Annotated in this window: 56 protein-coding genes and 2 pseudogenes (1 of these 58 running past the window's edge); 42 read left to right on the plus strand and 16 right to left on the minus strand. The window is 37.7% G+C overall.

Translation table 11 applies throughout. The features are described 5' to 3' along the window. The first annotated feature begins 422 nt into the window (after positions 1 to 422). The 3 genes from ACIQVU_RS00005 (at position 423) to recQ (ending at position 5314) form a co-directional block, all read left to right on the plus strand. Entirely contained in the window at positions 423 to 2306 is a 1884-nt protein-coding gene (locus ACIQVU_RS00005; RefSeq protein WP_402893031.1) for an FAD-dependent oxidoreductase, read from the plus strand. A gap of 86 nt (positions 2307 to 2392) precedes the next feature. Continuing rightward, positions 2393 to 3526: a TcaA NTF2-like domain-containing protein gene (locus ACIQVU_RS00010; RefSeq protein WP_340805825.1), complete on the plus strand. Its 1134-nt coding sequence runs from the start codon at positions 2393 to 2395 to the stop codon at positions 3524 to 3526. Positions 3527 to 3532: 6 nt separating this feature from the next. After that, entirely contained in the window at positions 3533 to 5314 is a 1782-nt protein-coding gene (gene recQ, locus ACIQVU_RS00015; RefSeq protein WP_402893035.1) for a DNA helicase RecQ, read from the plus strand. A gap of 486 nt (positions 5315 to 5800) precedes the next feature. Here the strand turns inward: recQ and msrA are convergent, their stop codons facing one another. Next, positions 5801 to 6322, minus strand: coding sequence for a peptide-methionine (S)-S-oxide reductase MsrA (gene msrA / locus ACIQVU_RS00020; RefSeq protein WP_340805828.1), 522 nt, complete (start codon positions 6320 to 6322; stop codon positions 5801 to 5803). 318 nt (positions 6323 to 6640) lie between these two features. Between msrA and ACIQVU_RS00025 the strand changes: the two genes are divergently transcribed. The 3 genes from ACIQVU_RS00025 to ACIQVU_RS00035 all read left to right on the plus strand — a co-directional run bounded on the left by ACIQVU_RS00025 (position 6641) and on the right by ACIQVU_RS00035 (position 9425). After that, entirely contained in the window at positions 6641 to 7591 is a 951-nt protein-coding gene (locus ACIQVU_RS00025; RefSeq protein ID WP_402893039.1) for an LCP family protein, read from the plus strand. 65 nt (positions 7592 to 7656) lie between these two features. Beyond that, on the plus strand, positions 7657 to 8856 hold the full coding sequence (locus ACIQVU_RS00030; protein WP_340805831.1) for an AI-2E family transporter: 1200 nt from the start codon (positions 7657 to 7659) through the stop codon (positions 8854 to 8856). 203 nt (positions 8857 to 9059) lie between these two features. Further along, positions 9060 to 9425, plus strand: coding sequence for a cupin domain-containing protein (locus ACIQVU_RS00035; RefSeq protein ID WP_340805833.1), 366 nt, complete (start codon positions 9060 to 9062; stop codon positions 9423 to 9425). 51 nt (positions 9426 to 9476) lie between these two features. On the opposite strand, the gene ACIQVU_RS00040 is transcribed toward ACIQVU_RS00035, so the two are convergent. Further along, entirely contained in the window at positions 9477 to 10652 is a 1176-nt protein-coding gene (locus tag ACIQVU_RS00040; RefSeq protein WP_402893044.1) for an aminotransferase class I/II-fold pyridoxal phosphate-dependent enzyme, read from the minus strand. Positions 10653 to 10900: 248 nt separating this feature from the next. On the opposite strand from ACIQVU_RS00040, the gene ACIQVU_RS00045 reads away from it, so the two are divergent. Further along, positions 10901 to 11707, plus strand: a complete 807-nt coding sequence (locus ACIQVU_RS00045; RefSeq protein ID WP_402893047.1) for an AAA family ATPase — start codon at positions 10901 to 10903, stop codon at positions 11705 to 11707. Positions 11708 to 11756: 49 nt separating this feature from the next. Here ACIQVU_RS00045 and ACIQVU_RS00050 read toward each other — a convergent pair whose 3' ends face one another. Then, entirely contained in the window at positions 11757 to 12551 is a 795-nt protein-coding gene (locus ACIQVU_RS00050) for an enoyl-CoA hydratase/isomerase family protein (protein ID WP_340805836.1), read from the minus strand. Positions 12552 to 12851: 300 nt separating this feature from the next. Here ACIQVU_RS00050 and ACIQVU_RS00055 point away from each other — a divergent pair, with 300 nt between their 5' ends. Next, on the plus strand, positions 12852 to 13727 hold the full coding sequence (locus tag ACIQVU_RS00055) for a tyrosine-type recombinase/integrase (RefSeq protein WP_402893049.1): 876 nt from the start codon (positions 12852 to 12854) through the stop codon (positions 13725 to 13727). A gap of 44 nt (positions 13728 to 13771) precedes the next feature. Here ACIQVU_RS00055 and ACIQVU_RS00060 read toward each other — a convergent pair whose 3' ends face one another. The 3 genes from ACIQVU_RS00060 to ACIQVU_RS00070 form a co-directional block, all read right to left on the minus strand. Then, entirely contained in the window at positions 13772 to 14626 is an 855-nt protein-coding gene (locus ACIQVU_RS00060; RefSeq protein ID WP_340808572.1) for a transglutaminase family protein, read from the minus strand. A gap of 61 nt (positions 14627 to 14687) precedes the next feature. Next, positions 14688 to 15653 (minus strand): alpha-E domain-containing protein, encoded by a 966-nt coding sequence (locus tag ACIQVU_RS00065; protein ID WP_402893055.1) that lies wholly within the window; start codon positions 15651 to 15653, stop codon positions 14688 to 14690. Further along, positions 15607 to 17097 carry a circularly permuted type 2 ATP-grasp protein gene (locus ACIQVU_RS00070; protein ID WP_340805839.1) on the minus strand — a complete coding sequence of 497 codons (1491 nt, stop codon included), beginning with the start codon at positions 17095 to 17097 and terminating at the stop codon, positions 15607 to 15609. Before ACIQVU_RS00070 ends, ACIQVU_RS00065 begins: the two co-directional genes overlap by 47 nt. A gap of 77 nt (positions 17098 to 17174) precedes the next feature. On the opposite strand from ACIQVU_RS00070, the gene ACIQVU_RS00075 reads away from it, so the two are divergent. Continuing rightward, the gene (locus ACIQVU_RS00075; RefSeq protein WP_340805841.1) at positions 17175 to 17588 is read left to right on the plus strand and encodes a hypothetical protein; all 414 of its coding nucleotides are present in this window, start codon (positions 17175 to 17177) and stop codon (positions 17586 to 17588) included. Positions 17589 to 17900: 312 nt separating this feature from the next. Here ACIQVU_RS00075 and ACIQVU_RS00080 read toward each other — a convergent pair whose 3' ends face one another. Next, positions 17901 to 18122, minus strand: coding sequence for a PF20097 family protein (locus ACIQVU_RS00080; RefSeq protein ID WP_340805842.1), 222 nt, complete (start codon positions 18120 to 18122; stop codon positions 17901 to 17903). A 199-nt stretch (positions 18123 to 18321) separates the two neighbouring features. On the opposite strand from ACIQVU_RS00080, the gene ACIQVU_RS00085 reads away from it, so the two are divergent. The 9 genes from ACIQVU_RS00085 (at position 18322) to ACIQVU_RS00125 (ending at position 27095) form a co-directional block, all read left to right on the plus strand. Beyond that, positions 18322 to 19275, plus strand: a complete 954-nt coding sequence (locus tag ACIQVU_RS00085; protein ID WP_402893060.1) for a tyrosine recombinase XerC — start codon at positions 18322 to 18324, stop codon at positions 19273 to 19275. A 119-nt stretch (positions 19276 to 19394) separates the two neighbouring features. Further along, complete coding sequence (locus ACIQVU_RS00090) at positions 19395 to 19940, plus strand: sigma-70 family RNA polymerase sigma factor (RefSeq protein WP_340805846.1); 546 nt, start codon at positions 19395 to 19397, stop codon at positions 19938 to 19940. Beyond that, the gene (locus ACIQVU_RS00095; RefSeq protein WP_340805848.1) at positions 19909 to 21264 is read left to right on the plus strand and encodes a DUF4179 domain-containing protein; all 1356 of its coding nucleotides are present in this window, start codon (positions 19909 to 19911) and stop codon (positions 21262 to 21264) included. Before ACIQVU_RS00090 ends, ACIQVU_RS00095 begins: the two co-directional genes overlap by 32 nt. Positions 21265 to 21411: 147 nt before the next feature. Beyond that, positions 21412 to 21561 carry a hypothetical protein gene (locus tag ACIQVU_RS00100; RefSeq protein WP_004230023.1) on the plus strand — a complete coding sequence of 50 codons (150 nt, stop codon included), beginning with the start codon at positions 21412 to 21414 and terminating at the stop codon, positions 21559 to 21561. A gap of 120 nt (positions 21562 to 21681) precedes the next feature. Further along, positions 21682 to 21852 (plus strand): transcriptional regulator, encoded by a 171-nt coding sequence (locus tag ACIQVU_RS00105; protein ID WP_340805859.1) that lies wholly within the window; start codon positions 21682 to 21684, stop codon positions 21850 to 21852. 322 nt (positions 21853 to 22174) lie between these two features. Continuing rightward, positions 22175 to 23878 (plus strand): putative bifunctional diguanylate cyclase/phosphodiesterase, encoded by a 1704-nt coding sequence (locus ACIQVU_RS00110; protein WP_402893064.1) that lies wholly within the window; start codon positions 22175 to 22177, stop codon positions 23876 to 23878. Positions 23879 to 24186: 308 nt separating this feature from the next. Next, on the plus strand, positions 24187 to 25623 hold the full coding sequence (gene proS / locus ACIQVU_RS00115; RefSeq protein WP_340805862.1) for a proline--tRNA ligase: 1437 nt from the start codon (positions 24187 to 24189) through the stop codon (positions 25621 to 25623). A gap of 132 nt (positions 25624 to 25755) precedes the next feature. Beyond that, positions 25756 to 26379 (plus strand): hypothetical protein, encoded by a 624-nt coding sequence (locus ACIQVU_RS00120; protein WP_340805864.1) that lies wholly within the window; start codon positions 25756 to 25758, stop codon positions 26377 to 26379. A gap of 14 nt (positions 26380 to 26393) precedes the next feature. Continuing rightward, on the plus strand, positions 26394 to 27095 hold the full coding sequence (locus tag ACIQVU_RS00125; protein WP_340805866.1) for a Dph6-related ATP pyrophosphatase: 702 nt from the start codon (positions 26394 to 26396) through the stop codon (positions 27093 to 27095). Between the two features lie 22 nt (positions 27096 to 27117). Here the strand turns inward: ACIQVU_RS00125 and ACIQVU_RS00130 are convergent, their stop codons facing one another. Beyond that, positions 27118 to 27639: a TetR/AcrR family transcriptional regulator gene (locus tag ACIQVU_RS00130; protein ID WP_402893069.1), complete on the minus strand. Its 522-nt coding sequence runs from the start codon at positions 27637 to 27639 to the stop codon at positions 27118 to 27120. 184 nt (positions 27640 to 27823) lie between these two features. On the opposite strand from ACIQVU_RS00130, the pseudogene ACIQVU_RS00135 reads away from it, so the two are divergent. The 7 genes and pseudogenes from ACIQVU_RS00135 (at position 27824) to ACIQVU_RS00165 (ending at position 34824) form a co-directional block, all read left to right on the plus strand. Then, positions 27824 to 28540: pseudogene (locus ACIQVU_RS00135) on the plus strand (SDR family oxidoreductase). Positions 28541 to 28552: 12 nt separating this feature from the next. Continuing rightward, complete coding sequence (locus ACIQVU_RS00140) at positions 28553 to 29296, plus strand: dihydrofolate reductase family protein (protein WP_340805868.1); 744 nt, start codon at positions 28553 to 28555, stop codon at positions 29294 to 29296. Continuing rightward, complete coding sequence (locus ACIQVU_RS00145) at positions 29286 to 29681, plus strand: cupin domain-containing protein (protein ID WP_340805870.1); 396 nt, start codon at positions 29286 to 29288, stop codon at positions 29679 to 29681. The genes ACIQVU_RS00140 and ACIQVU_RS00145 overlap by 11 nt, the downstream gene beginning before the upstream one ends. A gap of 102 nt (positions 29682 to 29783) precedes the next feature. Further along, positions 29784 to 30110 carry an ArsR/SmtB family transcription factor gene (locus tag ACIQVU_RS00150; protein ID WP_340805872.1) on the plus strand — a complete coding sequence of 109 codons (327 nt, stop codon included), beginning with the start codon at positions 29784 to 29786 and terminating at the stop codon, positions 30108 to 30110. Next, the gene (locus ACIQVU_RS00155; RefSeq protein ID WP_340805874.1) at positions 30107 to 30517 is read left to right on the plus strand and encodes an SRPBCC family protein; all 411 of its coding nucleotides are present in this window, start codon (positions 30107 to 30109) and stop codon (positions 30515 to 30517) included. Before ACIQVU_RS00150 ends, ACIQVU_RS00155 begins: the two co-directional genes overlap by 4 nt. An 85-nt stretch (positions 30518 to 30602) precedes the next feature. Then, positions 30603 to 33773: an ATP-binding cassette domain-containing protein gene (locus tag ACIQVU_RS00160; RefSeq protein ID WP_402893074.1), complete on the plus strand. Its 3171-nt coding sequence runs from the start codon at positions 30603 to 30605 to the stop codon at positions 33771 to 33773. 106 nt (positions 33774 to 33879) lie between these two features. Continuing rightward, entirely contained in the window at positions 33880 to 34824 is a 945-nt protein-coding gene (locus tag ACIQVU_RS00165; RefSeq protein WP_340805877.1) for a nucleoside hydrolase, read from the plus strand. Positions 34825 to 34832: 8 nt separating this feature from the next. Here ACIQVU_RS00165 and ACIQVU_RS00170 read toward each other — a convergent pair whose 3' ends face one another. From ACIQVU_RS00170 to ACIQVU_RS00180, 3 genes are read right to left on the minus strand one after another with little or no spacing between them, the layout of a single operon-like run. After that, positions 34833 to 35957 carry a Ger(x)C family spore germination protein gene (locus tag ACIQVU_RS00170; RefSeq protein WP_340805879.1) on the minus strand — a complete coding sequence of 375 codons (1125 nt, stop codon included), beginning with the start codon at positions 35955 to 35957 and terminating at the stop codon, positions 34833 to 34835. Then, positions 35944 to 37065: a GerAB/ArcD/ProY family transporter gene (locus ACIQVU_RS00175; RefSeq protein WP_340805881.1), complete on the minus strand. Its 1122-nt coding sequence runs from the start codon at positions 37063 to 37065 to the stop codon at positions 35944 to 35946. The genes ACIQVU_RS00170 and ACIQVU_RS00175 overlap by 14 nt, the downstream gene beginning before the upstream one ends. Positions 37066 to 37076: 11 nt before the next feature. Then, positions 37077 to 38609: a spore germination protein gene (locus ACIQVU_RS00180; protein ID WP_402893080.1), complete on the minus strand. Its 1533-nt coding sequence runs from the start codon at positions 38607 to 38609 to the stop codon at positions 37077 to 37079. Positions 38610 to 39186: 577 nt separating this feature from the next. Here ACIQVU_RS00180 and ACIQVU_RS00185 point away from each other — a divergent pair. Then, the gene (locus ACIQVU_RS00185) at positions 39187 to 40620 is read left to right on the plus strand and encodes a DHA2 family efflux MFS transporter permease subunit (RefSeq protein WP_402893661.1); all 1434 of its coding nucleotides are present in this window, start codon (positions 39187 to 39189) and stop codon (positions 40618 to 40620) included. A gap of 47 nt (positions 40621 to 40667) precedes the next feature. Here ACIQVU_RS00185 and ACIQVU_RS00190 read toward each other — a convergent pair. Further along, positions 40668 to 41581 (minus strand): annotated as a pseudogene (locus tag ACIQVU_RS00190) (C40 family peptidase). A gap of 317 nt (positions 41582 to 41898) precedes the next feature. Continuing rightward, the gene (locus tag ACIQVU_RS00195; protein WP_340805887.1) at positions 41899 to 42492 is read right to left on the minus strand and encodes a YczE/YyaS/YitT family protein; all 594 of its coding nucleotides are present in this window, start codon (positions 42490 to 42492) and stop codon (positions 41899 to 41901) included. A 110-nt stretch (positions 42493 to 42602) separates the two neighbouring features. On the opposite strand from ACIQVU_RS00195, the gene ACIQVU_RS00200 reads away from it, so the two are divergent. The 7 genes from ACIQVU_RS00200 (at position 42603) to ACIQVU_RS00230 (ending at position 47334) form a co-directional block, all read left to right on the plus strand. Then, positions 42603 to 43055 carry a MarR family winged helix-turn-helix transcriptional regulator gene (locus ACIQVU_RS00200; RefSeq protein WP_340805889.1) on the plus strand — a complete coding sequence of 151 codons (453 nt, stop codon included), beginning with the start codon at positions 42603 to 42605 and terminating at the stop codon, positions 43053 to 43055. Positions 43056 to 43075: 20 nt separating this feature from the next. Beyond that, positions 43076 to 43594, plus strand: coding sequence for a spermidine/spermine N(1)-acetyltransferase (gene paiA / locus ACIQVU_RS00205; protein WP_340805891.1), 519 nt, complete (start codon positions 43076 to 43078; stop codon positions 43592 to 43594). Positions 43595 to 43935: 341 nt separating this feature from the next. After that, positions 43936 to 44328, plus strand: coding sequence for a hypothetical protein (locus ACIQVU_RS00210; RefSeq protein WP_340805893.1), 393 nt, complete (start codon positions 43936 to 43938; stop codon positions 44326 to 44328). 183 nt (positions 44329 to 44511) lie between these two features. After that, on the plus strand, positions 44512 to 45267 hold the full coding sequence (locus tag ACIQVU_RS00215; protein ID WP_340805895.1) for an NADH dehydrogenase FAD-containing subunit: 756 nt from the start codon (positions 44512 to 44514) through the stop codon (positions 45265 to 45267). 52 nt (positions 45268 to 45319) lie between these two features. Next, on the plus strand, positions 45320 to 45988 hold the full coding sequence (locus ACIQVU_RS00220; protein ID WP_402893086.1) for a hypothetical protein: 669 nt from the start codon (positions 45320 to 45322) through the stop codon (positions 45986 to 45988). Then, complete coding sequence (locus tag ACIQVU_RS00225) at positions 45985 to 46683, plus strand: hypothetical protein (protein WP_340805898.1); 699 nt, start codon at positions 45985 to 45987, stop codon at positions 46681 to 46683. Before ACIQVU_RS00220 ends, ACIQVU_RS00225 begins: the two co-directional genes overlap by 4 nt. Before the next feature lie 12 nt (positions 46684 to 46695). Continuing rightward, complete coding sequence (locus ACIQVU_RS00230) at positions 46696 to 47334, plus strand: ABC transporter ATP-binding protein (RefSeq protein ID WP_340805900.1); 639 nt, start codon at positions 46696 to 46698, stop codon at positions 47332 to 47334. 30 nt (positions 47335 to 47364) lie between these two features. On the opposite strand, the gene ACIQVU_RS00235 is transcribed toward ACIQVU_RS00230, so the two are convergent. Next, positions 47365 to 48024: a hypothetical protein gene (locus tag ACIQVU_RS00235; RefSeq protein ID WP_402893090.1), complete on the minus strand. Its 660-nt coding sequence runs from the start codon at positions 48022 to 48024 to the stop codon at positions 47365 to 47367. A 321-nt stretch (positions 48025 to 48345) separates the two neighbouring features. Between ACIQVU_RS00235 and ACIQVU_RS00240 the strand changes: the two genes are divergently transcribed. From ACIQVU_RS00240 to ACIQVU_RS00270, 7 genes are all read left to right on the plus strand, one after another. Continuing rightward, a complete protein-coding gene (locus ACIQVU_RS00240) occupies positions 48346 to 48939 on the plus strand; it encodes a class I SAM-dependent methyltransferase (protein ID WP_274768988.1) in 594 nt (197 codons plus the stop codon). Positions 48940 to 49136: 197 nt separating this feature from the next. Further along, positions 49137 to 49778 (plus strand): nitrous oxide reductase accessory protein NosL, encoded by a 642-nt coding sequence (locus ACIQVU_RS00245; protein ID WP_402893094.1) that lies wholly within the window; start codon positions 49137 to 49139, stop codon positions 49776 to 49778. Next, positions 49750 to 51015, plus strand: coding sequence for a right-handed parallel beta-helix repeat-containing protein (locus tag ACIQVU_RS00250; protein WP_402893097.1), 1266 nt, complete (start codon positions 49750 to 49752; stop codon positions 51013 to 51015). Before ACIQVU_RS00245 ends, ACIQVU_RS00250 begins: the two co-directional genes overlap by 29 nt. Beyond that, positions 51012 to 51464, plus strand: a complete 453-nt coding sequence (locus ACIQVU_RS00255) for a nitrous oxide reductase accessory protein NosL (RefSeq protein ID WP_340805919.1) — start codon at positions 51012 to 51014, stop codon at positions 51462 to 51464. The genes ACIQVU_RS00250 and ACIQVU_RS00255 overlap by 4 nt, the downstream gene beginning before the upstream one ends. 44 nt (positions 51465 to 51508) lie before the next feature. Continuing rightward, a complete protein-coding gene (locus tag ACIQVU_RS00260) occupies positions 51509 to 52258 on the plus strand; it encodes an ABC transporter permease (RefSeq protein ID WP_340805921.1) in 750 nt (249 codons plus the stop codon). After that, a complete protein-coding gene (locus tag ACIQVU_RS00265) occupies positions 52255 to 52941 on the plus strand; it encodes an ABC transporter ATP-binding protein (RefSeq protein WP_340805923.1) in 687 nt (228 codons plus the stop codon). The genes ACIQVU_RS00260 and ACIQVU_RS00265 overlap by 4 nt, the downstream gene beginning before the upstream one ends. Then, a complete protein-coding gene (locus ACIQVU_RS00270) occupies positions 52938 to 53483 on the plus strand; it encodes a TlpA family protein disulfide reductase (RefSeq protein WP_340805925.1) in 546 nt (181 codons plus the stop codon). Before ACIQVU_RS00265 ends, ACIQVU_RS00270 begins: the two co-directional genes overlap by 4 nt. Before the next feature lie 40 nt (positions 53484 to 53523). Here ACIQVU_RS00270 and ACIQVU_RS00275 read toward each other — a convergent pair whose 3' ends face one another. Continuing rightward, a complete protein-coding gene (locus ACIQVU_RS00275) occupies positions 53524 to 54948 on the minus strand; it encodes a PepSY-associated TM helix domain-containing protein (RefSeq protein ID WP_340805926.1) in 1425 nt (474 codons plus the stop codon). A gap of 216 nt (positions 54949 to 55164) precedes the next feature. Here ACIQVU_RS00275 and ACIQVU_RS00280 point away from each other — a divergent pair, with 216 nt between their 5' ends. Continuing rightward, the gene (locus ACIQVU_RS00280; protein ID WP_402893664.1) at positions 55165 to 55296 is read left to right on the plus strand and encodes a MerR family transcriptional regulator; all 132 of its coding nucleotides are present in this window, start codon (positions 55165 to 55167) and stop codon (positions 55294 to 55296) included. A gap of 990 nt (positions 55297 to 56286) precedes the next feature. Here ACIQVU_RS00280 and ACIQVU_RS00285 read toward each other — a convergent pair. After that, a complete protein-coding gene (locus ACIQVU_RS00285; protein WP_340805935.1) occupies positions 56287 to 56883 on the minus strand; it encodes an SCO family protein in 597 nt (198 codons plus the stop codon). A 533-nt stretch (positions 56884 to 57416) separates the two neighbouring features. Between ACIQVU_RS00285 and ACIQVU_RS00290 the strand changes: the two genes are divergently transcribed. Further along, positions 57417 to 57671: the 5' portion of a DUF485 domain-containing protein gene (locus ACIQVU_RS00290; protein WP_340805936.1), read on the plus strand. It continues 81 nt past the right edge of the window; only the first 255 of its 336 coding nucleotides appear in the window; its start codon is at positions 57417 to 57419; its stop codon lies off the right edge, out of view.

Here is a 57671-nt window from a genome sequence, read left to right on the forward strand (position 1 = left end):
AACTTGAATCATGCAAGTTCCTCCTTTTTTCACAATGGCTCTAGTATAGCATGAAAGATGTTCCAGCGTCTATAAACATTATTAAATCAAGGTTTCTCGTTCTTTTTCTTATTTTTCTCCCACTAAAATCGTTCCTCCCTGTAACTTTCTGCGAAACGAAAACGTCTATTATGTCAGATGATTGGCTGTTCTTGAAAAAGAATAGAAATATTGCATCATTTTCCATTGCCTATTGAGTGAACTATCGACTAGAATGGAAGCTGACTGTTTTTTGCTTCAGCTCAATTACCCCTCACTTTTAGCTCAATAACGAAACAGCCATCAAACCCGTTCAAGGCTTACTCACAATCAACTATATACAGCAGTGGAAATGGCGATAATATGCGCTTATTCATGGAAATATTAACTATCAGAGGTGTTTTATGGGCAAAAAATTATTGCTGGCAGCGATGACTGTCATGATTTTATTACTAGGGATTGGAGGTTATTTTTGGCTAAAGGAGCTGCTTAGCACACGAGCATATAATCAATTAGTGGAAGAATATCAAAAGCCAGAGCCTCTTCAGACGCTAGAGGAAAACTATGATGTAATTGTTATTGGCGGTGAACCAGAGGGAGTTGCGGCTGCGGTTGCCTCCGCACGAAATGGCGCTAAAACATTATTGGTGGAGGAACGACAGGAATTAGGTGGGTTATTTACATACGGTATGCTTAATTTTTTAGATATTCCACGGGATGGTCGCAACAACTCCATTAGTAAAGGGATTTTTCAGGAATGGCATAAGCTTGTGAAAGGCAAAGATGCGTTTGGCATTGTAGGCGCAAAGGCTGCCTTTAAAAAGCTTGTCGATCAAGAGCCAAACCTAACATTATCGGTTCAAACAGAAGTTGTGCAAGCATATCTCGATCAGCAGCAACTGACCGCTGTGGAATTAAAAAATGAATTTGGTACATATAAGGTAGCGGGTAAGTCATTTATTGATGCAACACAGGATGCGGATTTTGCGGCAATGGCGGGTGTTCCTTATTTTGTTGGTGGTGAGGATATTGGGATTAAGGATAAGCGCATGGCTGTGACCTTAATGCTGCATTTAAAAAATGTCGATTGGGATCAGGTAAAAAAAGCGGCTCGCTCGGGTGTATTTGGTGGTGCAAATTTAAACGATACCGTGATGTGGGGCTTTACAAAGCTTCATGATGAATACAAGCCTGCGCAAGAGGGCGTGCGCTTACGTGGCTTGAATTTAGCACGAGTGGATGATGAATACTTTATTAATGCCCTGCAAATTTTCGGTGTGGATGGCTTAAATGAGCATTCTAAGCAGGCAGCGATTAACGCAGGAAAAAAAGAAACAGCGCATATTTTGCAATATTTACAGGAAAACTTCCCAGGGTTTGAACAGGCGGAAGTTGTGAGCTATCCAGAGGAGCTATATGTGAGGGAAACACGACATATTTGGGCTGAGTATCAATTACCAATGGCTGATATTTGGACGAATCGTGACCATTGGGATAGCATTGGCATTGCCTCCTATCCAGTGGATGTACAAGCACAAACGCCGCATGATTACGGCTATGTGATTGCTGCGCCAAAGCAGTATGCCATTCCGTTCCGTTCACTTGTGCCAAAGGATATTGATGGCTTACTTGTGGTAGGACGCTCTGCAGGCTATTCCTCACTTGCTGCGGGAAGTGCGCGCATTGTACCAACAGGTATGGTGACAGGTGAAGCGGCAGGAACAGCAGCGGCACTTGCCCTTGAGCATTCTATCAGCTTTAGAGCAATGAGTCAGGATAACAAGCTAATTGCTTCCTTGCGTAAGCAGCTCGATAAGCAAGGAGCATATGTGGATGCATTTTCTGAGGACTATCCATATCAAGGAAAATGGTATGATAAGGCTATTCAAACATTAATCAATTATGGTCTTGTGGTAGGTGGCTATGATAATGATTTAAACGTAGACAGTAAAGCAACAAAACTAAAATTCGCGAAAACGTTCAAAGAAAGCATGTTACGTGCCTATCCAGAAAAGGCTACAACTATGCGTGATCAGCTTGAAATTGTGATTAATAAAGTGTATAGCACAGGTGATGAGGCGATTACACGTGATGAAGTGGCACAGTATATAGCAGATGTACTGCTTGGCGAATCGGATGCCACAAGCTGGGATGCGTTGATTGATCAAGGTATTGTGACTAAAAAAGTAGCCGATAAAATAACAGACAATCAAACACTAAAATTAAAAGAGCTGTATGCCATTATGGCTGATGTGATTCACTATGTAGAACAAGAGCGCTCCTCCTGATGAGGAGCGTTTTTTTCATGATATGAAGATAGTTAAATTATTCATAATATTATTATGTAAACTTGAAACATAACGATACGTTGTTTATGATAGCAATAGAGAATGCTAAAATAGAAAGATTTGGTGAAGGTATGAATAAAAAGTGGCTGCTGCTAGGAGCGGCAATAGGTTTGCTAGCAGGCTGTGACAAGGATGTGTTTCAACTTTCTAAGTCAGAGGTGCAAACAGCCGTCACAGCAAAGCAAGCACAAAAAATTGTGCCAGAGGTTAAAGTAGTTGGTGAGCATGGTATTGGTGCAGGCATTATTATCAGGCAGGAGGGTGAACAGCTTTATATCGTAACAAATGGCGCGCTTGTTGCCTCAAAGCCAACAGCCCTTGTGCAATTAAGTCATGGAGAATGGGCTGCAGCCAATGTGCATGTTATATCAACAGCCTATAATACCGCCTTGTTACAAGTATCCACAAAGGCTGTAGTGCAAGTACCGAATATATATGAAGGCGAGCTCCAGCAGCTAGCAGTCTATGTCAACGGCTCACCCTATACAATTCAGCAGTATGAGGATAAGGTCGCTGCTTATTATATAGATGTGCAAGAAGCTTTGCCTGTTGGAAGCCCTGTGATGGAGGCTGCACAGGGGGCGATTGTTGGGCTCTATTTTCAACGCCAGCAAAAGGGCGAATCCCAGCCATACATATTACCTTTGCAAGCGATTGAGCCATTTATAGAGGAATGGCTTACAGAGGGGATGGAGCCAAGTGTCCGTCTGGCGCAATCGAAAAATCTTTATCCTTATATAGAGCAAGGCGATCAAGCAGCAGTGCAGCAAGCGATTGAGCAATATGGGGAAAATGTATTTGCGTATAATACGGATGAAATTATGTTATTTTTAGATACATTTCATAACTACTTAAAAGGTGCTGTCACAGTTCAGGATGCCCGTGTTATGCAGCCTGTTGTTGGCAGCGAGGCGCTACAAGACACATTGGCACAGATGGTTAGCTATTATGCTGCTAAACAGGCGAAGATCCATTTTTCCGATACAGTGATTCAAAGCATTCGTGTAGAGGGAGAGCATCTTCTTGTAGAGGCGCAAACGGAATATTTATTGACCAATGCGGCTGGGCAAGAGGCAGTCGCCTATTCGACAGTCCTATATAAGCTATGGAAAAATGAGCAAGGCACGTATCAATTAGTAAATTTAACAATCAAGGAGTGATATTGCATGGAGCGAGCAAGGCAAATGCTACAGCATCACTTTGGCTATGAAATCTTTCGTCAAGGGCAAGCACAAATTATTGAGCAAACCTTACACGGACAATCAAGCCTTTGTGTGATGCCAACGGGTGGAGGAAAGTCCATTTGCTATCAAATTCCAGCCTTAATGCTAGAGGGGCTAACAATTGTGATTTCCCCGTTAATTTCATTAATGCAGGATCAGGTGGAGGCTTTACGCGCAGCCAATATTCCTGCTGCCTATATTAATAGTACATTGACGGCGCAGGAGGTGGATGCAACAATGCAGCTTGCAAGTGCAGGCTATTTAAAGCTGCTCTATATTGCACCAGAGCGATTGGATAGTACCGCCTTTTTACAGGCATTAGCACATGTACCAGTGCCGCTTATCGCAGTAGATGAGGCGCATTGTATTTCACAATGGGGGCATGATTTTCGACCAAGCTATCGCTCGATTCAAAAGCTTTTTACTTTATGGCAGCACAAGCCCACTATTTTAGCGCTAACAGCCACAGCTACGCCAACGGTTTGCGCAGATATTCGACAACTGTTAGACATTGATGAGCAGGCAACGGTAATTACAGGCTTTGCACGCGATAATTTGGCGTTTTCAGTGCTAATTGGTGAGCATAAGGATCGCTATTTGAAGCAATATTTACAGAAAAATAAGCAGGAGGTCGGCATTATTTATGCTGCTACACGCAAAGCGGTCGATGCTATTTATGATATGCTTGAGCGCTCAGGGGAAGCGGTTGCGAAATATCATGCAGGGCTGCCAGAGGCGATGCGGATGGCAGAGCAGGATCGTTTTTTAAAGGATGAGGCACGGATTATGGTGGCTACAAATGCCTTTGGAATGGGCATTGATAAAAGCAATGTGCGCTTTGTCTTGCACTATCAAATGCCGCGCAATATGGAAAGCTATTATCAGGAGGCAGGCAGAGCGGGGCGCGATGGCTTGCCAAGTGCCTGTATTTTGCTGTATGCCTCAGGCGATGTGCAAACACAGCGTTTTTTAATTGAGCAAGCACAGGATGAAACACGTATTCCGCAGGAGCTGGCAAAGCTGCAAACAATGGTCGATTATTGCCATACGGAAGGCTGCCTGCAAAATGCCATTTTAGCCTATTTTGGAGAGGAGCAGAAGGAGCCTTGTGGCCGCTGTAGTAATTGCAATGATGGACGAGCCGTGGCAGATGTGACAGAGGACGCGCAAAAGGTGCTCGCCTGTGTGGTACGCATGGGGCAAAAATTTGGCAAGACGATGGTGGCACAGGTGTTAATCGGCTCGAAAAATCAAAAAATAACGGACTTTGGCTTTGTACGCTTATCCACGTATGGCTTATTAAAAGGGCGCTATTCGTTAAAGGATGTATCCAATTTTATTGAATTTTTAATTGCAGAAGGGCTATTAGCTGTCAAGCATGGCACATACCCAACGATTTATGTATCAGAGGAGGGCAAGGAGGTACTGCTTGGTCGTCAAAAGGTGATGCGTAAGGAGGCGGTAGTGGTGCGTCAAATTGCTACGGATGACCCGCTATTCGAGCATTTACGTGTCCTGCGCAAGCAGATTGCAGATGAGGAAGGCGTACCACCATTTGTTGTATTCTCGGATAAAACATTGCGGGAGTTCTGTGAGCAAAAGCCAGCCGACTTAGAAGCTGTTCGCTCTATTAGCGGTATTGGCGAGGTGAAATTTGAGAAATATGGCAGGCGCTTTTTCAAGGCATTGCAAGCTTTTGTAGCTGTAGCAGGGAAGGAGAGCTAGCTCTTTTCCTGCTCCTCCACCTGAATATCGAATATATGTGAATATTGGCTATCCACTGATTGTCCCAGAACTTCATAAATATAGTAGCCTGCGTTTTGAGGGCTATCAATGTGTGATCCTTTAAGGTAACTTGTGAAGACGTACCATCTTCATGCCATTGCTTCACAGTAATAGTAGATGTATCTTCAATGTTCACCTTAATTTTACTGTTTTCTTAACGGTTACGGTAGGGAATTGTGCGAATTCTGGCATTCGTGGGTCCAGTTGTTTTTCAATTTTTACATAACCATCATTCAAGTAATAGTCCCCATGCATGTACAAGCTGATAGGAGGTAGCATCCACAATTATTTTACCTTCAGACGTACCTTTTTGCTTGGGACTACATGCGATTAAATTTTTCATTTACCTAACATCTCGATAATCGATGTATACTGTCAAAGAAGGAGGTGCTTCGCCATAAATAGAAGCACCTCCTTCTTTAGCACTTATTGTTCCCAATGCTTGGCGATAAAGGCATCGCGACCTGAAATGGCACGATCCTGCTGATAATGTTCAGCTTCCTTTTGATAATAATCCTGATGGTAGTCCTCTGCTGGATAGAAGCGTTCAGCATCACGAATTTTGGTTACAATAGGTTTATCAAAGCGTCCACTATTCGCCAGCTTTTCTTTTGAGGCTTCCGCAAGACGCCTTTGCTCATCTGTATAGGTAAAGATGGCTGTTGTATACGATTCACCGCGGTCATGGAATTGGCCGTAAGCATCGGTTGGGTCAATTTGCATCCAATAAATATCAAGTAGCTGCTCATAGCTAAAAATCGCTGGATCAAATTCAATTTCAACGACCTCTAAATGACCAGACGTTCCTTTTTTGACATCCTCATAGGTTGGATTGTCAAGATGACCACCCATATAGCCAGATGTCACCTTATGTATGCCATCCCATTCAACGAACGGCTTGACCATGCACCAAAAACAACCGCCCGCAAATGCAGCTTTTTCTATCATTTGAATCATCCTTTCTTTATGTGACCACTATTATAGCATCTGAAAAATAAATGAGATAGTGCGAAGGTTAGTCATCAGGACCTAGCAGCCATGTAAAGAGCGCGTACGAGTAAATGTGGGAATGAGAGGGTTTCTTTTTCGAATTAGTATTTATGATATTCTCATTTTGCATGTATCTTGTGAAATATTGATATGATAGGGTTTCTATTACTGTAATTTGGACAATGTATGACAGCACCTGTAAAATAAAAAGGAAGATGAAACTTTCCAGTGACTCATTCGTTACATTAATTATTATAAAATAGAGGAGAAGACAGTATGGAAGAGCAAGAATATACAAGACGCTCACAACGTCCCCCAAAACGTCGATTGCGTAAAGGGAGAGCTTTTTTTACATTGTTAGTACTTTGTGTCATTGTGCTAGCCGCCTATTCGGTCATGCAATATCGCAGCGGATTAAAGCTTGCCAATGCCACAAATATAGCGCAGGAGGATTTTACAGGTGATACAGTAGCAGGAGATATTGAAAACTATTTAATATTAGGCGTGGATACACGTGGAGAGGAAAAATCACGCACAGATACCATGATGGTATTATCGTGGAATAAAGCAAACAATGATATGAAGCTTGTTTCCTTTATGCGTGATATTTATGCAGATATTCCCGGCTATCAGTCGTATAAGCTCAATACAGCCTATTACTTAGATGGAGTGCAATTATTAAAAGATACACTCACACATATGTTTGGGCTACCGATTCATCACTATGCCCTGATTGATTTTAAAAACTTTGAAGCATTGGTCGATATTTTAGCACCAAATGGGGTGGAGATGGATGTAGAGAAGGATATGTCTGAGCATATTGATGTGGAGCTGAAGCAGGGTGTCCATCATCTAAACGGGAAGGAGCTATTAGGGTATGCACGTTTCCGTCAGGATGAGGAAGGGGATTTTGGCCGTGTTGCACGTCAGCAGAAGGTTATTGAAGCATTAAAAACAGAGCTATTAACCCCAACCAATATGCTACATTTACCAAAATTTATTGGCGCAGCACAGGGCTATATTACAACAGATTATTCATCTGCTGAGGAAATGAAGCAAGTACTAAAATTATTATCAAAAGGTAAGGTCAATATTGAGAAAGCAACGATTCCGATTGAAGGCAGCTACCAATTCCAAAACTTTAGCCATGCCGGGGACTCCATTGTGATTGATATTGAACAAAATAAAGACTTTTTACGTGATTTTTTAGGTATTCCGTTAGAGTGATGCTTCGCAAAAACCAATAAAATCCTGTACTATAAAAGTAGAACATTGTGGATTGGGGTGGAGATATGGACAAAGGGCAACCAAAAGAACGCTCAGGCTTGTTTGCAACAAAGTTTATTCGTTTTTTAGGTGGAAAGAACCTATTATTTACACTAGTTGTTTTATTATTAGTGGCATGTGTTATTTTTATGTTTCATGAAGTTTCCTTTATCTTTACCCCGCTTCAAGTATTATTTGAAGTTGTCATTTTACCAGGGGTACTAGCTGTAATTGGCTACTATTTACTGCGACCATTGCTTGCCATATTGGTACGTTGGCGCATTCCAAGAATTTGGGGAATTTTACTGCTCTATATTGCGGTCATTGGTGTGATTACATTACTTGTTGTGCTGGTCTATCCATTTTTACGTGATCAGTTCACCAATTTAGTACAGGAGTTTCCTGAATACTTTATGGCGTTTACACAAAGCATTGTTGAATTCCTGAATCAATCACGCTTTAATGAATACTTAGATAAAATTAATTTAAACTATGATGAGGTTGTAAATAATTTCACAACAGATATGGTTGAAACAGTGAAGGATACAGCAACAAATGTAGCACAAGGCGTAGCAACAGGCATTACAGGCTTTTTATCCACATTAACAGGTATTATATTATCGCTTGTGACCGTGCCGTTTATTTTGTTTTATTTACTGAAAGAGGGCGAAAAGCTACCGAAATTTATGCTGAAGGTTTGCCCACCACGCATGCGTCAAGAGGTAACGGATATTTTCCATGATATGGACAAGCAAATTAGCTCCTATATTCAAGGGCAAATTTTAGTATCCATGTGTATTGGGGCAATGGTGACAATTGGCTTTTTAATTATCGGTATGAAATATGCGCTACTGCTTGGCTTCCTTGCTATGATTACAAGCGTTGTGCCATATTTAGGACCAGTCATTGCTATTACACCTGCTGTGATTATTGCACTCGTAACATCACCATTTATGGTTGTTAAGCTAGCGATTGTTTGGACGATTGTCCAGCTCATCGAGGGAAAATTTATTTCGCCACAAATTATGGGCAAATCGCTTAGCATTCATCCGATTACTATTATTTTTGTGTTGCTGACAGCAGGCTCATTATTCGGTGTGCCAGGTGTTATTTTAGGAATTCCAGGCTATGCGCTTTTAAAGGTGCTTGTTACGCATTTATTTAAGCTCTTTAAACAACGCTATAACTATTACCAAGATAAGGATCAGGAAAAATATGAGCTTTAAAAAAACAGCTACTGCTAAATATCCGCAGTAGCTGTTTTTGGGTGTTTGAATCATCAGTGTATTAATATACATATATTTTTGTAATTGATACAATTCAAATTTGGACGTATACTATAGCAAAATGTGGATTGGGTTTGAACAGTGCAGGTCTAGTGCATTCTTCATTGAAATTCGTAGCTTCATACCAAGGGAGGAAACATAAAATGACATACATACCGATTAATTTTCAAGAAAAATTAGCTAAATTTCAAGAGCATTGGTCACCAAAGGTTATTGCTGAAATGAACGATTATCAATTTAAACTTGTCAAAGTACAGGGCGATTTTGTTTGGCATAAGCATGCTGATACAGATGAAGTGTTTATTGTCCTTGAGGGGCATTTAACAATCGAATTCCGAGATGGCGAAGTGAGCTTGCGTGAAGGTGAAATGTTTGTAGTACCACGTAATGTCGAACATAAACCCTATGCAGCTTCAGAGTGTAAAATTTTACTTGTAGAGCCTAATGGGGTCGTGAATACAGGTGAAGAGCAAACAGAGCTAACTGCTGAAAATGATGTGTGGATTTAAAAATTATGATAAAACCCTTCTAAGTCAAAAATTAGAAGGGTTTTTGTCTGTTTAAGGCTGTGGCGTTAATTGCACTTGGGCCAAGCGTGTAACCGCCTCCTGTAACATCTCATTTGGTTGTACTAAGGCTAAGCGCAAATAGCCTTGTCCTGCTGTGCCAAAAACTGTGCCTGGTACAGTAACAATGCCAACTTGTTCGATTAATTGAAAGGCTAGCTCTGTACAATCGATATTGTATGGGTATTTTGCCCAAACAAACATCCCGCCGTCTGATGGTGCTGCCTCCCAGCCTAGTGCTTGTAAGCCATTCATCAGCGTTTTATGACGTTCTGAGAAAGTGGCACGTAAGCTTTCTGTAATTTCTTCTGCGTGATCAAGTGCTACGACAGCTGCATCTTGAATGGGCTCAAAAATCCCAAAGTCTAAATTGGATTTCAATTGTTTTAAAATAGCAATTATTTCTGCATTACCTGCGATATAGGCAATACGTGTGCCCGCAAGGCTAAAGCTTTTAGACAGGGAATTAATTTCAATGCCCACTTCTTTTGCGCCCGGTGCAGCAAGGAAGCTAATAGGGCGATCCCCTGTAAAGTAAAACTCAGAGTATGCCGCATCATGCAGCACGATAATATTGTATTTTTTCGCAAAGGCAATCACCTTTTCAAAATAAGTGAAGGACGGCATGGCAGGCACTGGGTTACCCGGTAAGTTTAAAATTAAGAGCTTGGCTTGTTGGGCAATTTCTTCAGGCACTGCGTCTAAGTCTGGTAAATAATCGTTAGCGGCTGTTAATGGCATATAGTAGGGTGTTGCTCCTGCTAAACGAATGCCCGCATCATAGGCAACATAGGCGGGATTTGTGGAAAGCACAATATCACCAGGGTTACAAAAGGCAATCGGTAAATGAACTAAGCCTTCTTGGGAGCCCATTGTTTGAATAATTTCAGAAGCGGGGTCTAAGTCAACATGGCTACGACGTTTGTAGTAGCGACTAACAGCTTCATAGAATCGCTGTGTACCTGTGAGTGTGTAGCCATAAGATTCGGCTAAGCTTGCTTGGTAGGATAGATGCTCACGAATTTTTGCATGTGGGGGAATATCAGGGCTGCCTAAGCTTAAATCAATGAGCTGCATCCCCTTTGCTTGCTGCTGTTTGGCAAAGTTTTTTAAATCGCCAAAAATTGCTTGTGTAAAGTATAACATTTTGTTAGATGGATTGATTTTCAAAATACGTACACTCCTTATGATTATCTAAAATGAAGCTTTAATTGCATCATTTTATCATACGAAAGCATGGAAGGGGAAAGATATTCTGAAAAAAGAAAATATTTATAGTGAGCGAGCATAGTCTGACGGATTGCGTGTCTAAATGGACGGATAGACTGTTTACTGTGACGGATAGCAGGCTTTCCGAAAAGAGGAAGGTTATATTATACTAAACTTCAATGGGAGAGCTTGAGAGGAGGAGTGCGATCATGAAGGTATATTCATTAAGCGGACCGAGCGGCACAGGCAAAAGTACAAGTGCGCTTGCCTTTGCCCATCAATTGGGCGTTGAGGCGATTATTGATGATGGCTTGCTGATTGTTAATGGCGTTAGGGTGGCAGGTGTTTCCGCAAAATTTGAAAAAAATACAATTACGGCTGTACGCCGTGCTATTTTTACGGATGAGGTGCATCGAGAGGCGGTGCAAAAAGCATTGGCAAATTATCAGGTGCAGTCAATTTTACTAATTGGTACATCGAATAAAATGACCAATAGCATTGCTAAGCAGCTAGCATTAGGGCCGATTGCACATTATTATTGTGTGGAGGATATTCGTTCCTTGAAGGAGATTCAAAAGGCACGCTTTATTCGTCAAACACAAGGAAAGCACGTGATGCCGATTCCCTATCGCCAAGTGGAGCAAAACTTTTTTAAGCGTTTAGTGCAAAAGGGTATGGAAATTTTTGGACCAAAGCGAGAGAAAATTGGCGAAACGACCATTGTGCGCCCAGATTTTCAGCGGGAATATATTGACATTGATAAATCGGTATATGTTCAGCTATTAACGCATAGCTGTCGTCAGCAAGCGCTTGTACATAAGGTGGAGCACGTACAATTTCTATTAGGCGAGCAGGCACAGGCAATCCTAACCATTCAGATTAAGCTGCCGCTGGATGGTTCATTGGCAGAGCGTTTATATGCCTTACAGCAGGCAGTGCAGCAGGAGTTTTATCAGCATTTTGATTATGAGTTAGATGCTATTCATCTCCATGTGAAAGCCGCTAAAAGGCCGTAAAAAACAGGTACTCCCTTCACATATTTGTGAGTAGAGTACCTGTTTTTAGCTATTTTGGCTGACGTGTAAATTGAGGCTGACGCTTTTCTACAAAGGCACGGCAGCCCTCTGCAAAATCGCTGCCGACAAAAGGTGTGGAGCCTTGCCAGAGGGCAGGTACACTATCGAGGCATTCCTGCACGGATTGCTTTACAGCTAGCAGCGATTCTGGTGACATGCCTGCGACCAGCTTGCCCATGCGAATCATATATTTATTTAAGTCCTTTTCTGCTACTAGGTAGTTCAGCATTCCTAAACGAAAGGCTTCCTCTGCTTTAAACATACGCCCTGTAAAGACTAAATCCTTTGTTGTGGCAGGGCCTACAAGCTGGACTAAGCGCTTGGCAAATTGATTATTTAACGTAATGCCTAATTTACCAACGGGAATGCCAAGCTTGGCTTTATCGGAGCCAATGCGAATATCACACGCTAAAGCTAGCTCTAAGCCAGCGCCCATGGCAGGTCCATTAATGACACCAATCGTTGGTAGGGGAAGGCGCTCAATAAGAGAAATCGTTTGCTCCATATGCACAAAGGCTTCCTCCGCCTTGTCGAGAGAAATGGCATTAAATTCTTTAATATCAGAGCCTGCTGTAAAGTTTTCACCTGAGCCGCGTAAAATCAATACTTTATTTTTAGGGTTTTCTAATACTTGCTGAGCGATTTTCGCTAATTCATCCCACATATTTGCGGTTAATGCGTTTTTTGCCTGAGGGCGATGAATCGTAATAATCGCTAGGCCAGCGGTTTCTTGATAAATAATTTTTGCATCTTCTGCTTCCAGTCGAGTTGTCCTTACTTGCATATCGGCAAAGCCTCCTATAGGTTTCATTCATATTATTATTATTATATAACACAAACAATAAAAAACACGAAATTATCTGAATTTTACAAGGAAGCGGCATTTCTGATTGAAAGCATGTCGAAACTATGAGAAAATACAATAAGAACATATGTTTCTTATTACTGTAAGGGGCATCCTATTAGTAGAAGCGGTTAAATACAGATTATCCGACACTACAATTTAATAAAATAAATAGAACATACGCACCCAAAATATAGTAAACTATAAATAATTTACGCATAGCAAACAAGGAGAGATTCTATGGTCACATTAAAGGAAGCATGGAATAGCTATTTATTATTGCTGCAATCATTGAAAAAAAGCGCTGCCACAAAAAAGCAGTACAATATGGACGGACAGCAATTTTTAACGTTTGCCCGTGAGCACAACTACTTAGATGTAGATCAGCATTTCAAAGATATATTAGTGCTTTATTGTAACTATCTCAAGGAAACATATAGCAATATTAATACATTTAATCATAAAATCGCGACACTCAGAGGCTTTGTGGACTTTATTTTTTTACGAGAATGGGTGGAGCCCTTTGATTATCAGCATATTTTACAGCCGAAAAAACGCCAAAAAGAGGCACTTCAATTACTAACAAACAAGCATATGATGCAAATTTCTAATGTTTGGCCAACCTATTTTCAATATGCTAAAACAGAGGAGCATGCATGGCTGGCACGGCGCAATGGCTGCATTGTCCAAATGCTAATGGAAACAGGATGTAAGCCAGCAGAGCTTGTCCATATGAAATGGGCACATGTTCATGATAAGGAAGCCACTATTTATATTGCTAATCGCAATGGACGACGAGCCATTAAGCTATCTGCATTATTGCTGGAAATGCTAGCACACTATCAGCAGGAAACAGCAACATTGCATCAGCAAGAGCTGGGGGAATGGATGTGGGTTAGCGAGGCAAGTCAGGCAAAGCCGATTACGACTAAAACCGTGGAGCGCATTTTTCAAACAATCTCTCAGGAAATCGGGAAAAATGTACGGGCAACGGATTTACGCTATACCGTTATGCAGAAGGCGTTTCAGCAGGAAAAAACATTGGAGCATATTCAGCAGGAGATGGGCTATGTGCGTAAATGGGTGCTAACCGAAAGACAGCGACGTTTTGAATAAAAAATATGCAGCAAGCGCATTTTCGCCATTGCTACATATTTTTATTATAAATGATTTAATGCCTTAACGTTTACCTTTACCGTTAAATCATGCTTACCACCTGTATAAACACCTTCAACAGGGCTTATATCACTATAATCACGGCCAATGCATAGAATAATATGGCTCTCCAATACTTCCACGTTATTTGTTGGGTCAAGACCGATCCAGCCAATGCCAGGAATCATAACTTCTACCCAAGCATGTGTCGCAATATCGCCGATAAGCCCTGAATTTTCATCCACATATAAATAACCACTAACATAGCGCGCTGGAATCCCTTTTGCGCGTAGCACAGCCAGCATAACATGCGTAAAATCCTGACAAACACCGCGTTTTAAGGCAAATGCTTCATTGGCAGTTGTTGTAACATCTGTTGCGGTCGAATCATAATTAAAGCTAGCATATAAATATTGCATTAAATTCAACGAAAACAGCACAGGATTTTCAGCATGACCAATTGCATGATAAACCTCCTCTAATTGCGGCTCCGACATAAATGTAAAATGGGTCGTCTTTAAATATGGTAAGTAATGCTCGTAAAATAGCTGTGAATGAAAAATTGTCTGCATTTCAGGTGAATATTGAATACGATGAATAAATGGCGCACGCTGAATACTAACAATAGAGGAGGTGTGAATCTCTAATGTTTGATGCTGCTCTGGAATATAAAAGGAACCAACTGTATTGCCCCAAATATCCGTATGCTCACGTGTCAGGGATGATGGTGTAATCGCAATACGGTAAGAGAGCAGGCGCTGACGCTCATCACTGCGCGGCTTTAAGCGAATCGTATTTAAGCTTTGATCGACTTCAGTTTCATATTGAAAAATATTGGTATGCTGAATTTCAAATTTCATCGTGTCCGCTTCCTTTTGCTTACTGACTTGCTTGTTGACAGGGAGCTGTGGTGGATTCCCTTCAAGATTGTAGGCTGGGTTCATATAAATGATAGATTGTTGAGAATGCATCACCGAAGGCAATACATTGCCCCAATCGTTCCTCCATAATAATAATAGCTTCGTGCACATCCAGTTGTTCAAAATGAATCGAGTTCATTGTAGCAGCAAAGCGCTTGATTGTCACATGCAGCGTTAAAAACCTTTCAGATGAAGCATCCTGCTCAATGGCTGTAATAGCTTCTTCTATTTTTTGCAGACAAAACATGACCGAACGAGGAAAATGCTCATCCTGTACTAAATAGCGCATCACCGCCAATACATTAATTTGTCGATGCTTGCGTAAGAAAGATTCTCTTGCTGCAGCAATATCTAATAGAAAGGTGCCATCACTCTCCACAAGAGGGAGTGCTGTTGCTTTATGTTGCGCTAGAATTGTGACAATCATGCGCAGCGTTTTTTCTGCACGTTCAAGCCACTTGCCAATTTGTATAAAATAAAAGGGGAGATCACGATCCATTGTACCTTCAATTAGCCCTGTGACCGTTAAGAAAGTTTTGCGTATATCCTGTAAAAAGGCTTGCAGCTCAATCAGTGGAATAGGACGCTCTCTTGCTAGAATCGTTTGCTGCTTTGTAACATAAAAGGCATTTTGCATTTCCCATAGCTCTGCTGGCATACTATCTCGTGTGACACGCGCATTTTCTCGAATAGACCGCAATGTTGCCTGAAGTGCATTGCTGTTTTTCTCTGAAAATAATAGATAATCAATTAATGGATTAACACGTATCGTTTGATAATTAGCTAAATATTCCTGCTTGGAAGCGCAAATCGTTAAAATAGCCTCCCAATGATCTAAATATTCATGTTCTTTTCCCGATTGCTCCAGCATATTCAACAGCTGTACCTGTAATATATGTGCATTTGTTTGTGTTCGTTCACTATACCGTGCCATCCAATATAGTGCGTCCGCTACTCGACTTAGCATGCTGCACGTCCTCCTTTAATATCCAAGTATCCTTAGCGCCACCACCTTGCGATGAATTCACAATCAATGACCCTTCCTGTAATGCCACTCGTGATAAACCACCTGGCAATACATAGCAATCCTCACTTTTGACCACATACACACGTAAATCGACATGGCAAGGATAAAAGCGTCCTTGCTGAAATGCAGGTGCTCGCGATAGCTTAATCGTTGGCTGTGCAATATATTGCAGTGGCTGTGCTACTATTTTTTCCTTAAATAAAGCAATTTCCTCCTCGCTCGCATGTGGACCAATCAGCATATCATAGCCCCCTGAAGCACCAACATTTTTAATAACAAGCTCATGCAAATGCTCCAGCACCCATGCACGCTGACGATCATCTCCTAAATGGTAGGTTTGGACATTCGGTAAAATAGGCTCCTCCTGCAAGTAATAACGAATCATCTCAGGCACATAGGCATACATCGCCTTATCATCTGCCACACCGTTGCCAACCGCATTTAAAATCGCTACATTGCCTGCCTCATAAGCTGCCATTAACGAAGGAACACCTAATAACGAATCCTTTCGAAACACAGCAGGGTCTAAAAAATCATCATCAATCCGCCGATAAATAATATTAATTTGCTGCAAGCCATAGATCGTTTTCATATAAACCTTTAAATCTTGTACAACTAAATCGCGTCCCTCAACAAGCTGAATATTTAAGTGTTGGGCTAAAAATACATGATCATAATAAGCCGAGTTATACATCCCTGCTGTTAATAGCACCGCTTTTGGCTCACGTGCTGCTGACATAGAGGGTGGGCGATGTGCCAGCAAAGCTTTTTGCATATAAGCAAGATGCTTATCAAGAGGACGTATTGTATGCTTAGAGAAAAATTCAGGATATACCTCCTTCATAACATGACGATTTTGAAAAACATAGGAAATGCCAGAAGGGTTGCGTAAATTATCCTCTAATACATGATAATCACCATGCTCATCGCGAATTAAATCGATGCCTGCTAAAAAGATATGATTAGCGATTGGTACTTTCAATCCCTTCATTGCTAGAACGTAGTATGGATTATGTTCAACAAGCTGCCGTGGAATATAGCCATCCCGAATAATCGCTTGTTCACCATAAATATCTTGTAAAAATAAATTTAGCGCTTTAACACGCTGCTTGACACCTGCCTCAATGGTTGCCCACTGTGCATGTGGAATAATAATTGGCACACAGTCAAATGGCATGGTGCGCTCTGTTCCATCCTGTGCACCATAGACAGTAAAGGTAATCCCTTGGGTAAGAAAGCTTGTCTGTGCTTGGCGATATTTTTCTTCAAGCTGCTCCTGCGAAAACATCGCTAGCTTGCGATAAAATGAACGATAATGCGGCTTAGGCTGAGTACCTTCAAACATTTCGTCAAAGAATAAGCTGGAATCATAGAAATTCATCATATAGCATCGCCTCCGAATTTAAGTAGTGGTGAAAACATGTTACACTGTGAATAAGTAGATAAAAGGAGCTAATAATTATGACACTGATTAATTTAATGCAAGCCTATGAATTAGATAAGCTATCTAAATTACATTTATCAGATGAGGAAATTTTACAAGCTTTACGAGCAGGAGATGTATCAGCTTGGCAGCAACATGTGCCAAACTATGAATTTCAAGAAACAATGGCACTTTATCAGCAAGGGGAACAACAGTTCTTGGATGCGTTACATGGCCATTATCAAATTAAATATGTAACATTACCAGGCATCCAACGTTTATTGCAACTCCGCTTTCAATTAGAGGCAGGCAAAGATTACGAATTACTTGAAACTGGTATCCAGCATTTAACATGTACTGGCGAAACAATTGACAAGCTTCAGCAAATGCTATCCAGCAATTGGTCACTTACAAAGGAAGCAGACAATACATATGCTATATTTGTAAAATAATGTAACATGCGTTGTGAGAAGAATCGACATAGGTAGTTATCCATCTTCTGCTTTTTCGAATCGTTTCACAGCGCAAAAAGGTGTCTACTAAGTTAATATTCAAAAACAATGAATTTTATACCTACTATTACAAAAATCCCCTTGATAAGCAGGGGATTTTTTATATTATTGAAAGAACTTATGTTCTAAACCTCTAAAAAGAGCATTTTTCCTAATAAAGTTCCCAAATTTATATTTGGGAACGTTTTTATGGTAAAGAAAATGCAAAAGCTCCATTTTGAAAAAGATTTAATCAAAATGGAGCTTTTCGCTTTAGCTAAGTTTATGAGGTTCATCTACAAACATCCCTAAAATATAACCACAATCCTGACAATAATATGCACTTATTTTAGAATTCTTTCTTAAATGCGAATTCAGTGGTGCACTTTTTTTCATTGCTTCTTCAGGAAACATATAAAGTGGAGCATGAGCTGCTCGAATAATACCTTTACGAATATCCTTATGATTACACTGTGGACATATCTTCAATTCCATAGCAATCCCTCCATAGACTTTTATATATTCTACTATAAACTTTTTTCTTAAGTACTTTATGAATAAACATATCTGTTAACGAGTTTCTTTAGCGGTGATTACATTCATAAAAGTATATCACTAATAAATAATGATTACTTTGATATACAATTTGGGAACGTTTTTTGTGGTAAAATAGAGAGCAATTAGAGGTGATTTGATGCAAAAAACAAAACTACCAAAAATCATAAAGGATTTTCTTGTTTATTTAACGACAATTAAAGGCAAATCCCAGCGCACAAGAAAGGAATATGAATATGATTTACTATTATTTTTCCGCTTCCACAAGGCTGTGCAGGAGGATGTAGCTACTGATAATTTAGCAGCCATTGATATTGCTAGCATTTCCATTGATGATATTCGTGAGATTACATTAGAGGATTTATACTTATTTATGGAATATTGTGAGGTACAACGTGGCAATTCGGCTGCGGCAAGAGCGCGTAAAGTCGCAACCTTAAAATCCTTCTTTAAATACATAAAGGGGAAGCGTCGGCTAATTGAGGAAAATCCAGCAGATGAACTAGAAACACCGAAAATTGGACGCAAAAGACCCATCTATCTAAATATGCAGGAAGCGACGCTATTTATGGATGGTCTACAGGCATCTCCACGCAATTACTGTATTATGATGTTTTTCTTGAATTTAGGAATCCGTGTTACAGAGCTTTGCCAGCTCAATAAATCCTCCATTCAAGGGCGCTATTTAACGATCGTTGGAAAGGGCAATAAGGAGCGCACTGTTTATTTGAATGATAGCTGTATACAGGCATTAGAGAACTATGAAAACAGTGGTAAAACACCCTATAAGGGAGAGGGCGAGGAGCCGCTTTTTGTATCACAAAAGGGCACACGACTTACGCGCCAAACCGTTGCCAGAATTGTGAAACGCATTAATCAGCAATCAGGCTTACAAAAGGAACGACTAACACCGCATAAGCTGCGCCATACATCCGCCACAATGATGTACAAGGCAGGCGCTGATATTCGAAGCCTACAGCATATTTTAGGGCATTCCAGTGTCGCAACAACCCAAATCTACACCCATATCGAGGATGAACAGCTTCAACAGGTACTCAACAACAATCCATTTAATATTGTTCATAAAAAATAAGAAGAAAAACGGGGTCATAGGCTTGATTTTTAGCCTATGACCCTAAAATTCTTTCCTAATAAAAAAATTGAAACTTTTTGGCGGAGTACCATCTCTAATGAACGAAAGGAGGTTGAGGCATGAACGAAAGAAAACTAGTAAAAAAGGCAGTAAAGGGCAATAAAGAAGCATTTGAAAAGCTTCTCGTTATACATAGCAATCAATTGTATCGTACTGCCTTTTTATATGTAGGAAATCGCGAAGATGCATTAGATATTGTACAAGAAGTCGCTTATAAGGGGCTTTTAGCAATAGGTCAGTTAAGAAATGAGGAATTTTTCTTAACATGGCTCACAAAAATTTTAATGCATTGTGCTTTTGATGTCATAAAAAAGAAGAAACGAGAAATACCCATTGAAAAAATAATAGAGCCTTCATCTGAGAAATTAGAAAAAAGAGAGAGCCGCTTAGATTTAGTGAAGATGATCCACCAATTAAAAGCTCCTTATCGAGATGCTATTATTCTATTTTATTTTCATGATTTGCCGATTAGTGAAGTAGCCAAAATAATGAATATCCCTGAAAATACAGTGAAAACATATCTTTATCGCGGCAAGGGACAGTTAAAAAAACTACTAAGGGGGAATGGTTACAATGGAGAAGAAACCGTTTCAAGTAGAATATGAAAAGATTGAAGTACCGCAGGATGAGGTTTTACAGGCTATACAGATTGGTATTAACCGAGCAACGGCTACAAGAAGTATAAAAAATCGTAAAAAACGTTTAAAACCTTATTTACTATTAGCATCAGCATTACTTTTTATAACAGCAAGCTTTATCTCTCCGTCTATATCATACGTAATGGCTGAAGTACCTTTTATCGGTAAGGTATATGAAAATATGAATGATTTCATCGGTAGAAATTTAGCATCACAGCAATTAATCACCCAGTTAAATGAAACAGCCAGCAATCAAGGCATTGATATTACGATCAAAAGTACCTATTATGATGGTGCAGTGATTGGCGCTACTTTTTATATAACTGGTGATGTTCAAACAGAAGCTGATGGTAGATTGCTAGGCTTCTATGAACTATTTGATGGGAAGAAAGAGATAGCAGATAGTAAAGAACTCGTCTATTTAGACCCTACAGAGGATGGATATGCAGGTCATATCCAATTATATTATCCAAAAACGGAGCTGCCATCTAACACGACTTTTCCGCTTGAATTTAAGCGTATCGGCACAAAAGAAGGTGTTTGGAAGTTTGATGTGCCGATTCAGCAATTGCCTTATACAACCATTCAGCTTCAGCAAAAAAGCAGCGCCATAGATGCAGGTATAAGCGTGCTGTTTGATACCATTATGCAAGGACAAGCATCAACCGCAATTAACTATACAGCTACTTTTCCCCGTGAAGGAAAGCATGACCAAGTAAGGTTAGAAATTTTTGATGATAAAGGAAAGCAGCTACCATTATTGGCAGATGGTATTGATTTAGAAACGTCTAAGGATCAGCATTCTATAACCATTAAAGGAAGAACGATCATATCACAGCCACTAGCAGAAACAACAAGCCATTTAACAATCTCTCCAAAAGTAGCTGTCTATGAAAAGGATCAGTTTACCACATTGGAACAACCAACGCCAATTCATATTGACTCTGCTCGGCAAAAGCTAGGTGTAACAGTAGAAAAGATAACATTAAAGGACAAGCAATTGACGATTGATTTCTACTTCAATAGTGAACATAAAGATTTTATACTGTTTGAAAACTTTGCTCGAAACAATATCGAACTTGTTGAAGAATCTGAAAAAGAAGTGTACAAGAAGTCGATTAAACATACAACGAAAGCAATAGATAAAGATAACTTACGCTTTAGCAGTACATTTAATATTGGGACAGTGCATAATTTTAGTACAGATAACTATGTTTTAAGGGTCAATTTCAATGCACTCCATGCAAATATACCAGTTGAATTAGATGCCGTGAAAATTGATGTGAATTAAACAGCAGGGAATTTAGCGCTATCGCAAAGGGCTAAATTCCCTGTTATTTTTTTAAAAAGAATACTTGACGGATAAAACAATCTGTTATATATTAAATAAAAATAATAACAACTGTTATAAAACAGATTTATCCAAGGAGGAATTTATATGTCAAAGTATCGTGATGGTTATGAGTTTTATTGTGAAATGTGTGAGCGTTATGGATTAGAGCCAATTTCTTTCCGCTATTATGTATTACAGCTATCGCAGCAACAACTATCTGCCTATAATATGCAAGCAAAACAATTAGGGATTTAAAAGGACGTGATTATGACGGAAGCCGATGTGAATATTTTATAAAAGCCCAGCCATATAGCATAACATGGACTGGGCTTCTGCAATTTTATAGACATGCACAACTGAAAGGAAGTTATGATGATGACAGATTATCGAGAAGGCTATGAATATTATCGACAAGCTTGTGAAAAACATGGCTTAGAGCCAATTAATTTTCACTACTATATTTTAAATTTATCGCAGGAGCAGTTGGATGCCTATAACCATTATGCCAAAGTATCAGGAGGCTCAATTGAATATGAGGTTTCTTAGCCTATAAAATGTCTTACTGCTTATTGCGTATAGTAAGGCATTTTTTTACTGTTTCTCATACAAAAGCAATTAGCTGTTATAGTATAAAAGTAATTTAATTATCATAAATTTATAGGATTTCAAGCAACTATTTTCTATATTTTTTGTAAAAATACAGAAAAAATAACGTTGAATGTTTTTGATATTTGGGTTGAATTAACTGCTTTTCTAAGACTATAATATAGTTACATAAAAAAGGGGCGCTATACCACAACTTTATACCTCGCTGTAAGATAAAGCAAAAGTACCAAACCCTTCATATTTTAATGAACGGAGAATGAAAATGATGAATATCACGCCTAGTAGTATGAATCAACACAATTATAGTCTAAAAGAATTACAGGATATCTTTTCTGCCATGAATAGTTCCATTATTGTAGCTATTACAGATCGTACAGGAAAAATTACATTTGTGAATGACCATTTTTGTAAAATTTCAAAATATTCACGTGAAGAATTATTAGGGCAGGATCACCGTTTACTGAACTCGGGCTATCATCCTAAATCTTTCTTTAAAGAGATGTGGAGAACTATCGGGAGAGGCGATATGTGGAATGGCGAGGTGTGTAATCGTGCAAAAGACGGGAGCCTTTATTGGGTAAAAACAACTATTTTCCCATTTCTTGATGAAAAAGGGAAGCCGTATCAATATATTGCGATACGTGTAGATATTACAGCACAAAAGGATATAAAAAAAATTACGCATATTGCCTATCACGATGAGTTAACAGGACTACCAAATCGTCGTAAATTAGAACAGCGTTTAGAAAATGAATTCCATCAATCTCGACGTACAGGAGAGAGGTTTGCGTTGTTTTTCATTGATGTGAATCGTTTCAAACACATTAACGACGGGCTTGGTCATATTATTGGCGATATGTTTTTAGTAGAGATGGCAAATCGTCTGCGCAATATTGATTACACATCGAAGTCATTCTATCGCCATAATAGTGATGAATTTGTAATGATTTTAAATGATGTCAATCGTATTGATGAAATGGCAAAGGAAATTATTAATGCATTTAATGAAAGCTTTATCATTGATAACTATGAGTTTTATGCAAGCATTAGTATCGGAATTAGTATATTCCCTGATCATGCAGGCTCCATCGAGGAATTATTAAAGAACGCTGATATTGCGATGTATGCCGCAAAATCTACACGCGGCAACCAATATCGCTTATACCGCGATAATATGGATGAAGCGAACGATAAATGGCTTTTATTAGAAACAAAATTACATCAGGCTTTAAAAAATGATGCCTTAGCGCTGCATTACCAGCCTAAAATTGATTTAAAAACAGATACAGTTGTTGGGATGGAGGCATTGCTGCGCTGGCATGATGCAGAATTAGGTCATGTCCCACCAGATCGCTTTATTCCATTTGCAGAGGAATGCGGACTTATTAATGATATTGGTATATGGGTGCTACGCAAGGCATGTGCGCAAGCGCGTCTTTGGAATCAGGAATATAGCTTAAGCTTACGTGTTGCTGTTAATATTTCACCGATTCATATTAGTACACCGGGCTTTGTGAATATGGTGCGTGAAATTGTTGCAGAAACAGGGTTTGACCCGCATTTATTGGAAATTGAAATTACAGAGATGAGCATGCTTGATTATACAGAGGAGCTTATTGATACCATTAGGCAATTACGAGCACTCGGTATTACGATTTCATTAGATGATTTTGGCACAGGCTATTCCTCCTTAAATTATTTAAAAAAATTCCCTGTCGACGTACTGAAAATCGACCGTGCCTTTGTACGGGATATAGTGCCTGAAAAATCAGGAATTGCCATGATTTCAGCGATGATTTCCCTAGCCCATGCCTTAAACTTGCAAGTTGTTGCTGAAGGTGTTGAGGAGGAGGCAGAATTAAAGGTGTTACGTGAGCATGGCTGTGAGTATGTACAAGGCTATTATTTCAGCAAGCCGTTATCTGTAGAGGATTTTACCAATTTAATTAAACAATCTAGTTTTTAATTGCTATCGGAGAGCTGTTTTGCTAAAGTTAGATCAAATATAATTGATGATGTGGCCAAGTAAGGAAGAATTGTGAAACAGAAAATATAGCAATTGCTGAAAGCTATATCACCGCTTCTTCGCTGAACACCTACCACGGAGATGTTATGCAAACATAACCGAGTCGTTTTCATTATCAAACGTGAGAGGGCTTTAAGTTTTGCTTAAAGCTAAATCAAGGTGGTACCACGTCTATCTAGCACAAGGACGTCCTTTTAACAAGGACAGCTTTGTGCTTTTTTTGATTTTACTGTTAGGGAGGAATGCATATGTCAAAGCAGCTAGAGGATTTTTCGAAATGGTATATTGAAACCATTCAAAAGGCAGATTTAATGGATTATACGCCTGTTCGTGGCTGTATTGCCTTTAAGCCAGATGGCTATGAAATTTGGGAGCATATTCAGGAGGAAATGGATCGTCGCTTTAAAGAAACTGGACATCGCAATGCCTATTTCCCAATGCTTATCCCTGAATCCTTCTTCCAAAAGGAAAAGGATCATATCGAAGGGTTCTCACCTGAGCTGCCATGGGTGACGGAGGCAGCAGGAGAACCATTAGAGGAACGTCTAGCACTTCGACCAACCTCTGAAACAATGATTGGCCATCTTTACTCGAATTGGATCAAAAGCTATCGTGACCTACCTGTGCTGCTTAATCAATGGGCAAATGTCTTTCGCTGGGAAAAGAAAACCTTGCCGTTTATCCGTACATCTGAATTTCTATGGCAGGAGGGGCATACGGCACATGTAGATGAGGCAGAGGCACGTCAGGAAACCATGCAAATGCTGGACATTTATAAAGAGGTGGTGGAGCAAGTATTAGCCATTCCTGTCTATGATGGACAAAAAACACCGTCCGAGCGCTTTGCAGGAGCTGTTGATACGTATTCCATTGAGGCAATGATGAAAAATGGTAAGGCTGTGCAAGCAGGTACTTCGCATTATTTAGGCACTAAATTTGCGGAAGCCTTTAATATCAAGTATTTAACAAAAGCAAATAAGCATGACTATGTACACACAACCTCTTGGGGCACTTCTACGCGTTTAATTGGCTCTGTCATTATGGTGCATGGTGATGAGCAGGGGCTTGTCCTACCACCACGCATTGCACCAACACAGGTTATATTAATTCCTGTTGGACCGTGGAAAAAGAATCCGCAAATTATGGAGCAGCTCGATACTATTTTTGCAACGCTTAAGGCGAAGGGGATTCGTGTACGTCTTGATGATTCAGACCAATCACCGGGCTTTAAATTTAATGAGTGGGAGCTCAAAGGCGTACCATTACGTGTAGAATTAGGGCCTCGTGATCTCGATAATCATCAAGCACAGCTAAAGGCACGCGATGAGGTGGAGAAACAAGCAATTGAGCTATCCGCTATTGTTCCAGCCATTGAACAGGAGCTAGTAGCAATGCAAACGCGCTTACTAGAAAAAGCACGTCAATTCCGCGAAGCCAATGCCCACACAACCATTGATACACTTGCACAATTACAGCAGCATATCGACATAGCCAAAGAAAATAGCACAATTCCAGGCTGGGTGCTTGCTGGATGGTGTGGTGAGGATGCCTGTGAGGAACAAGTAAAAGAACAAACGAAATATACCTCTCGCAATATTCCATTTAGCCCACCAACAACCAAAGCAATCTGTATTGGCTGTGGCAATAAAGCCAAGCATACAGTTTGGTTTGCCCAAGCCTATTAATGAACCTAAGCCGATTTCCTTTTGAGAAATCGGCTTGTTTATAAAAATTATGTAAATGTAAAACTTTCCTTATAATAATGGCAGATTCACTGGAAATGAGGATGCCTATGATAAACTTGCAATTGCTTTATAATGACTATCTACATATTAAATTTTATAAATGAGGAAACGCTTGCCTCCTTTGCATTGCAAGGCGATACGCTTGTACATACGAAAACAAATATCCAAGTAGCGCATTATTTTGCTTGTTACTATGATTATTATTGTGAGCAACTAGCTATAACACCTGCACATCTAAATGCCTGCAAAAATCTTACGCTAACGCTTGTGCAAACAATAGAGGGCAAACGTAATAAGCTGACAATGCCAGCAGCACAGGGCATAGAGTGCATCATACAGCTTATTAATGATGTCGATGCCTTTTTACAGATGTATCATGGCAATAGCATAGTCTTCTTTATGCTTATTGAAGATTTTCTATGCCATCAGTCTGCAATGCCTTACCATAATCATTGTTTTGACATGCTCTTACAAAATTATGTAAATTATATTTTAGCTTTTCATTTTGAGGAGATGAATAAGCTTATAGACTACTTCACCGAGCAGCCATTATACTGTAAACTAATTATTAATAAGCTTTTTGGATATACCATTTTTATGCAAAAAATAATAAAGCAAGCCAATATCGCTTTAAGCGAGTATCCAAGGCTTACGCAATTTTTCGAGCAGGAAACAAGCGATATCTATCAAGCATAAAGGAGAACATCATTATGTCACAAGCCGTCAATTGGAAAAACAATGCACAAGGTCAGCGATTTATTGCCTCCTTTAGTGGTGGCAAGGATAGTGTGTTAGCATTATATAAAGCAAAAAAAGTCGGGCAAGCAATGGGCTTGATTGTGATGCTGGAGGAGGAAGGTAAACGTTCCAGATCGCATGGTATGCCCCCTGCACTAATACAGGCACAAGCACAGGCAATTGGACTGCCTGTTTATACGGCTGCTGCGAGCTGGGCGGATTATGAGCGTGTATTTATCCAGCTTTTAGCAGATGCCAAGCAGCAAGGGGCAGAGGTATTAGTGACAGGGGACTTAGATATGCCTATTCATGATTGCTGGCATGATAAGGTGACAAAGCAGGCTGGTTTACAGCTTGCCATGCCATTATGGGACATGGACCATCGTGCTGCTGTGCAGGAATTTATTGATTTAGGCTTTGTTACAATGGTGGTGACGGTTAATTTATCACTTGGTATGACAGAGGAGGATTTAGGACGTGTGCTTACCCATGATTATATAAAGGAGCTTGAAGCACGTGGGATTGACCCTTGCGGAGAGGGTGGGGAATTCCATACAACCGTTCTTGATGGACCACTTTTTCAACAGCCCATCACTATTCGCCAATGTCCCATCCACAAAGATGGTGAATATGCTTTTTTACCGCTGGAATTAGCTAACAATAACGTCATGTAGATGGCGTTATTGTTTGATGCTGCTATAAATTTGTTTCCAATAAATTGCCCACTTGCTCTGCCATAACTTGTGGTGGATAGGGCTTACCATTGGTAAACCACCATTCCACAATGCCAACAATGGCAGCCCCAAAAAATTGCAGTGTAATCTCCTGCTCATCCCCCATATCCTTTGTTAATTCCTCTATTACAAACGCCAAAAATATTTTTCTAAAATAGTGTGCGCCTTTACTATCTAGCATTGTTGTAAAAAATAATGTATGACGGTCAAAGTATTCAAACCATAATAGCTCTGCCTCAACATAATTCATATCCATAGCTAATGTACAAAGCTTACGTAATTCCTCTATATGCTCATCTGTTAATTTATCCAGTAAATCATATTTATCAAGATAATGTAAATAAAAGGTTCTTCTATTGACATCTGCTCGATCGGAAATTTCTTGTATAGTAATAGCATCAAAGCCTTTTTCCGCCATTAATGCAAGAAAAGCATTTTTAATGGCTTTTTGAGATTTTATAATTCTGCGATCTATTTTTGTCATACTAGAAAACACCATACTTTCTACACAATATCAAATTATTTGTGCACTATTGCTCTAATACTAGCAATTTGATTATTGCGAATAGCTACTATTTCTTTTAAATTATACACAGTTGAGTATTAATTCATCAAGGTGAATTAATAGAATGGAGGAATAAGCTATGATAAAAGATAAAGTTGTGATAATGACAGGCGCGTCCAGTGGAATTGGGGAGGCAACTGTCAAGGAGATTGCTGCTAAGGGCGCAAAGCTGGTACTCGTTGCACGTCGTCAGGAGCGTCTTGCAAAATTGCAGGCAGACATTCAAGAAAGGGTGGACAGGCAGTTTATCAGGTTGCAGATGTGACATCCCCTATACAGATGGAGGCAGTAGCTGCCTTTAACACTTGAGCAGTTTGGACAAATTGATGTATTGGTTAATAATGCAGGCATTATGCCACAAGCATTTTTGTATAAGCAAAAGCTTGTCGAATGGGATCAAATGATTGATGTCAATATAAAAGGTGTGTTGTATGCGATTGCTGCTGTGCTTCCTACAATGCGTGAGCGTCAATCAGGGCATGTGATAAACCTTTCTTCTGTTGTTGGTCATCATATTTATCCGGGCGGTACTGTTTATTGTGCGACAAAGCATGCCGTGCGAGCGATTTCGGAAGGCTTGCGTCAGGAAGAAGCGATGAGTGGGACAAATATTCGTGTTACCAATATTTCGCCTAGAGCCGTTAACAGCGAATTATTAGCAACAACTTCAGATACTGATATGCGCGCAGGCTTAGATGAATTTTATCAAGTAGCGATTGATGCGACAAATATTGCAAAAACCATTGCATTTGCTATTGAGCAACCTGCTGAGGTTGGTATCAATGAAATTATTGTGCGCCCAACCGTACAGGTAGGGTAAAAGGAGAGGATCATGAGTAGACCATATTTATTTTGTCATATGCTTGTTTCATTAGACGGGAAAATTATCGGCTCCTATATGGATACACCTGAGGGGCAAGAAAGTAGCAACGTGTTTTATAACATTGCATTTGGGGAAAAGCCTTTTTATAAGCATCAGGGCTGGCTATCTGGACGTACCACAACAGATGATAATTTCACCCACTATCAAACGCCGAACTTAGATAACACTGCGCCAGCCGTACCAGCAGGAGATTTTATTGTCGACACAGATTTAGACAAATATTATGTATCCATTGACCCATCTGGCAAGCTGGGCTGGACAAGCAATATATTACAATACCGAGATACAAAGGCTCATATTATTGAAGTGTTGACAGAAAAAGCAAGCAATGCGTATAAAGCACTATTAAGAACACACAATATCTCCTATATTATCGCTGGCAAAGAAACATTGGATTATGATATTGTAATGCAAAAGCTTAAAACATTATTTATGATGGATACACTGATGCTTGGCGGTGGTGGTGTGTTGAATTGGTCATTTATCCAAGCTGGGCTATGTGATGAAATCAGTATTGTCATTGCACCAACGGCAGATGGTTGTGCAACAGCTCCCTCATTGTTTGAAACACGAGAGGGCTTATCAACAGCTATACCTGTAGGATTTTCCTTAAAAGCTGTTGAAGCACAGGAGGATGGTAGTGTTTGGTTAAGATATACTGTGAAGAAGGCAGGGACTGATAATGGCAAATGAACATTTACGCAATAGCACAATTTTTCCATTAGGGCAAAAAGTCGAAGCAAACTTTATTGGAGATGCGTATCTACAAATGGTGTTTACGGATGCAGCACCGCTTAATACAGCCATTGGCAATGTAACCTTTGCGCCAGGAGCACGCAATAATTGGCATGTTCATCATACTGGGCAGGTGTTATTAGTAACAGGTGGCGAAGGCTGGTATCAAGAGGAAGGAAAGCCAGCCCAGCGTTTAACAACAGGCGATGTTGTCAATATTCCGCCAAATATCAAGCATTGGCATGGTGCAACAAAGGATAGCTGGTTTGTGCATTTAGCGATGACACCTGGTGAAACAGAGTGGCTAGAGCCTGTTGAGGATGAATGGTTTTCTCAATTATAAGTATTAAAACGTTGTAAAGAAGGGGCATACTTTCTTTATAACGTTTTTTCTTGCTATATTGACAGGACACCGTTAAGTGTCCAATTAGAAAGGGTGGTGGTTGTGAGCCATAATAATCAAGAGCGTGATGTTTATGTAGCCATTGCTGACCCAACAAGACGTCAATTATTGCGTTTATTAGCAGAGGCAGAGGAATTACCACTTCATGAATTAACCGCTCACTTTCAAATGGGGCGCACTGCTGTATCCAAGCATTTGGCGATTTTAAAGGATGCTGGTCTTGTCCTTGCACGAAAGGATGGCAGGGAAACGAAATATCGTTTACATGCTGCTCCATTACAGGAGGTTCAGGATTGGGTCGCATTTTACGAAAGTTTTTGGAAGCAACGAATGGGTCAATTACAACGTTTATTGGAGGAAAACAAATGAAACCAGATGTATCAGTTGATTATCAATTTACAAGTTCTATCGAGCAAGTATGGCATGCCTTAACAGATTCAGATATGCTCGCAAAATGGATATGGAGCAATGATTTTCAGCCAGTCGTGGGACACAAGTTCCAATTCCGCGCAGAGCCAAATGAATGGTGGGATGGCATTGTCCATTGTGAGGTGCTGGAAATTGATGAGCCTCATAAAATATCGTATACTTGGGCAAGTGCTGGTGAAACAACAACCGTTACATGGACACTCACACAAAATGAAGATGGTACAACCCAGCTACGTCTTGACCAATCAGGCTTTAGCGAGGAAACAAAAGCACGTCAAGGCGCAATTGAAGGTGCTAAATATTCTTGGCTAACAATGGGTGAGCAGCTTCAAAAAGTGCTGGGATAGCCTCTAATAAAGAACGCAATTCCTTTTATAGAATTGTGTTCTTTCCATTTTCATTGAAATCTCTGCAAACAGAAAGGACCATCTAATGAAAATTAACCAACTAATCGCCAACAATATTTACCGTCTAGATGTGACATTACCAGAGAATCAATCGCTCGGTATTACTGGGTTATCTGGCTCAGGGAAAACAACATTCTGTCAAACTATTGGAGAAGAATCAAAAAAACGTCTTGTATCGTTATTACCAAAGGCTGAATATCAATATTTATTTCCAGAGGTTATGGAAACCAATTTTAGTGCCATTCAAATGGAGGATATGCCCTTAGTGCTATTTTTAGGGAAATCATCTATTTCCACTAATCCCCGTTCAACAATTGGCACACATACAGGTGTTTTTAAAGAAATTCGTCAGCGCATGGCAGAGGAATTTCAGCTATCGCCAGAGGTTTTTTCCTTTAATAATGCGCTTGGCTGGTGTCCTGCCTGTAAAGGACGTGGCACAACGAAAAATATACAATGCAAAAAGTGTGAAGGGAAGCGCTACAATCCTGAGGTAGAGCAATACAAGATGACATTGCAAGGTCAGCCTCACAACATTTCAGCTATCCATGAATTAAGCGTTGAAACGATTTATGCACTAGCAGGGGAATTAAAGATTAGCGAAGAGAAACAGCATATTTTGCGCAATATTATGGAAATGAATATTGGCTACCTAACATTGAATCGCATTATGGGGACATTATCAGGTGGGGAATTAACAAGACTTTACCTAGCAGAGTTTATGGCAACAAGTGAAGATACGGTCATTATTGTGGATGAAATTTCTGTTGGTCTTGACCACAATACATTGCTAAAAATTTTACAGCAAATTAAACAATTAGGCACTAAAAATCAAATTTGGCTAATTGACCATTCCGATACGGTGCTGGATATGGCTGACCAGCCTGTATTCTTTGGGCCGGGCAGTGGGAAATACGGTGGAAAAATTGTTGAACAATCACCAAGACCTCAGCCCATCTACTGCAAGCGCAATGAGGCAGCTCCTACAGCCTATTATCAATTTCACGATTTATATTGCCGCAATATTGAAATTGATCATATCGAAATTCCAAAAAACCGTCTTGTGACCTTTACGGGTGAATCTGGCTGTGGAAAATCAACACTTGTCAATGAATGTATGGCAAGGGACTTTAGCAAGCGCTATCCACAGGATAAGCTCGTGATGGTTGGACAAGACCGCAACCAGTCCATTACAAGCCGTTCCACGGTTGCAACGTTTTTAGATATTAAAAAGAAGCTTACCAAATATAGCGAGGATATTGAGGATATTTTCCAGCGCTCCATTGAGGATATTATTGATGAGCTACCAGCAGCAGATATAGCTCATAAGCGTCTAAGCTTATTAATTAAGCTTGGGCTTGGCTATTTAACGCTTGAACGAAAAACACAATCCCTCTCAACAGGGGAATTCCAATGTGTGCACTTAGTATCAGAGCTATTTGCCAATACGAAGCATCCACATACACTCTTTATTTTTGACGAGCCTTCAAAAGGATTATCGCAAAATATTTTAAATCAATTTATTGATAGCATCCGTACTATTTTACAGGACGAAGCCATTTCCATCGTGATGATTGAACATAATGCCTATATGCTGGAAAGCTCTGATTTTATTGTTGATTTCGGTAAAAGACAGCAGGAGCCAGTGCAGCAGCTCGATGTTGTCAGTCATCATGATTATTTCCAGCCATCCAATAACAAAGAGCATGCTGCACCATTGCAAATTGCCTCAACATTAGCAGCAAAAAATGGTATTGTCTACCGAGAAGATGACCCTATCAGCTACTTTAAACAGGCTGAAAATATTTATAAGGGCGGTATTTTAAAGAGTCTATCATCTATGGCACGCCTCATTTATGGAGAGTATGAATCGAATAAAATTGCGCCTGTTGTGGAGATTGATCTTGAAAGACATTTATATAGCCAGTATAGCTTCCTGTATGAAATGGGCGGGCTAATTAATCATATTGTTGCTGCACATCCAACAAATAAAGATACACGAAGCTTTGACTTTTTCCGTCAAGAAAATCATTGTCCGAGCTGTTCAGGTCGCCTAGAAATTGAAAAATTCGATATGGATATTGTTATACAAAATAAAGGCGTACCCTTTTGGGATGGCTTATTACATCCTGATATTATGGAAGTGCTACAATACTATCAGCATGCAAAATTAGCCTTTTTATTTGAGGAAATTAAACGTGAGCTTGGTCAAGATTTAACGAAAAGCTACAATGATATGACAGAGGATGAAAAGCATACATTTTTATATGGCTATTGGGACAAGCCGTTTTATGATAAAGCCACAAAATCATCGAAAAAGTGGGAAGGCTTTAATTTTATTATTGGACGTTATATTGTCATCTCCAAATCCGCTATTAAACAGCAAATTAAAGATTCAAAAGAAAAGATGCCATGCCCAATCTGTCATGGCACTGTGCTGAACCATCAAAGGAAATTGCTGTTTGGTCATACAGATATTCGTGATATCATTCAGCTACCAATTGATGACGTGATGAATATCGTTGGCAAGCTTCCAGTGCTTGACAGGCTCAAGGCAATTGTTGGCGGGGAAATGTCCTTGCTGCAAGATGTGTCCTTGCTGCCGCGAGCAACACAGGTATCCTTAAAAATGCTCGAATTGGAGCTAGCAAGCTTTGTAGGCTATGAAATCGTGCTGCAAAATGCCTTACCATTCTGGGCTACAATTAAAGATAATATTGAAACGATTAGCCATAAAAACCTTGTGACGATCTGTGATTTTGCTAATATTTACGAAACAAGGGAGGCTATGATCGATCAATATTTCACCAATGGCAAATATAAAAAGCTCACATATGTATACGAAGCATTTGGCTATAAAAAAATCGTCACACAAATAAATAAAGTAAAAGCGAGTCATCCTTGTCCATTCTGTAAAGGAAAAAAGGTTATTGCAGAGGACGGCTTGCATGACGGTGTTCAGAAATTATCCATTCCTTGTGTGAGCTGTGGGGCAAGTGGTATGAATGAGGAAGGGCTACAGGAAAGCATTGACGGTATCGATGTTCAGACATGGCTAACAGGTGCTGTGCGTGATGTAATAGCAGAGGGCTTATATACAGAGGATGCCGCAAATATTCCTATTTTTAGCCGTATTCGAGAGTTAAATAAACAACAGATGATGGCGATTTATCACTGCCTTGAGCAGTATCGCTAACAACAAAACTCATTTGCCATAACCACTGGCAAATGAGTTTTTTCTTTATATAAGTGTATCGTCTTACAAGTGTTCATCGTACTATAAGGGAAAGGAGAGGATATTATTGGGAAAAAAGGTGCTGTTATTTGGAGATATTGGTATTGATGATACAGTAGCCTTAATCTATGCATGGCTGAATCAAGAGATTGAAATTGTAGGGCTAGTGGCAGATTACGGCAATGTATCAAGAGATGATGCTGTAGCCAATATTTATTATGTCATGAAGTTATTTGATTTTCCACAAGATATTCCTGTTATTTTAGGGGCAGAGGTGCCATTAACAGGAGAGCAGCCTATCTATTATCCAGAAATTCATGGCGAGCGTGGACTTGGACCTATTATCCCAACCGATGACCATGATATACAAATCGAAAATTTTTTAGAAATCGTCAATATTATTAAGCGCTATAAAGATGAGCTAGTCATTGTGAATATTGGGCGTCTAACCTCACTAGCAATTATGTTTATTTTGTACAACGATTTAATGAAGCATATCAAGGAATATTATATTATGGGTGGTGCTTTTTGGATTCCTGGCAATGTGACAACTGTTGCAGAAGCAAATTTTCATGGCGATCCATTTGCGGTCAATATTGTGCTGACATATGCCAATAATGTAACAATTATTCCATTAAATGCAACGCAAAAGGCGATTGTCACGCCCGGCATGGTAAATTACATTGATTCCTTTGGCAAAACAAAAATTTTAAAGCCTTTAATGGACTACTATACAAAGTTTTATCAGGAGCGTGATCCATCCTTATTAGGTAGTCCTGTGCATGATGCCGCAACACTTATTGCAACAATTCATCCTGAAATGTTTATCTTCGAGTCCTATCCTGTAATGGTTGTTGATAAGCTGGAGGGACCTGCACGAGGGCAAAGTATTGCTGAAACAAGGCATTATGAAAACGAAAAAAACGGTGCGAAAATGCATCGTATTGCCTTTGACCTTCATTATGAGCAATTTTTTCATCACTTTTTAGCGGTCATGACAGGGCATTATTGAATCACCATCTATTCAAATACACCATTTCTTAAAATAACAAAATCAACATGGATATTGACTTTCATATCTTTATACATTTCATGCCATTTTTCTCTTGTCAGTTGCGCATGCCTTATAGAGCTTCTATATTCCTCACCAAAGCCAAAAATATCTGACTCTACCTTTTGACTATGGGTAATTACCCTAGCCAATTCTTTCGTTAATTTGTGCTGAATGACCTTTTCCAGGGCAGCAACACTTTTTGGATTTCCCTGATTAATATCTGGATAGGTTTCTAATATTCTTGCTTTGATTTTCACATTCAGATCAAACTCTGGATTTGTAGCATCCACCAATGTGACTTTTCTTTTGGAATGGATTGCATCAAAGGCTACTGTCATGTCATCAGATGTTACTTTTTGTAAGTTTGATGGGAGGTCTTCTTGGTGTAATATCGTTTCGTATAAGCCAGCTTTAAATGTATCTCTAACAATTTTCACATAAAAACTGTCTGTGGCTGGCAGTGTACTCACCATTTTGCCATCTTTAAACAAGGCTACACCATTTAATTTCACAAGCTCCTTATCCCTTTTAATAATCGGCATTGTTACATCTTTACCAACGGAATAATAATCGCGTGCCACTTCGTGCAATGTACCAGAAATCATATATTCCTGCTCAATGTTTTGTTCAATAAGTCTATAGATATGCTGACCAATATCCTCGATATTTTCGTATTCATATTCTAGTAGGGGAGCTACTCTGTCCTCCACAATAGCCATATATATACCATTGCTAACACTAGCATTTTCCAAATTCGTATCAATATAATAACGAAGACCTTTTTTCGCCAATTCTTCACCAAATAAAATAACCCTCATTTGACCAACAACAACCTTTTTCGATAGTTGTTGATTGGCTTCCATTCGATTGCCCTTACTTGTATCATTTTCTGTTGTCAGCACTTCTACATTACTTTGAAATTCTGGATTGACCTCCCGAATGACCGCTGTTGTAGCTATCTTTTTTTCTATGCCTACATCATAGCCAACTAATGTTGTCAGCCCTATTTTATCGAGAATGTTGGTCTGTGCACATCCGTATAAAAGCACCAATGCTAATAAAAGACTATAAACATTTTTAAGCTTGTTCATTTTTTTGCTCCTTCTTTGTGATGATCTTCTTTTTCAATGCAGCTATAATCCATAACACAATCGGGTAGACAAAGATAACATAAAACGCTATATTCGACAGTTGATTGTTAATCGCATTGATTTGTATACGTGTTTGAATAAATAATGTGGCAAGAAAAATAAAGAAGGCAAATAGCCAAGCAAATTTTGTATGACTAATATTGACTAAGCGAATAGTACCACGATAAGCAGCCCATAAATAAAGACAAAGATTTGGCAAAATAATCAGCATCCAAAAGCAAACTGCCATAAATTCAAAGCGCTCGATAAAAGGAAAGCTAATAAAGCTAAATAATGTTAATGTCGCCCATACCGTTTTGATGATTTCCTCTTTGCTATAATAGGTAATCGAAACGAGCATGACAGCTAAATAAATAGCTGTTGTAGCTAGTAAGCTTAAATGGGCATATTTTTGAACATGCTTTTTATCATTTAAAAAAGGATAAATAACCATTAATATCTCAAAGCCAAGAATCGTAAAGGTCATGGATTTTGCCCCTTTTAAAATAGCGAGAAAATCTGTTTCTAAAACAGGAAGCAGACTGTTTATAGATGAAAATTTTAATGGAAAAGCAAGCATAGGGATAATCCATAAAGACAGGACAACACTAAAGAAGGAAACCCCTACAATCACACGCAGCCCACCCGTAAAGGCATAGATAATAATGATTAATAAGGTTATGGCTAAAAACCATGCGCCAATATTAGGAAAAATCCATGCCTGAATAACCTCAATATAATTGCGTAAAACGGAAAAAAACGCTACAAAGCAATAGAACACATAGAGGATATTTAACATATTTCCAAGCCATTTACCAAAAATATCCTGTTGAATGCCATAAAGGTCATTGGAGCCATATATTTCTAATGTTTTAATCATACAAAAGGTTACAATATGTGTGGCAATACCCGCTAGTAGAACTGAAATCCATGCATCATGTCTTGCATCCTGATACACAATACGTTGAAACCCCTGTACACCAACCCCAATTTGAGCACTGTGCATCACAAAAAACAATAAATAAGTATTGACCATCTCTTTAGGGCTAAGCTGTATAGGCTTTTTCATCTATTTCACCTTCAGTTCAACTTTTTTTTCGGCTTGATCGGTTCAGGGTCGAACTTGTAGTCATCTTTCGGTCTTGTTAAAGCAGGTCTTTTGGCTGTTAATGGAATCGGCATACGGATAATACTATCTCGCATTTCCTTTAATCTCGGAGGATAGAAGGGAGACATATATGGTGCGCCCAAGCTTGACTGGCGTAAAAGATGAACGAGTATAAAACAGACAGCAAGCATAATCCCATAAAAGCCCCAAAATCCTGCAAGTATAATAATAGGAAAACGAATAAGTCGAATCACGTTCCCCATCATATAGCTTGGGGAGGTAAAGGATGCCAAGGCACTTAAAGCAATAATAATTAATAAAATATTACTTGTAATACCTGCCTGTACCGCTGCTGTACCGATAACGATACCGCCAACAATACCGATTGTTTGCCCAATTTTAGTGGGCAGCCTTGCACCTGCTTCTCTCAATAATTCAATAATAATTTCCAGCAGCAATGCCTCAAATATAGGCGGAAAAGGAACTAAAGCCCTCGATTCACTTAACGGCACTAAAAAGGCTTGTGGAATCACCTCATAATGAAAGGTGAGGGCAGCCACATAAAATGGCGTTAAATAAACTGATAAAAAGAAGGCGGCAAGTCGTAATAATCGCACAAAGGTTGCAATTTGCCAACGTAAGTTTTGATCCTCCTGACTTTGAAAAAATTCAGTAAAGGATTGCGGGCAAATAATCGCCATCGAGCTACCATCAACAACAATACCGATCTTCCCATCCAACAAACCATCACAAAATCGGTCGGGTCTTTCGGTTAACAGCATTTGCGGAAAAACAGACAAGGAATTATCATCAATCATTTCGGTCAAAACCGCACTATCAATTAATGCATCTACACGGAGGTTCGCAAGACGCTGACGTACAGTATTGACCATTTGATCAGAGGCAATACCATTCATATATAAAAGGGTCACAGCCGTATTTGTGCGTCTGCCAATTTTTATTTTTTCATTACAAAGGTCAGGGCTCACTATGTAACGACGAATTAACGAAATATTTGTAGATAGACTTTCATTAAAGGCAACCTGTGTGCCGATTACTTGTGACTCATTTTCAGGTGTCGATAAAGCTCGTGACTCTCGACTAGCGATATTGGCTATGATTACTTGCGAATAATCTGCTATATGAATCAAAACAGACCCATTGACAATTCCTTCTATCGCTTTTATGAGCAGACTAGCTATCATAGTTTCAGGAATGGAAAGGGCAGCCATCAGGGTTTCGGGTGTGTCGTCTGGCTTATTTTGTACATTGGCTATAATATTATTGTTTAATGTCTGATCGTCCACTAAATTATCGATGTAAATAAGCGTGATATTAGGTGGGAAAGATTGAATAATTAAATCATCTGGATTATTCGTAATATCTTTTATCGATTGAATAAAGTCACCTTGGGAATGCGGAATTTTTTCGACATTTTCTATAGGAGCTTCCCAGTTCATTGTCGTAGATGATTGTTTTTGGTTGAAAGGCAGTTTAAATTTCATATTGAATGATAAGGCTCCTTTCATTAGTTTACTTCGTTTATAGAATTGACGGTAGAAAGGCGTTCTATACTTATTTCTTATAAATCGAAATTTGGCTCTACTTTACACAATAGGAAACCCGTCAGATTGATATGCTCTGACGGGCTTTTATTTAAGATTAGCTATTTTGTGTTATGAATGATTCGTTGTTCCTGTAGAGCAAGCTCGATCGTATTGATCGACTATTCTAAGCTTCTTACTCTTATTACGTATCCAAAGCAATGACTTCTATCAAAAATTTATTTTTTATAACCATAGGGGAGAGGACAAATAAAAAAGTCGATTCCTAAAATAGGGAATCGACTTTTTTCTATTGAAATCACTTATTATTTATGATAAATTTATATAGCTAGACTTTGTGCATTCATTTTTACTCACTATTATCTATTCTAATTATAGCACAAAATCTATCGCTAAGTCAACTTCTTATATTGATTTTTTTCAAGAGGTTGCAGCAAAACAATAACAACACAGAAAGTAGGACTGATGCTATTTGACAGAGAACTTAACTTCCACCCAATCGAAAACACCCTATGGTATGATTGCAATTTTATTTATTGGAGCCTTTGTAGCAATTTTAAATGAAACATTACTGAACATTGCCCTACCAGCAATTATGGATGAATTCCATGTCAAAGCAACGGCTGTGCAATGGCTATCTACAGGCTATATGCTGATTAATGGTATTTTAATACCCGCAAGTGCATTCTTTATTCAACGCTTTACAGATAGAAAGCTGTTTATTACAGCTATGGCGCTATTTACGCTAGGGACATTTCTGGCAAGCGTTGCACCAGCATTTGGTGTATTATTAGCCGCTCGTATGATTCAGGCAGCAGGCTCAGCGATTATGATGCCACTATTAATGAACGTCATGCTCACAGCCTTTCCAGTTGAAAAACGTGGGGCAGCGATGGGGATGTTTGGTCTTGTCATGATTACCGCTCCAGCGATTGGGCCAACGCTTTCTGGCTGGTTAATTGAGCATTATAGCTGGCGTATTTTATTCGATATCGTCCTACCAATTGCCATTTTAACGTTAATTTTTGCAGTCTTTAAATTAAAAAATGTCACACCGCAACGTGCCATTAAGCTTGATGTGTTCTCGCTTATTTTATCAAGCATCGGCTTTGGCGGTCTGCTTTACGGCTTTAGCTCAGCAGGGGACAAGGGCTGGGATCATCCACTTGTCTACGGCACAATTATTATTGGGTCACTGGCATTACTTACATTTGTTCTTCGTCAGCTACGAATGGACGAGCCGATGCTGGAGTTTCGCATTTTTAAATACCCAATGTTTGCTTTATCCTCAGCCATTGCGATTGTGATTGCCGTTGCGATGTTTTCAGCGATGATTTTAATGCCAATTTATGTGCAAACAATTCGTGGCATTTCGCCGATGGATTCAGGCTTACTCATGCTTCCCGGAGCGATTGTAATGGGAATTATGTCGCCCATTACAGGGAAGCTCTTTGATAAATACGGCGCAAGAAGCTTAGCGATTATTGGCTTAACCATTACCATTATCACGACGTATTACTTTAGTAAAATTGATATGGAAACAACCTATGCGACACTTGTTTGGCTTTATACATTGCGTATGTTTGGAATGTCCATGGTAATGATGCCTGTGATGACGAATGGCTTAAATCAGCTACCAGCCTATAATAACCCACACGGCACAGCGATGAATAATACATTGCAGCAGGTATCGGGGGCTATTGGCTCCGCTGTATTAATTACGGTAATGAATAATAAAACTACGGCAAAGGCAGAGGAGCTAGCTGCAACTATTAGCCCAACAGCTTCACCACAGCAACTATTAAACGAGTCAATGCTTCACGGCATTACATTTACCTTCTTTATTTCAACATTGATTGCAGCCATTGCACTGATTCTTGCATTCTTTATCAAGAGAGTTACACCTAGTCATGATAATGCTGTGAACGAGGAAGCGAGCGATCAAAAATAACTGGAAAAACGGGTGATGCGTATTTTAAGCATCACCCGTTTTATATGCTAATGACTTAATCGTTGGATAAAGGCAGTTAATTGTTCCAATGTAACATGATCGTTTACACCAAAGGCTCCATTCCCTGTACCAACTGTAATTTTATTGGAAGCGAGAATGGCTACATACTGATTAGCCCAGTGAGAGTTTGGAACATCCGTAAATTGTTCTGCTGTGCCTTGCTGTTTTAAATGAAAGGCCTCCACTAAAACCTTGGCTAATTGACCTCGTGTGATTGGGGAGCTTGGATTGAATTTTCCGTGCTCATCACCTGTAAAAATGCCCACTTTTTTGAGTGCTTCCACAGCACCTGCATATTTAGCAGATGGCTTAACATCAGGGAAGGTTGTGTTTGTATCAGTTGTATCTAACTGTAGTACATTCGCTAGTCGAAGTGCAACCTCTCCACGTGACGCATAAATACTAAAGTCAATCTCTGCATTTTTTACTTCTCCCAAATCATTGTCAGTGAAGCTAGCAATACGCTTTGCCCCTATGTAGCGAGAAGCCCAGTAATAGGGATCGTTAATGTTATCTATTTTACTCCAGCACTTGTTGTAGCCGAAATAAACTTGCTATCACCTATGTATATACCAACATGTGAAACACCGCTTCCTGAAGTATTAAAGAATACAAGATCACCCGACTTTAAATGGCTCTTTGAGATAGAAGTGCCTTGCTGATATTGAGCTTTAGAGGTACGTGGTAACGAGATACCTAACTTTGAAAAAACAAATTGTGTATATGCTGAGCAATCAACGCCTGTTCTAATATCGTTTCCGCCATATTTATAAGGGGCTCCGATATATTCCTTGGCTGTATTGGTAATATCTGCTGCTGTTGCTGCTTTTGCATCATGCATACCAATGCCTGTGAAAAGTGTGAAAGATGCAAAAATAGGTAGTAACCATTTTTTCTTCAATTAAATCTTACTCCTTTCAAATAGCTTTCGCCTTTGACTAGAGTAAGAATAACATGAAATAGCTAAGTATTATTTTTCAATAGTATTACTGTTTATAATTGACCAGTAAAATTGAAACCTTAATTTCATCTATGTAAACTATCCGCAATAATCATGGTCAAATTTGTTAAAAAAATATAAAATTATAGGATAACTAGTGACATAAGTGTTCACTCCCAAGTTTTCTTAAATTTACACGGTGTAGTTATTTTCTTACTATTAGCTAGGCATGAGCAGGCATAGTTTCATATTGCTTGCCCATGCTTTTTTAGTTGCTATTATACAAATCGGCTTAAAGCTTTTTCTGTATAAGGCATAAAGAAATGAAGGATAAAGCCACCTAAGCAAACCGTTAATATGGTGCCAATACCGATTGGACCATGAAATAGCATCGCCAGCACTAAAAACACAATGTAAATCAATGTTCTAGCAATAAATAAATTTGTATTCATAACATCCTGAATAATTAATGTCAGTCGATCAACAGGAATGGGTGCAAAATTAACATATAAATAAATAGCTGTGCCAAGCCCAATCACAATTAAGCCAATGACAAAGCAAATGACTTGGCTATACCATACGGTTGGCGTTAATAGATCACGCCATAAAAGCAACCATCCATCGATGCCAACTCCTGCTATAAAGGCTGTTACAAGCCCTAGCAATTCAGGTCTTTGCCTTGCAAGAATAGCATTGCAGCCGATTAATAGAAAGGCAATAATAATCTCCCAGCTTCCTACCGTCAACCCCACATGGCTAGCCAGTCCGACCAGCAATGCATCAAAAGGAGCTGTACCTAGATTAGATTGAATCGTTAATGAAATACCAAGCGTTAAAATAATAATTCCTACAGTAAAAAATAAATACCGCATATGTAGTCGCTCCTCGCTTTTATGTTGCAAATACAATAAAATTAAACTATATTGACTATATAGCCTTTTTGTTGTATTTGCAATATAAAAAATTGCGAAGGAGGTGCAGCATGACAGAAATTCTTCGGGAAATTGGTATGATTGCTAGGGCATTGGATTCCATCAGCAATATCGAATTTAAAGAATATGATTTAACAAAGGGTCAATATTTATATCTTGTGCGAATATGCGAACATCCCGGAATTATTCAGGAAAAGCTAGCTGAGATGATCAAGGTTGACAGAACAACCGCCGCACGCGCTATTCAAAAATTAGAGGTCAGCGGCTTTATTGAAAAAAGGAAGGACGAGCAAAACAAAAAAATAAAGCGACTCTTTCCAACCGACAAAGGTGAGGCAATCTATCCGATTATTAAACGAGAAAATGATTATTCCAATAGCGTTGCATTAACAGGCTTTTCTGAGGAGGAGGCAGCGCTTGTTTTCCAGCTTCTTGAAAGAGTGCGGAAAAATATTGAGGTTGATTGGGAGCTTGTCAAAAAAGGACATAAAAGAAACTATTAATGATAAAAGAGGTGGCGTCAATGACAATTACATTAGCAAAATGTCAACAAAGCGATGTAAAACAGCTACAAGCAATTAGTATTGAAACATTCAATGATACATTTAAGGATCAAAATACCCCTGATAATATGGAAGCATATTTAGCACGAGCATTTACTGAGGAACAGCTAACAAAGGAGCTAGCAAATAAATCGTCAGCATTTTATTTTATCTTTGTGAATGAAGAGGTGGCAGGCTACTTAAAGGTAAATGTTGATGAGGCACAATCTGAAAAAATGGGGAACGAAGCACTGGAAATTGAGCGAATTTATATAAGAAGCAGCTACCAAGGGCAAGGGCTTGGTAAATACTTAATGGACAAGGCCATCGAGCTGGCTACAGCACAAAACAAAAAATGTATTTGGCTAGGCGTGTGGGAGAAAAATGAGCCAGCTATCGGCTTTTACAAAAAACGAGGCTTTGTTCAAACAGGCACACACTCCTTTTATATGGGGGATGAGGAACAGATTGATTGGATTATGACAAAAATGCTTGAATAAAACCTAAAAGCCATTATTTTGACGTATATATTCAAAATAATGGCTTTAATTTTATTAAATAAACCATTAATAAACATTTTATGTTTTTACACCCATAATTGTATTTACAAATTTTATTTATAAATACTATAATACAACAATAGAATACATAATATGTTAATTTTAAAACAAAAAAGTAATGATTATAAATCAAAATAGCCAAAAATAAACTTTTTATTAAAAATACATTGTATTAAAAAGGGGGAAGGTGATATATTAATTACAATACATAGAAAAGGAGGCATTAAATTACATTTTTTATTATGATTCGAAGTAAGAAAAATAAAAGGAGTTGTCTTTGAATGAAGAAAAAATTAGTGTCAACAATATGTGCGGCAGGATTACTGATTAGTGCAGGTGCGGCAAGTGCAGGTACTAGTGCTATTTCATACGCCAAAGAACTGCCAGTATTATCTAACAATATCTATTTAGCAACAGGAAAAAAAGATACTAATAGTCAAGCAAAAGTTGAAAATTCTGTAGTCGGCGCTGACTACAAAGCAAATATGTGGATTGTGGATGCTAATGGAAAAAAGGTATCACCGACAGCTACAAAAGTAACTGACAATGATACACGTTCCTTTACAGTTGATCAAAGTGCTGTTGGTGGTAACGTAACCCTTGTTGCAGAGAATGATACTGCAACATATGTCAAGGTAGATATTTCAGGAAAATTTTACCCAGATGTAAAATAAAATGAAGGGGGTTGTCTTTAAGTAGACAACCCTATGCTTAATTTAAGGTGGGGGATAACAATGCTCATTGAATATAAAAAATTATTAAAAAATAAAAATTTTTACCTTAGCCTTTTTTTATTAATACTTATTGTTGTAATCGCAGTCTTTATAGGAGTGAATACGCATAAAGAGGAATATCAATTGGTAGAGAGGATTTATGAAAAAAATGCAACAGTGTTAAGTCTAGTTTCTCCTCATAAACAATGGATTGGCTTCTCCAGTGCTTCAAATTTTGCTTCAAGCCTGTACTATTTCTTCTTTCCAGCAATTATATCGATTGCACTTGTAGATTCTATTTATCGTGAAAAAAGAAGTGGTAATCAAAACTATCTATTTATGCGGATGAATAGAAAGAAATATTATACGATCAAGTTTGCAACAACCTACATAACAGCTTTTTTATTATTTGTACTGCCATTATTACTAGGTGTGATACTAGTTAATCTCTTTACAAATCACTGGGATTATACAGCGTATGCCACTAGCTATAAACAGTTAGTGGAAGGAACAATTATACTACCAGATGATGCTTTTAAAGGAGATATACTAGACCTTTTTTCTGATTTTTTAATTACATCTCCCTATGTATATATGATTTTTTATTATGTACTGGGTGGGCTATTTGCCAGTGGCTATATTTGCATGGGACTAGCATTCTCTATGTTTATTAAAAATCATTATTTAGTAATATTTATGCCGCAAATTATTTATATTGCTTGTTGGGGGCTACTGACTGCCTTAGGGAAGCCAAGCTGGGATCCATTTAATTTAATAAGCCCTAGACAAAGTTTAGAACAATTATCGGTTACGGCAATCATCGTCACATTTCTTTTACAGCACTTGCTAGCATTTGCGATTTACTTCATCGGTATAAGGAGAAATCGTGATGTTTTATAAATATATCATGTATAGTATGCAAGATATACTACTGAAAAAGAAGGTATTCTTCATGGTTATATTTTTTATAATAATCATGATGACATTGGCTATTATACCTAATCCTACAATGGTATTAACGAAATGGCATTCCGTGAAAGATTTTATGCTATTGTTTCGCTATGAGTATTTTCATTTGCCTATATTACTTGTCTTATTAGGCTCTTTTTCAGAGATAAATGACTGGATACTGCTAAGAAGATATACACAACGCCAACAAATTGCTTGGCAAAAAGTCTGTTTAGTGTTCATAGTTACTGCTATTTTAACTGTAATTATAACGCTGGGTAGTATTATTTGCACGGCTTTAGTAAAGTGGCTAATTTTCCCCTCTACAATCAATTACAGCTCTTTGTTTTTATATACACCTGAGCGTATAAGGGAAGACTCATCGCTTTATTTTATTTATATGTATTTCTGTGTGACTGCTATTTGTGGTCTAGTGTTTATTGTCCTGCAACAGCTAGTCAAAAATAACTTTTTAAGTATGATTATTGTGCTAAGTGTTGTTATTTTAGATCAGATGACAATAAGCATAATACCGATTTTCTTCTATAGCAGTGAATTTACATCACCTATTAGCTCATTTCTAATATTACTAGCAATTGCTGTATTATTCATTAATACAATTCATTATTTAGTCAATAAACTAGACTTTTATGTGCGAGATGATAAAGAATGAAGACATTTGGATTAGAGTGGAAATTAATACGAGAGGATGCACTTAAAATCAGCTTGATTTGTACTATCTTTCCTATTCTTAGTGCATTATTATTTCTTGATAAAGCAATATTATTTGATAGTATGACGTTACGACAAGCCTTTACAATGCTATTTGGTCAAATTAATCAATTTAATGTCATTTATTGGACATTGTTATGGTTTGGCTATGTTATTTTGCTACAAATTTTATGGAAGCCTCGCTCTAAATATTTTTTATACAATATGCTATTACGTTATCCAACAAAGAGTTGGTTTTGGCTAAATCAACTATTATTAATATTTATTTTTACAGTAGGCTATGTCACACTTTATTTTGTCACAAGCTTTTGCCTCTTTTTATTTTTTAAAGTGCATATACAGTTCAGCTTCTTAATTGTGCTACAAATTGTTGTGATATCCATAAATATTTACTGTCATGCGCTCTTATGGAAATTAATTGAGCTACTGTTTTCAGCAAAAATTGCTACGGTGTTACTTGTTATTATATTTTACGCTGGTGTAAAAGTACCCACTCCCTATATCCCTTTCTATTTTGGAATGACGGAACACTTCAACCCCAGCATATTATTCACTGTTTTATTAACTGAAGTATTGCTTATTTGTATGATGAGTATATGCATTATACGCATCGGATTAAAAAAAGATTATTATTAAGGAGGTTACGATATGTCTATTGAAGTATCAAATGTTTCAAAGGTCATTAAAGGGCGAACAGTGTTACAAAATATTAATTTTCACTTATCACAAGGAAAAGTATATGGCTTTGTTGGGCACAATGGCTCAGGAAAGTCGATGTTATTTAGGATTATTTGTGGCTTAGTGAAGCCTAGTACAGGAACAGTAAAATTATTCGAAGATGTCTTACATAAGGATATTTCGTTTCCTAAAAGTGCAAGTATCATTCTCGAAAAACCGGGGTTTTTAGAGCACTATTCAGGATTTTTGAATTTAAAATTTTTAGCGGCTATTAGAAATCAGATTAATGACCAGGATATAAAAGCAGCGATCGAACAAGTTGGATTGGACCCAACAGACCAACGTCCAGTCAAAACATATTCTCTTGGTATGAAACAAAAACTAGCGATTGCGCAAAGTATTATGGAAAAACCCGATATTATTTTACTAGATGAGCCAATGAATGGGTTGGACGAAGATGCTGTGCAAGCGGTATATGAAATCATTAAGGCTGAAAAACAACGAGGTGCGACAATATTATTAACTTCGCATAATAAAGTTGATATTGAATCCTTATGTGATCAAGTATATATGCTGCGTGATGGTGTATTGACGGAGAAGGTTATATAGTTTGGACAGAGGCTGGGACAAAACCCATCTCTAAACTAAAAAGCCGGTGAAAGCCTTATCTTTAATACGCCAACGGATAAAAAATGATACTAAAGATATTGCCAACATGATTGCTAAAAACATGCGGAATCCAAGTGAAGGGAAGTAGGTTGGATTGAGAAATGCATTCCAAAATGAAAAAGTTTCAATCCAACGCCCTGGTGTTAATTTTGCAGCTAAGACACCCGTAATGATCACCATTGTTACCCATGAAGCAACACTTAGTGCTACGCCCAGCATGATATGTTTACGTTTACGTTCGCCTTCTTTCCATTTATCCCAAGTATAATAGTAAATAATAAGTATAATTACTTCTGAGATAAACGCTCCCCATTCAACCACCCATGCCCAGAAAAAAATACGTAATAGAGAAGAAATTGAATCTGGTTGTATGACTGTGGTTGAAAACCAAATGCCTACTCCGGTCATCGCTCCTATAGTTGTAGTAATGATTAAAACCCACTTCAACATTGTTTTTGCTACTTGATCTAATTTCTCATTCTTCTTTTTCATCGCTCGATATTCAGTCGATACAACTAAAACAGAAGTACCTATCGCGACGCCATGGCTAATTATCACATGAATAATTGCAATAAGAGCAATCACAGTGCCATTACCAAACCATGTATAATCCACGGATGGAAAATTCATATTACCCTCTTCCTTTCATTTTTTAATCAAATGCAATGCAATCATACAAAATAGTTTTGAAAATCGAATGAGTAATATGTGAAATTGAAAGGAACTATATTTCATTGTTTTGTCAAAATAGTTTAAGTAACAAGAATTTCTTTATACTGGGTTCTCTTTATTAGCCCTTTTTTTATAGCAGTCCCATAGGTTATACTAATGAAATTCTATTTTTTGTTGCTTAAAGTTCATTTGAATTTCTCAATTGTTTTTTATAATGGTCATGTTAATAGGAACAATATAGTTAAAAAATGAAGCTTTTTTACAAATAGGAGGAAGGATATGAGTATATGGAGTAAGCAAGCTAGTCCACCATTATATATATATGGAACTGAGGCTAATCGATTTATTACCTCAGCAGTTCAATATTTTCCTAAACAAGCCAAAATTGCTGCCTATGAAGAGAAAGAGGGAGCGAACGCGGTTTTTTTAGCGAAGCTTGGACACCAGATAACAGTTTATGATTCAACTTCATCTGGTCTAGCAAAGGTGCAGTTATTAGCAAGAATGAATGGTGTATCAATCATTACAATAAGAGCAGATTTAATAGAGTATGAGCTACCTCAAGAAACTTATGATGGCGCAATTATGGTATTTGGTCATTTTCAGCACAAATTCCAATTAGTGATATTGGAAAAAATAATGAACTCTATTAAATTAAATGGTGTTTTTATGTTTGAGGTCTATGAATATGCGCAGCTTTTATACAATACAGGAGGACCAAACGAAATGGCTTATTTATATAATGCTGAAGATATATTAAGGTGGGCTAGGCGTTATAAGCTAAAACATTACTTCACAGGGGAAGTAGAACAATATGAAGTTTCTTTCCAAACAAATACTCGCCGTGTCATACAAGTTATTGTAGAAAAATAAGACATTTATTTTACAATTCAAAATACATTTTTTTAAGATCTCAAAGAAATAATAAGGTGGTGGTAGGAGCGAATCTTCACGTAATCCATTTTAACTATTCAAAAAGAATATTATTGTCACTTTAATTTCTAATTTTTTTCACAACTTTTTAGTAAAGTGAATATGTCTAGTAAAATAATTACTTTGGAGGTAAAGGTATGAAGAAAGTTTTTCTAGTTGTTCCATTTATGCTAGCTCTTTATGCATGTAATGATGATAGTACAACAGGAACGAACAAAGACACTAAACAGGAGCCCACACATGAAGAGGTTGTTTCAGAGCAACCGAAAAATGAAGTTACATATTTAGCATCCACAGCTGAGTGGAAAATCGATGATCGTCTACAAGAACCAGCAGTGGATACTGTTTGTGAAATTTGTAATATGAAAGTATATACAAAGGATCATGAACTAGGTGTTTTTTCCGCACAATCTGTAAAACCAGATGGTACGATTGCATTTTATGATGACATTGGTTGTTTATTAAATGCAGAATTAGCTCAAAATCAAACGAATGAAAAATTTGTTCGAGATTATATTACACTAAATTGGATTAATGTCGAGGAAGCTACAGCTGTTAAAACTGATATGAAATCCCCTATGAACTGGGGGTATATATTCTTTGCCTTTGAAGAAGATGCAAAAGCTTATATTTCAGAAAATCCAACAGCAAAAATTGAAGCTTTAGACGTAGTTAAACAAGCAGCAAAAGAACGCAGTGAAAAAATGATGCATGAAAAAGGGGACCATGAACAACATAGTGAGGACCAGCATGGAACTGAAGAAACACATAGTCACTAATATGAAAAAGGGCAGTTTACTTGCCCTTTTTTTCTGCATAGTTGGATTTTCAACACCTGCATATGCTCAGAGCGTACAACAGCAGATCGATAGTCTCTCGTTGGGGGATGTTTTAGAGCTAGAACCAGGGCAATATTCAGAAAATTTATTAATAAAAAAACCCATTAAAATATACGGAAACAAGGGGGTTAAATTCACTGGAAAATTAGAAATAAAAGCTGATGATGTAGAGGTTAGTGGTATTCAATTTCTTGGAGAACAAGGGGTTGTTGCAAAGAAAGTTGAAAACATCAAAATAACTCAAAGTTCATTTCAAACAAAAAGATTTCCTATTTATTTCGATGGTGTAGAAAATAGTGAAATTGCTGAAGTAGACATTATCGGTAAATCCGGCCATTATTCAGAAAAAAGTCACGGTATTTCTCTTTATAACTCAAAAGGTATTCATGTTAAAAATAATAGTATTACACAAACACAAGACGGAATTTATTTAGAAAATAGCAGACAAGTTACAATCGAAAAAAATACGATTACGTATGGACGTTACGGTACTCATATCATGTATGGTAGCGATATGAAATTGTTTCAAAATAACTACGCCCATCATATAACGGGTGTGATGTCCATGATGGCAAAGAATGTAGATATAGAAAAGAATACAATTAAACATCAAAATGCTTTAAATAGTTCTGGCATTACACTTTATCAAACTTCTAAAGTAAATGTAATCAACAATATCATTCGTGAAAATTCTATTGCAGTTCAGTTACAGCAGGCAGATACGGTGGATATGTCTAGCAATATATTCGCTAGTAATTTGTTAGTACTTAAAAACATTCAACCCAAAGGTGTCCTTGTTACAAACAATCAACTTTATGGAAATGTGCTAGTTGCTTCAAGTGGTTCTGATGGAATAACACTTATAGGGAATGTTTATGATGATTACGAAGGGGAAGATTTCGACGAAGATGGCTATGGTGATAGTGTTTACATTGCAACTTCTACATTTGGTAAATGGGTATTAAAAAATGAATATTATCAATATTTTATTGGAAATACAGCCACTGAATTATTAGAAAAAATGGATAATAAACTATCAAAACCAAATTCTTTAATAGATGAGAAACCTATTGTTCATAGGGGGCAACCTTGGCAATTATCATTTAAAGGGAAACATTTTAGCATTGGCGTTGCATTACTGATTGTACTAGTTTTTAGTTGGAGGAAATTTAAATGAAAAAGATCATTTTATTAGTAGTAATTGGACTTTTTTTGATAGGGTGTTCGGAGAAGACCATAGAACCTCGAGATATTGATCCAGAGACGGATATTTGTATTGTTTGTAACATGGGTATTACGCATCCTGATTATGCAGGGCAAGTAATTTTCAAGAATAATGATTATTTAGTGTTTGATGATCTAGGTTGTTTAATTGAATATTTGAAAAGTCCAGAGCAAGAAGTAGCAGCAGCTTATATCAAATCAAATGATAAGCAAGAATGGATAGATGTGAAAACGGCAGCTTATTTATATAATGAGGATTATTGGACACCCATGAATTATGGTGTACTTGCCTTTGCGTCGATTGGAGACGCAGCAATTTATGAGCAAGAAAATGGTGCGGGTAAGCCTCTCGGATACGAAGAATTAGTAACGTCATTTAATTGGGGTGTGCATGAACATTGATTAAATCGGAAATAAAACAGCTTTTCCGGAGTAAGTGGATTTACATGTTGCTTGGTATTTTTATTGTATTATTTGTTGCTATTTTGATGTTGCAACAGTTAAACACGGATGCAGGTGGATTCGATCGCTTTCAAGCCTCTCTCTTAAATTTATTACTTTTTTTGTTTCCTTTATTTATTTTGACAATAGGCGCAATGAGTATAGCTGCTGATATAGAATCAGGTTGGTATCAATTAATACGATCATATCCTGTTAGTATCGCACATTATTTAGGGGCAAAATATGTTGCATTGGTATCCATTTTTTTATTTGCTTTAGCAACTACAGAGGCAGTTATTTTAATTGTAGGTTCTTTCTTTGGTGGCGTTCATATAGATACTCAATTTCTTTTATTAACGACTGTTATTATCGTTGTTTTTAGTGCTATAAGTGTAATGATTGGCGCTTTTTCCATACATCGATTACAGGCATTAGGTTTTAGTCTAGGGCTATGGGCAGTTTTTACATTATTAAGTAATTATGTAGTAATGGCAATTGGAACCATTATTCCAAAACATGTCTATGAAAAAATAATCTATACACATGTTCATATAAATATTATTGAGTGGCTCCGATATGTCTATTTAATTCAAATCGAACAAACAGGTATTTTAGGGAAGTCGTTTTATTATTTATCACAGTTTTACGAAACTAGTCTAGGGATTGGCTTGATATTAGGTATAACAATATTATGGTGGTTTATTCCTCTTTGTCTTGCTTATTTTAAGTTGAAATGTAAGGAGAGCTATAGATGATAGAGCTACAAAAAGTTGTGATTACATATCGTAAAGGACAACAAATTGGTCCAGTTACCTATCAACTTACAAGTGGGAAAATTGTAGCTTTAGTGGGGGAGAATGGTGCTGGTAAAAGCACGCTAATGAAACTGATTATGGGACAATTACCCTTAGATAAAGGGACTATAACTGGCATTCCAAAAGGAAGAGTTCGATATATGCCTGATGATTTAAACTTTCCAACTACACTAAAAGTGAAAGAAATTATTGAGCTTTTAGGTAAGTTAAAGGGGATTACTAGTAAGAGTCAAGATGATATCTTACAGTTAGTTGATCTATTCGAGCATAAAAATAGTTTTGTTAGTGAGCTTTCAAAAGGAATGAGACAACGTTTAAACTTTGCACAAAGCCTGCTAGGCGAATGTGATGTGTATATTTTAGATGAACCTACAAACGGTCTAGATCCGTATTGGATCAACAGAGTGAAATCAATTTTAAAGGAAGAAAGAAATAAAGGTCAATTAATCTTATATTCTACTCATCTACTATCAACAGTAGAGGAGATTGCAGATGAAGTAATTTTCATTCATAAAGGTAAAATTCTTGCCTCAGGTAATATTTCGAGCTTGAAAAGACAATATGCTGAAGAATCTTTAGAATCCCTATGGTTGAAATTGTATTTAGGGGAGGAGATGTCTTGAAAAATTGGCTTTCAGCAAGTGTTGTTTTAATTTTAATTGGTATTGTCTTTATTAGCTATTTAGATTCAGATAAAACAGAAACTTCTAAAGAAATAATTGATAGTACAGTTAAGACAGCCGATATACAACTTTCAGATAGAGCAGTGCGAAATTTTGAATTGCCAAATCTCACAGGCGAACAAAAAACATTATACAATTATCTAGGTAAACCGGTTGTCCTTGTATTTTGGGCTACCTGGTGTGGACCTTGTAATGAGGAAATGCCACGCTTGCAAAATTATTATGAAACAAAAAAAGATGTTCAAATTTTAACAGTCAATGCAACTGATACGGAAGCAAGTAGAGAAACCGTGACTAAATATGCTAATAAAAAGGGATGGGATTTACCCATTTTAATGGATGAAACTGGAGATATCCGAAAGCGATTCGGTGGTTTTACAATACCCACTACAATATTTCTAAGCGCAAATGGAGAGATTGTTCATGAAGTTTTTGGACCCATTGATGAGGCATATATAGATGAAATTATAAAAAGCTTGTAAGAACGATATTAACTAAATATTAACAATAAAAACCAGGTGCTTATTGTTTTAACACCTGGTTTTTATTATTATGAGTATACTTTATTGAATCGTTATTTACTTCCTTGAATGGAGGTTTTATTCCTTTTTTTGTAAACCCAAAAATTAGTTCGATTAAAACAACTACAATAAGAGAAATTCCAAAGAGTGGCATAATGACACCTAGTAAAATCATGAAAATACAAAATGGAATAGATATTTCTTTTGGCATAGGTGGTGCAGAAATCATACCCTTTTGTCTACGTAATAACCATGTTTTAAAGCCAAGGTAGATTAAATATAAAAATGCTAGACAAATAAATAGATTGATTATTTTATTTGGCCAACCAAATAGATGTCCTTCATGTAATGGAATTCCCCATGTAAACCACTTTCCTAGAATACCATATTCATTATATCCGACAGATGAAATAAGTGAGCCAGTGTATTGGTCAAAATAATTAGTGACTTCTTCATTTGGATTTACATCCAAACCTGTTACACCAGTGTTTGAACCCTTCGCAACTGTAAAAACACCTTCTTCTGAGCTAGGTAAAATAATAGAATAAGGTTTAGAAATGTTTTCACTTTCAACATGCTCCATCAATTTACCAACTGACATTGCATATTCATTCGAATAATCAGGAACACTTTGAGATCCTCCATGACCTGCATGACCTGAATGATCTTCAGAATTAGAAGTGGGCATTTCATTTTTACGAGTAGCCCATGGAATTTCATTGATATCAGATGTTGGTGGATTTGAATTCAGTTCAGGAATTCCGATGGATGGATTTTGTTGTGCAGCTGTGTAGATAAAGTTCCCCATAAATGCTGACCATGGTAAGCCTGTAAAAATAATAGCAATCATAGGAATTGTGATAATAACACCTAAAATACTGTGCCATCTCCGGGATCGAATACGAGATGTTTCTGTCTGCACTTTCTTCCATATTTTCTTTCTAAAAGTCATGTATAGGCCTGATAGCAACAAGAAAATAGCCCAGCATGCAGCAAGCTCCACTAAGTAGTTTACGAATGTCCCACCTATGAATAAAGAGCTATGGAGATTACGCATGATATTTGAAAATGTATAGTTTGCATCCTGACTATCTACTACCTGATTATTATCATCTAAAAAGACATACTTTTGTTCGCCTTCACTGTTAGTCATCGTTAAGCGCGTATTATAAGGTTCGTCTAAAACTATTACTTTACTGACAGTATAGTCACTAAATTTTGCCTTTGCTTGCTCAATCCCTTCATCGATAGTAATGCTTGTTGTTTCTTTACTATCTCCAAAGAAAGCATCAGAGTAGAGCTTGTTCTCAACGTCTGTGTAGAATAGGTACCCTATACCACTAATTGTTAAAGTAAGTAAGAGGGGAGTAATAAATAATGCAGCAAAAAAGTGCCATCGCCAAAAACGATTGTATAAATTCTTCATAAAGCCTCCTAAAAAAATATAATTTCACTTACAAGAATAATATACATTTGAAATGTGAAATATAGATGATATTTTTAAGGAGAATTTATGTTTATATATAAAATTTATATTATTTTGAAGAAAATTTTTCATTAATATGTAAGCTGATTTTACATTGAAATTTAATAAAAGTTTATGTATACAATAGGAGAAGTAGCAAAGTAATTCAATTTAAGTATCTCAACTCTTAGGTATTACGATAAGGAGGGTTTAATTCTTAATATAGAAAAGAGTAAAAGTGGGAATCGAATCTTTGACGATGAAGCTATTTCAGGTTTAATTACTATTGAGTGTCTGAAAAAAACCTGAATGTCTATAAAACACATTAAAACTTTTATAGATTGGTGCCAAAAAGGAGATGAATCATTGAAAGATCGTCTAGAAATGTTTTTGGCTGTGTAATGCAAAATAAAAGTGCAGAGTATTGCAATACACTTGGCGTTGTAACTTTACATGGAGTGGCGGGCATGATAGCCTCGTTTAGGCAAAAGCCAGCCCTTGATATAGCTGGCTCCGAGGCTTTTTAATCATGCTCGCAGAGGCTCCGTGTCAAGTTGCAACACTCTGCATTTGCAATTGCACTACTGTGTATTTTTTCATTGCAAAACACATTGGCCCGTAGAAAAGCACTCCAATCTCAAATCAAAGAAATAATGCTATTATTTATCATTACATTACGGGAACATAAAGTGAATGCCACACACAAAATACGAAATGAAGAATAAACATTTGCTATGCGGTTTCTTTTTTTATATATAGAAACATTTGTTTGAGTGAATCCTATGAGGAATAAAAAAGAAGACACCAAAGTCTAAACTTTTTTGATAATTAAGTAAAGTTTAGACTTTGATGTCCATGTACACTAAAATATCTCACTATTATAAGTATACTTTTCAATGAAATATAACTTCCTATAATTTATATTATGTAAACTAAAATTATTTGTGAGGAGTTGGAATAAAGAAAAATATCCCTCAATCCTCTTATTCGTACCGACGCGCATTGGCATTCCCATGTACCTACACCTGATGTAACAATGAGCAGTTTACATTAGAAACGAGGGAAAAGCCAATCCAACCCACTCCTCTAGCGTGTTCTTCTGCAGCAAAGCACATGGATATATAAAACTTATTCTATTAATAAATTTTTTGAACTTTTATCTAAAAAATCACTTATTAAATTAATACTATAAAGCATAATATAATACGAATCATACATATATTGATTTTAGTATTTCATTTTGACTGGATGTATATTATTTTTTGATAAAATAATACAGCAGTCACATGGACTACTGCATTATTTGCTCTCCTTAATAAGAGCTTTCATATCTGCGACAATGCTTTCGACTGGGACGTCTGTTGCGCCATCATAATCTTTCACAACTGTGCCATCCGCATTAACTAAATAGTAACGTGACATATGTATGACCTGGTCTGAATTTGGATCGTTTTTAACAACTGAATTAAAGGATTGACGTGCAAATTGTTCAATAAATTTTTGCTCATAGCCCGTTAGTAGCTGCCATTTGCTTTCATCTACAACATTATAATTGCTTAAGTAATTCGCCAATACCTCAGGTTGATCTACCTCAGGGTCTACACTAAAGGCAACAATTTGATAATCCTTCATGCCTTTATCCGCTAGCTCCTCCTGAATGCCTGTCATATTAAACGTCATTGGCGGACAGACGGTTGTACAATTTGTAAAGATAAACATTGCTAGCCATGGCTTCCCCTTTAAATCCTCTAATTGTACTTGCTCATTGTGCTGGTTTGTCATCGAAAAATCTTGAACCTCAATATTTAATGATGGCTCAAATTTATAGCTGCCACACGCCGTTAAAATACTACTGATTGTTAGTATTAAAAGCAGTACAATACGTTTCTTTTTCATTATCATTACTCACTTCCCTTCAGTTCACCATCTTATTTTATGCATTCTAGCAGTTAAATACAACATAATGGTCTTGCTGCGAACTGATATTGCCGCAAATTTGCCAAACAAAGCAATTTTTTTAAAAATTTTTTAAAGCTTATTTTTACTATTTCTTTCAATAGCATCTAGTTGTTATATAACAACTTTTCCTATTTTTTAACATTCTCGAAATCTTAATTGTACAATAATAAATTACAGAAAATTCTCTTTTATGTTTAAATTTCGTCCTATACTTCTTATTCTCTATTATAAATTATTTTTAAAATACTATTTCTATAGAAAATTTCTTTCGCTTTCCTAAAAATTTTTTCTAGTAAATCCTTATTATTTCTATGTTATTCCATTATTTTATATTTAACTAAAAATTTTTAAAAATCGAAATTTAGTATTGCATTATAGAAATCTCCCTCATAAAATAAGTGAATATAACGACGAGTCATCAAGAAATATGTCGTTTAAAACAGAAATATATAACTTTAGGGGGAATAATAATGGCTAACGTTTCAAACACAAAACAGGGGCAAGCAATTGATTATGATGCAATTGAAGCAATGGAATCGTTCAATCGCTTTGTAAGAAAGAAAAACACCTTCCTGTTCTCGATTACAGCAATCTTTCTAATCCTTTATATCTTGCTGCCGATTCTTGCTTTCCAGCCTGTACTACAACAAAAATTCTTTGGTAATATTACGGGTGTTTGGGTTTATTCTGCAGGATTATTTATTATGACAATTGTGCTCTGTACG

This window comes from Lysinibacillus sp. NPDC098008 (assembly GCF_044760715.1).
Classification (GTDB): domain Bacteria; phylum Bacillota; class Bacilli; order Bacillales_A; family Planococcaceae; genus Lysinibacillus.

Bases quoted from the DNA above. Each gene is read 5' to 3' on its own strand.
- ACIQVU_RS00005 (WP_402893031.1), top strand. From the start codon at position 423: ATGGGCAAAAAATTATTGCTGGCAGCGATGACTGTCATGATTTTATTA.
- ACIQVU_RS00010 (WP_340805825.1), top strand. From the start codon at position 2,393: ATGATAGCAATAGAGAATGCTAAAATAGAAAGATTTGGTGAAGGTATG.
- recQ (WP_402893035.1), top strand. From the start codon at position 3,533: ATGGAGCGAGCAAGGCAAATGCTACAGCATCACTTTGGCTATGAAATC.
- msrA (WP_340805828.1), bottom strand. From the start codon at position 6,322: ATGATAGAAAAAGCTGCATTTGCGGGCGGTTGTTTTTGGTGCATGGTC.
- ACIQVU_RS00025 (WP_402893039.1), top strand. From the start codon at position 6,641: ATGGAAGAGCAAGAATATACAAGACGCTCACAACGTCCCCCAAAACGT.
- ACIQVU_RS00030 (WP_340805831.1), top strand. From the start codon at position 7,657: ATGGACAAAGGGCAACCAAAAGAACGCTCAGGCTTGTTTGCAACAAAG.
- ACIQVU_RS00035 (WP_340805833.1), top strand. From the start codon at position 9,060: ATGACATACATACCGATTAATTTTCAAGAAAAATTAGCTAAATTTCAA.
- ACIQVU_RS00045 (WP_402893047.1), top strand. From the start codon at position 10,901: ATGAAGGTATATTCATTAAGCGGACCGAGCGGCACAGGCAAAAGTACA.
- ACIQVU_RS00050 (WP_340805836.1), bottom strand. From the start codon at position 12,551: ATGCAAGTAAGGACAACTCGACTGGAAGCAGAAGATGCAAAAATTATT.
- ACIQVU_RS00055 (WP_402893049.1), top strand. From the start codon at position 12,852: ATGGTCACATTAAAGGAAGCATGGAATAGCTATTTATTATTGCTGCAA.
- ACIQVU_RS00060 (WP_340808572.1), bottom strand. From the start codon at position 14,626: ATGAAATTTGAAATTCAGCATACCAATATTTTTCAATATGAAACTGAA.
- ACIQVU_RS00065 (WP_402893055.1), bottom strand. From the start codon at position 15,653: ATGCTAAGTCGAGTAGCGGACGCACTATATTGGATGGCACGGTATAGT.
- ACIQVU_RS00070 (WP_340805839.1), bottom strand. From the start codon at position 17,097: ATGATGAATTTCTATGATTCCAGCTTATTCTTTGACGAAATGTTTGAA.
- ACIQVU_RS00075 (WP_340805841.1), top strand. From the start codon at position 17,175: ATGACACTGATTAATTTAATGCAAGCCTATGAATTAGATAAGCTATCT.
- ACIQVU_RS00080 (WP_340805842.1), bottom strand. From the start codon at position 18,122: ATGGAATTGAAGATATGTCCACAGTGTAATCATAAGGATATTCGTAAA.
- ACIQVU_RS00085 (WP_402893060.1), top strand. From the start codon at position 18,322: ATGCAAAAAACAAAACTACCAAAAATCATAAAGGATTTTCTTGTTTAT.
- ACIQVU_RS00090 (WP_340805846.1), top strand. From the start codon at position 19,395: ATGAACGAAAGAAAACTAGTAAAAAAGGCAGTAAAGGGCAATAAAGAA.
- ACIQVU_RS00095 (WP_340805848.1), top strand. From the start codon at position 19,909: ATGGAGAAGAAACCGTTTCAAGTAGAATATGAAAAGATTGAAGTACCG.
- ACIQVU_RS00100 (WP_004230023.1), top strand. From the start codon at position 21,412: ATGTCAAAGTATCGTGATGGTTATGAGTTTTATTGTGAAATGTGTGAG.
- ACIQVU_RS00105 (WP_340805859.1), top strand. From the start codon at position 21,682: ATGACAGATTATCGAGAAGGCTATGAATATTATCGACAAGCTTGTGAA.
- ACIQVU_RS00110 (WP_402893064.1), top strand. From the start codon at position 22,175: ATGATGAATATCACGCCTAGTAGTATGAATCAACACAATTATAGTCTA.
- proS (WP_340805862.1), top strand. From the start codon at position 24,187: ATGTCAAAGCAGCTAGAGGATTTTTCGAAATGGTATATTGAAACCATT.
- ACIQVU_RS00120 (WP_340805864.1), top strand. From the start codon at position 25,756: ATGACTATCTACATATTAAATTTTATAAATGAGGAAACGCTTGCCTCC.
- ACIQVU_RS00125 (WP_340805866.1), top strand. From the start codon at position 26,394: ATGTCACAAGCCGTCAATTGGAAAAACAATGCACAAGGTCAGCGATTT.
- ACIQVU_RS00130 (WP_402893069.1), bottom strand. From the start codon at position 27,639: ATGACAAAAATAGATCGCAGAATTATAAAATCTCAAAAAGCCATTAAA.
- ACIQVU_RS00140 (WP_340805868.1), top strand. From the start codon at position 28,553: ATGAGTAGACCATATTTATTTTGTCATATGCTTGTTTCATTAGACGGG.
- ACIQVU_RS00145 (WP_340805870.1), top strand. From the start codon at position 29,286: ATGGCAAATGAACATTTACGCAATAGCACAATTTTTCCATTAGGGCAA.
- ACIQVU_RS00155 (WP_340805874.1), top strand. From the start codon at position 30,107: ATGAAACCAGATGTATCAGTTGATTATCAATTTACAAGTTCTATCGAG.
- ACIQVU_RS00160 (WP_402893074.1), top strand. From the start codon at position 30,603: ATGAAAATTAACCAACTAATCGCCAACAATATTTACCGTCTAGATGTG.
- ACIQVU_RS00170 (WP_340805879.1), bottom strand. From the start codon at position 35,957: ATGAACAAGCTTAAAAATGTTTATAGTCTTTTATTAGCATTGGTGCTT.
- ACIQVU_RS00175 (WP_340805881.1), bottom strand. From the start codon at position 37,065: ATGAAAAAGCCTATACAGCTTAGCCCTAAAGAGATGGTCAATACTTAT.
- ACIQVU_RS00180 (WP_402893080.1), bottom strand. From the start codon at position 38,609: ATGAAATTTAAACTGCCTTTCAACCAAAAACAATCATCTACGACAATG.
- ACIQVU_RS00185 (WP_402893661.1), top strand. From the start codon at position 39,187: ATGATTGCAATTTTATTTATTGGAGCCTTTGTAGCAATTTTAAATGAA.
- ACIQVU_RS00195 (WP_340805887.1), bottom strand. From the start codon at position 42,492: ATGCGGTATTTATTTTTTACTGTAGGAATTATTATTTTAACGCTTGGT.
- ACIQVU_RS00200 (WP_340805889.1), top strand. From the start codon at position 42,603: ATGACAGAAATTCTTCGGGAAATTGGTATGATTGCTAGGGCATTGGAT.
- paiA (WP_340805891.1), top strand. From the start codon at position 43,076: ATGACAATTACATTAGCAAAATGTCAACAAAGCGATGTAAAACAGCTA.
- ACIQVU_RS00210 (WP_340805893.1), top strand. From the start codon at position 43,936: ATGAAGAAAAAATTAGTGTCAACAATATGTGCGGCAGGATTACTGATT.
- ACIQVU_RS00220 (WP_402893086.1), top strand. From the start codon at position 45,320: ATGGTTATATTTTTTATAATAATCATGATGACATTGGCTATTATACCT.
- ACIQVU_RS00225 (WP_340805898.1), top strand. From the start codon at position 45,985: ATGAAGACATTTGGATTAGAGTGGAAATTAATACGAGAGGATGCACTT.
- ACIQVU_RS00230 (WP_340805900.1), top strand. From the start codon at position 46,696: ATGTCTATTGAAGTATCAAATGTTTCAAAGGTCATTAAAGGGCGAACA.
- ACIQVU_RS00235 (WP_402893090.1), bottom strand. From the start codon at position 48,024: ATGAATTTTCCATCCGTGGATTATACATGGTTTGGTAATGGCACTGTG.
- ACIQVU_RS00240 (WP_274768988.1), top strand. From the start codon at position 48,346: ATGAGTATATGGAGTAAGCAAGCTAGTCCACCATTATATATATATGGA.
- ACIQVU_RS00245 (WP_402893094.1), top strand. From the start codon at position 49,137: ATGAAGAAAGTTTTTCTAGTTGTTCCATTTATGCTAGCTCTTTATGCA.
- ACIQVU_RS00250 (WP_402893097.1), top strand. From the start codon at position 49,750: ATGGAACTGAAGAAACACATAGTCACTAATATGAAAAAGGGCAGTTTA.
- ACIQVU_RS00255 (WP_340805919.1), top strand. From the start codon at position 51,012: ATGAAAAAGATCATTTTATTAGTAGTAATTGGACTTTTTTTGATAGGG.
- ACIQVU_RS00260 (WP_340805921.1), top strand. From the start codon at position 51,509: ATGTTGCTTGGTATTTTTATTGTATTATTTGTTGCTATTTTGATGTTG.
- ACIQVU_RS00265 (WP_340805923.1), top strand. From the start codon at position 52,255: ATGATAGAGCTACAAAAAGTTGTGATTACATATCGTAAAGGACAACAA.
- ACIQVU_RS00275 (WP_340805926.1), bottom strand. From the start codon at position 54,948: ATGAAGAATTTATACAATCGTTTTTGGCGATGGCACTTTTTTGCTGCA.
- ACIQVU_RS00285 (WP_340805935.1), bottom strand. From the start codon at position 56,883: ATGAAAAAGAAACGTATTGTACTGCTTTTAATACTAACAATCAGTAGT.